This window comes from Lacticaseibacillus hulanensis, from assembly GCF_004010095.1.
In the GTDB taxonomy this organism is placed as follows: Bacteria; Bacillota; Bacilli; order Lactobacillales; family Lactobacillaceae; genus Lacticaseibacillus; species Lacticaseibacillus hulanensis.
This window is the reverse complement of the sequence record NZ_RRYD01000014.1, coordinates 1-57,194: the sequence shown is the minus strand read 5'-3', so window position 1 is coordinate 57,194 and position 57,194 is coordinate 1. Positions and strand designations below refer to the sequence as shown.

Genomic DNA, 57,194 nt, shown 5'->3' with positions numbered 1-57,194 from the left:
AACGTATGCAGAATGGTGGTTGGTGTTACTCACTGATTCCAGCAATCAAGAAGCTTTACACCAACAAGGATGACCAGATTGCTGCCCTGAAGCGGCACTTGGAATTCTACAACACGCACCCTTACGTTTCCTCACCTGTTACTGGTGTTGTGCTTGCTCTTGAAGAAGAGCGTGCCAATGGTGCACCTATCGATGACGTTGCCATCCAGGGTGTTAAAGTTGGTATGATGGGCCCTCTGGCCGGTGTTGGTGACCCAGTATTCTGGTTCACTGTTCGTCCTATCCTTGGTGCCCTTGGTGCTTCTCTGGCTTTGACCGGTAGCATCCTTGGCCCAATCATCTTCTTTGTTGCTTGGAACATCATCCGTATGGCCTTCATGTGGTACACTCAGGAATTTGGTTACCGTGCAGGTTCCAAGATTACCGAAGACCTTTCTGGTGGCCTTCTCCAGAGTGTTACTAAGGGTGCTTCCATCCTTGGTATGTTCATCCTGGGTTCCTTGGTTAACCGTTGGGTTGCCGTTAAGTTCACCCCAGTCGTATCATCCATCAAGCAGTCTGCTGGTGCCTACATCGACTGGAAGAACTTACCAAAGGGTTCCGCTGGTATCAAGGAAGCTCTTTCTCAACAGGCTGCTGGCCTGTCCCTTGATCAAGTTAAGGTTACTACCCTGCAGCAGAACTTGGACTCTCTGATTCCAGGTCTCGCCGCACTGCTTCTTACCTTGGCTTGCATGTGGCTTCTGAAGAAGAAGGTTTCCCCAATCGTTGTTATTCTGGGACTCTTCGTTATCGGTGTTGTATTCCACGTTATTCACCTTATGTAATCAGTGGTTTACCGCTAGATTAAATGTATGGTGCAAGAACCCAGACACTCGTTGTCTGGGTTCTTGTTTTTGAGACGCGTATACTGCAATCATTAAGGAACACAGGAGGTAACAGCAATGGTTGAATCACTCAACACAAAGGTCGATTTAACGGAGAAGGCCACGTCATTCATGGGCTTGGGCACGTACGGTAAAATCATGGTTGGCGATCACGCGTTTGAATTTTACGACGACCGTGACGTCAATCGGAACATTCAAATTCCTTGGGAAGCGGTGGATTACGTCATTGCTTCGAAATTGTTCGGTGGGCGGAAAATTCCGCGCTTTGCCATTCGGACCAAAAAAGGTGTTGACTTCTCCTTTGCAACGAAAGAACCGCACAAAGTGTTGCGTGCTATTCGTGAATACATTCCCGCGGATCATATTTTGTGGTCGCTTAGCTTCTTCCAGGTGCTCTCGCGTGGGTTCAAAGGGGTATACGCCAAAATTTTCCACAAGCAAAAATAGCTTGGCGACGAATTGCCGCTTAGTCTAAATGAAAATGGTACCAATGCCATAAGTTAGGTGTTGGTGCCATTTTTGTTTACGCAGACGGTTCAATATCCTTTTGCTTGACGCATTTTTTGGAAATTAAGCCACTTTTTTGGTTCCGCTTTCGCAGATGCTTTGCTACTAGTCGGATTAACAAGTATAATATAAGGCGGAACCCCATTAATGGAGGGAAAAGTATGGCTAAGAAAATACTAGTAGTTGACGATGAAAAACCGATTTCGGATATCGTCAAATTCAACCTCGAAAAAGAAGGCTACACGGTGGTCACCGCGTTCGACGGTGAAGAAGCCCTGAGCCAGTACAACGACGAGCATCCTGATTTGGTGCTCCTTGATTTGATGTTGCCAAAAATCGATGGTCTGGAAGTTGCACGGCGGATTCGCAAGGACAACGACACACCAATTATCATGTTGACGGCGAAGGATAGCGAAATCGATAAAGTGCTGGGCCTTGAGCTCGGTGCCGATGATTATGTGACCAAGCCGTTTTCAAACCGTGAACTCGTCGCGCGGGTCAAGGCTAACTTGCGCCGCAGTGATACCGAAAAGGTTGCGGAGGCCACGACCCCAACACAGGATTTGACGGTTGGCGATTTGGTCATTCACCCCGATGCGTACACGGTCACCAAGCGCGGCGTGAACATTGAGCTCACGCACCGTGAGTTCGAATTGCTGCACTACCTGGCACGACACCTGACTCAAGTGATGACCCGGGAGCACCTGCTCCAGACCGTTTGGGGTTATGACTACTTTGGTGATGTGCGGACGGTTGACGTAACGGTTCGGCGTCTGCGGGAGAAGATTGAAGATAGCCCATCGACCCCTGAATGGTTGATTACCCGGCGCGGCGTGGGTTATTACCTGCGCAACCCTGAAAATGATCAGAAATAAGTGTAACCCGGACAACACTCCCAGGTTCGGGGGGGAATGTTGCCCGGGTTATTTGTTGATATCAATATTTGCATCTTCAATAAGTGACTTGGATTTAATGGAAGTTGGCACGTGCATGATTTATCTTGCGTGCCAGCCTACTAGGGGAAATTGAGATTGAATAAGAAAATTCGGTTCTTCCAATCAATCAACTTCAAAATTGCGATTGTGTTCGTGCTGCTCGTTCTGATTACCGTGGAGTTAATCGGGGCGTATTTTGTTAAGCAGTTGGAGCAGCAAAACGTTGATAGCTTTAAGAGCCGCATTACCATCGAGAATTACATTCAGGACCAGCTGGCCGTTGATTTAACCAAAAAGGATTCGACGAGTGCCAACGCGGACATTCGTAATTTGTTAAGTGAATCCAGCATCGCCAACTCCGCGGACATTCAGGTTGTCGACGTGAAGGGGACCGTGCGTGGGGACAGCAACGTTAACGCGCAGGACGACGTTGGCCAAAAAAGCACTATTACCCAGGTTAAAAACACCCTTTACACCGGGCAAACGTATGAAGGTTTCACCTATGACGGCAATAGCGGCAGCTCTAATTACACCAAGGTAATCCCCCTCAAGAATACCAATTCCACGGGGGACGACAGCAACGTTATTGGTGCTATCTACATCAAGGCCAGCATGGATTCCGTGTACGATAACCTGAACAGCATCATCCGTATTTTCCTGATTGCATCGGTGCTTGCAGGCTTTTTGAGCATGGTCATTTCCATTGTTATTTCCCGGGCAATAACCCAGCCAATTGACGCGATGAAGCAACAAGCCATTCGCATGGCCCGCGGGGACTACTCCGGGCAGGTTAAGATTTACGGGCAGGACGAACTAGGGCAGTTGGCCGTAGCGGTTAACAATCTTTCCGTGCGCGTGGAAGAGGCACAGGAGGCCAGTGAGGCTGAACGACGGCGGCTGGACTCGGTGCTCGCCCACATGACGGATGGGGTTATCGCGACCGACCGGCGTGGGAACGTCATTATCATTAACGAAACAGCGCTGAATTTCCTCCACCTCACCGATGAATCTGCCATCGGGGTTTCAATCTTGAAGTTGCTGAAGATTAGCAACGATTACAACCTGCGTGATTTGCTCGAGAGCCAAAAGGAACTGTTGCTCACCTTTGAGACCGAAGAACACCACGAGATGATTCTGCGCGCCGACTTTTCACTAATTCAGCGGGAAACGGGCTTTATCAGCGGGATTGTTGCCGTGCTGCACGACGTTACTGAACAGCAGCGCAGTGAGCGTGAGCAACGGCAGTTTGTTTCGAACGTCTCGCACGAGTTGCGGACGCCGCTAACGTCGGTGCGGTCCTACATTGAGGCGCTGAACGATGGGGCGTGGCAGGATCCTAAGCTTGCACCGCGCTTCTTGAACGTCACGGCCGAGGAAACCGACCGGATGATTCGCATGATTAACGACCTCCTCGCCTTGTCCAGACTGGATTCAGGGACGACGAAGATTGACAAGGAAACCGTCAACATGAACGAGTTCTTCAACTATATCCTTGATCGGTTCGACATGATGCTGAAGACGGACAACGAACACACTGGCGAGACCAAGCACCTGCACGAAGAGGAAAAGAAGCATTACTCGATTCGCCGTGAAATCACCAAGCGCGACTTGTGGGTCGAAATCGACCAGGACAAGTTCATGCAGGTGGTCGACAACATCATGAACAACGCGATTAAGTACTCGCCTGATGGTGGTGTGATTACCGCACGGCTGCTGGAAACCCACAACCACGTGATTCTTTCGATTACCGACCAGGGGCTGGGGATTCCGGCCAAGGACATCAACCACGTTTTCGACCGGTTCTACCGGGTAGACAAGGCCCGCAGCCGGAAGCAGGGTGGGACCGGACTTGGGCTCGCGATTTCTAAGGAAGTCGTCGAGGCCCTTGGTGGTCGTATCTGGGTTGACTCACAGGAAGGCAAGGGGAGCACGTTCTACATTTCCTTGCCTTATGAACCAATGGATTCGGAGGATGAATGGGATGAAGGCTAAAGATATTTGCCTCCGGGTTGCGCTGATTATCTTGGTTGCAATCAGCCTGATTTTTACCTGGATTATCTGGTTCAACCCGGCCCACTTGGAACACCGGGCGACGACCGATGTGGCAGTCAAAACAACCACGCACACCACAAGTCAAAAAAATAAGGATGAAGTCTTCCTGCCAGTGGCGGTGTACCAACAGAAGAACGGCGCCAAAAAGCTGCTGGTAAATAATGACACGGATATGGCGGTGCGGGTGCACAAAGCGATGCAATCTGCGCAGATTAATCGTGTTGGTGGCAGCCGCGCGCTGACCGTGAGTGCCTATGACGCGCTGCTGACTCAGGACAACACCGTGCAGCTCGTGTACACCGACAGGATGAGCTGGCACCTGTTTAACAGCCTTTTCTTCACCAAGTCAGCTAAAAATCGGGGCGGTGAGTTCGAGTTCACCCGGATTGTCATTGACATGCGGCACGAAAAGGTCGACCTCGTCAACGATAATAACCGCACCGTCCGCAGGCTGAGCTTTGCCAAGACGCCGGACTACGGCAAAATTAACCGGGCAATCAACAAGGCCAGCACCTCCTTCACCGTGGTGGAAAGCCGGATGAACGGGCGCGAGGTCGCCCTGTATCCCGACGGCTTGGCGATGCAGCCGTTCGCTTACCTGGTGGACCAGCAAGGCGCCAACCACTTTGTCGCCGCACTACTGGGCAACAAGTCTACCAGCGCGGTGGACTCCAAGCAGGTGGGCGACCAAACCTTCTACACCGTTAACAACAATAATCAGCGGCTGATTGCGGATCGAAACGACAGCCAGATGCAGTACGAAAACTTTGCAACTGACGGCCCCAAGAAAACGCGGAAGTCAGTGCTAAGTGATGCGTACACGCAGATGATGCAGCTACAACCAACCAGTGTTGATGGCGTGCGGTTTACCCACTACGACACGAGCGCAAAAGCGGTGACGTTCCGTACGTACGTGGACGGACTACCGGTGTTCAACCAGACAATGAGCGGAACTGTCGAAGTGACACGCACCGATGGCAGTTTGACCATTGATTTTTCTGGTGATAATTTGTCCGTTCCCGTACCAACTAGGGAAAACCCGGTTAAGCTGGCTTCGACCTCAACGGTTCTAGCTAACGTGCGGGCCAAGGGCTTCACGAACGGCCAGATTGACGATGTGCAGCCTGGTTACAAGTGGGAAAAAGACGATGATAGTTCTCTGGTTATCGACCTGGTGCCAACCTATTATGTGCGTCTAAACGGGACCTATTATGACTACGCAAGCATCATGGATGGCACAATCACGGAAGCTACGATTAAGGCGAAAGTGAGCGAGGTTACGCCTGCTGGTGGCCGCAGCAAGGCCATGGACAGCTCGGCCGCGAACACGCGGTAACGGAGACGGGAAGGAGGGATTGCTATGGATTTTCGCCGAATTGAATGGATTTTCTTAGTCGTATTTGTTGCACTCGACATTTTCCTTGGCTGGAGTATGGCCCAAAATCAGCGGGTGTACTTGAGCACCGGAACCACCGGCGGGACGAATCAGGTCATGCGTGATATCAAGGATGACGACATTGCCCTGCCCGAGTTATCGACGAAGACCAGCACCGGCGCGTACCTTGCTAGCCGCGGCAACAACGATTTGGCGGACCACTACATGCAGGTGGCCAAGTCTGGTGACCAATCAATCAACGTCAACAAGGGCGCTTACGTCACGCTGGACGCAACGCTGAACAATCCACTGACGCTGCGCAAGGACGATAATGTTGCCACGCAGCTGACCGACTGGGTGCAAAGCAGCGCGAATGTACTGTACGGTCACGAATATGTGTACCAGAAATACCTAAGTACGGACACGAGTTATGTTTTTGCGCAAAAGGTTAACGGCCGGCTGCTCCTTGATGATCGCGGCCAGCTAATCCTGACCGTCCACGATGGTAAACTCACTGGCTACACCCAAACTTACGTCGACAAGTTGCTGACGATGCGCAATGACGAGACCGTCATTAGTGAGCGCGAGGCCGTCACGACGCTGTACCAGAGCAACGAAATTGTCGCGAACTCCCGTGTCATCTGGATTAACAAGGGGTACACGTGGTTGCTCGACGCCAAGGGGAGCACGGTGTACATTCCCGCGTATTTCGTTGGTATCGAGAGCAAGAACTCCAAGAGCGTGTCCATTAAGCGGATTAACGCCATTACCAAGGCGGTCATCAAGACGCATTAACAATGAGGTTGGGGGATTCCACTTTGGGGATTACCCGGCCGTCTTGTTCGTGCCGCTTTAATGCAACCCTTAGAATAATGGGGTAGAATCGAAGCTATAGATTAAGGAAGGTAGTGGCAGTTTGGAGCAGGAAGATTTTGGCATGCGCGTTAGTGTACTGGCCAGTTCCAGCACGGGCAACGCAACATACATTGAGACACCGAAACACAAGGTGCTGGTTGATGCCGGTTTTTCTGGGAAGAAAATGGCTGAGTTGCTGGCAAGCGTTGGCCGCAGTTTGGACGACGTGGACAGCCTCTTCATCACGCATGAACACAGTGATCACGTGGCTGGTGTGGGCGTTCTGGCGCGGCGGTACCACAACCTCAATATTTACGCGAACGAGGGCACGTTTGCCCACCTGCCAAAGAGCGTTGGGATTCTGCCATACGATCAACTCCACATCTTCAAGCGGGGCACCACGTTGTCGTTAGATGATTTGGACATCGAAAGTTTTGCTGTGTCCCACGATGCAGCTGAACCGCAGTTCTACCAGTTCCACCACGATGACCGGGCGTTTACGATTCTAACCGATACGGGCTATGTTTCTGACCGGCTGGCCGGGACCATTCGTGATTCGGACGCATACATTATGGAAGCGAACCACGATATCGAAATGCTGCGGGAGGGCCCGTACCCGTGGAGCCTGAAGCAACGAATCCTGTCCGATTACGGGCACTTGTCCAATGAGGATGGGGCCAACACACTTCTGGACGTGATTGGTCCGCGTACGAAGCGGGTTTATCTCGGCCACCGTTCCGCGCACAACAATACGCGGCCGCTCGCGCACATGACCGTTGCGCAGATGTTGCAGCAAGAAGGCTTAGGTGTTGGGCATGATTTCGACGTGCTCGACACGGAGCGCGAACATGCACAGCCGCTCTTTGTCGTCTAAATTAATCGTGAATCAAAAACCGTCCGTCTGCCGGACGGTTTTTTTGTACCGCACTTTAATTGCTCGTTTAACAGAACGCGTAATTGCTAGCAATTAGTTAATCTTGGCGGTAATTATATGACAAATTTAGTGATAACGTCTGCTTGCAAATTTTGCGTCATTGAAGATTTAACATTACTTTTTCTTTGGGCTTATACCGCGACTCTGTTATAATGTAATTGAATAATTTGTATACGGTTGAGACATTAAATAACACGGAGAAGGGACGAATTTTCATGGCAGGTTTGCTGAAATATTCGGATTTCGAGAACTGGCGCGAAGTTGATAACGTTGTCCAAGCAGCGCAAAAGGACGTTATCAAGGACGTGCGGCGTTTGAGCCACGTCACATACTGGGGCAACCGCGATAAGTTGAACGTCTTTAAGGAAGCACACCCGAAGTTCTTCGAAACGAATTTCCGCACGCTGACCTACGATGAGGCGTGCCGTTTCTATGAAGAACACAACGAAAGTGCCGTCAGTGAGTACCTGAACATCGACCTGATGCTTCGGGTCACCAAGCTGATGTACCGGCGTGGTCAGTTCGAGCAGCTGCTGGACCGGGTCTTTTACGCGGTTAGCTACATGCAGTCTTGGGGTTATGAAATAACGAGCGTCTACCTGTCAGCCATTTCTGAAGCGGTGTTTGTCGGTATCGATGGCACGCAGTACGCCCGCTTTGAAAAGCAGTTTGGCGACGAGGCGGACTTCAGTAAGGCCCCAGCCGAGCCCGATTTCGGCCCTGACAAGCCATTCACGGTGCGCATCAGCACCAGTGGGGACATTGGCATGCCAATCAGCGGCACCATCTACTCCAAGAGCTTTGACGTCGACCTCGACGTAACGCGCTGGATTCCCGTGCCACAGGAATTGCTCATCTACCACGATCACGAGGGTAACGAGATTCGCTCCGCCAGCCCAACAGCGGCCAAGACTGCGCGGCAGGCACGCGACGCCAAGAACACCATGATGCGGTTCAAGATCGGTCTCACTCAGTAATTAACGCCCCAGATGGGAACAGATTTAACCAATCTGTCCCGTCTGGTTTTTTTGTGTGGCCTAAAAGTGCAGGGCTAAGGTGCTGACGGTCGAGCAAGGCTTAACGCATCCGGCCGGCTCTGTAAAATGTTGGTAAATAGTTGGTGCGGGCAACATTTTGGGTGAGGCAAAATGTTATGCTAATTATGTAGAAAGCGTACTAAAACCTTACTGGGTTCATCACACTTTGGTCACATTCCATCGATATTATAGAATTATCAGGAAGTGGAGATGCTTCCAATATTAAAGTCTGCGGGCGCTTTGCGTCTGTACCGTAAAGGAGGATCGGTGGCGTTTTGGCCACGAACATTATGGATAACCAAACACATCAATTCACAGAAGAACCACTAAACAACGGGGACCAGCAGCCACCCCGCAAGCCAAAAGGGTGGGGCAAGATTATTTTGGTTGCAGTTGTTGCGGCCGTGATTGGCGGTGGCGCCGGTGGGGGCGCGGCGTACTACGCGCTCACCCGCAGCGGCAGCGGTGTCGGCATCACCACGACCAGCAACAGTGGCGGCGCGACCAAGGTGTCCAACATGGCCGTAACGCAGAGCGATGCATCACAAACCGCGTTTAAAAAGGTGAAAAACGCGGTCGTATCTGTGATTAATTACCAGAATCAGAGTTCCTCAGATGATGGGGCCTGGGGCGATTTATTCGGATCGGGGCGGGGCGACAACTCCGGGTCATCCAGTTCGACGCTGACGGAATACTCGGAAGGGTCCGGGGTGATTTATAAGAAGGACGGTGATTATGCGTACGTTGTCACCAACAACCACGTGATTTCCGGCTCAGATAAGCTCGAGGTGATCTTAAGCGACGGGACCAAGTTGACCGCGACAAAGGTCGGCGCGGATGCCGTGACCGACTTGGCGGTGCTCAAGATTAAGTCCACCAAGGTAACCGCAACGGCTAGCTTCGGTGACTCAAGCAAGATATCTGCCGGTCAAACCGTCCTGGCGATTGGCTCACCACTCGGGACGGACTACGCGACGAGTGTGACCCAGGGGATTATTTCCGCCAAGAGTCGGACGGTTAACGCGACCGACGAGACGACGGGCCAAACCACGAGTCAGCAAACCGTTATTCAAACGGATGCGGCCATCAACAACGGTAATTCCGGTGGTCCACTAATTAACCTGGCTGGCCAGATAATCGGGATTAACTCGATGAAGCTGTCTGGCTCCTCCTCGAGCAGTAGTGATAGTGCCACAATTGAGGGCATGGGCTTTGCCATTCCTAGCAATGAAGTGGTATCCATCATCAACCAGCTCGTGACGAACGGTAAAGTTGTGCGGCCGGCACTCGGCATTTCCGCCGTGGACCTCGATCAGGTTTCAGCTGATCAGCAGTCTGGCGTTCTGAAGCTGCCAAGCTCCGTCACAAGCGGTGTGGTGGTCGCAAGCTTCACAACCAAGAGTATCGCCCGGGCAGCCGGAATCAAGAAGTACGACGTCATTGTGGCCATTAACGGCAATGACGTCTCGAACATGGCCGACCTGCACACCGAGCTGTACAAGCATGCAGTTGGCGATACGGTGAAGGTCACCTACTACCGTGGTAGCAGCAAGAAGACCGTCAACATTAAGCTCACCCAGACGACCTCCCAGCTGGATACGTCGGATAGTTCTAATTAAGTAAAAAGTCCAAAAGCGAGTTGGCCACACGGTCAGCTCGCTTTTTGTATCCACAGGGTGTATTGGTGGTGTTCTTACCGGGGATGAAGTAACTAATCGCCCCTAAAAATACCGTTTTCAGAACCTTCTATCCAAAAATAAGCGAAAAATCCGAACTTTTGTTAATTAAAACGGTAAAAAGCGGAGATTTGTTCGTGATTTGCTTTCAGGGCTGGGGATTAACGCTGAGGACAAAACTATCTACCGCCTGTGGATAAGTCTGTGGATTGTGTTTATAAGTGGGTTTAAGGGAGTTTTCCACTTCTTGGGATAAGCTGTGTACAAAAACTTTTTTTCTAGAAAATGCAGCTGGGAAAACGCGGTAGACTGGGCATTTGCTCCCGCTTGCAACCAGCTTACGAATAATTTTTGCTTGTGGATAAACGGCAATTTTGCAATTTGGGCTTGATTTTTTTGCACACCAAATCTTGGCGCGAACGTGTGCTTTACCCCAATATTTGGGGAGGTAAATACTCGCGGTGTGTATAACTAGTGTTGATAACCCGTGCAAACTGGTGAACAGTAGGGGACAACTTTGGTTGCGGCCATTTTGGCGTGTTTTGACCGCATAATGCCCCACACCTTAATTCAAATTGTTAATTTTAAGAGCAAAGTATCCGTGATTTCATTTTGTTTGAGCCAGAAATGCACTAATTGTTATTAAAACGGCAAAAAAATGGCCAAATATGCTTATTTGCAATTTGGTCAGTTGGGGATGCTATAATTAATGTGTCGGTGGGAGTGGTAATTGGTAATTAATGAAAGGATGAGTGTTATGACGAATGATTTGTTGCAACGCGACGGCTGGCTAGATGACCCATTTTTTGCCAAAATGGGGCGCCGCTTATTTGGTGACATGGTTCCACAACACACGCTCAAAACGGACATTAAGGATCGCGACAAGGAATACCAAGTGAAGGTCGACGTACCGGGTCTGAAAAAGGAAGACATCAAGATGAATTACCGTGATGATGTGCTCACCATTGGCGTTCGGCACGATGTGTTTGACGACCACACGGACAAGGATGGGAACGTGCTGATGAGCGAGCGGCAGTACGGCGAAACTAGCCGCAGTTTCCGCCTGCCAGACGTTGATCGTGACCACATCAAGGCGTCAATGGCTGATGGTGTGCTCACGGTTGTGCTGCCCAAGCTAACAGAGGCGGCAGCTAAGGACGACACGATTGCTATTGAGTAGATTGGTAGTTAAACAAGCAGGTTAATCTGCAACAAAAAAGCTCGGCAAATGCCGAGCTTTTTTTAATTTACGAGGTCACTTTTGACGTCTTCGGCAATTGGGAGTAGTGCCGGCTTGCCCATGTAGTAGCCTTGGATTACGTCGCAAGGATATGATTGCTGAATTGTACTCAGGTCGGCTTCGTTCTCAAGGCCCTCGATGGCGAGCATCTTCCCGTTTTTGGCGGCCATCTCGTACCAGAAGGTGATGGTGCCGGTGATTTCGCTGATACGGTTAAACGGCCGGAAGTTTTGCAGCGCGAACTTGTACTCATCGATGTAATCGTTCAGCTCAAGCACAAGCTCTGGCGTGTTGTCGCCGGTGCCAACATCATCGATGCAGACCAGCAAGCCGAGATTGTGGAACTTACGCGCGGCGTCCTTGAGTTGCGCAATGGATACGTTAGCGTCAGTGCGTTCTGTGAGTTCAGTGAAAATGTTGATGCTCGTTGTGTTTTGAATCTGCTTGACCATGTCAATGTACCGGTCATCGACAAACTGGCTCTGCTCCAAGTTAAACGAGATTAGTTCAATGTTTTCCGGTAACTTGGCGATGGTTTGCGAAAGAAGCTGCGCCATCTGGTCCGGTGTGCAGGCAGTAAAGTCTTCCGGCAACATCCAGCGGTCGTCACGCCATTCACGAATGAATAGTTCGTAGCCCACTGGGTCCTTGTCAGCGTCCATAACCCTAAACTTTGGTTGACCATAAAATCTCAGCATAACGGTGACCTCCACGTGATGAGGATTCCCCCAAACCCCCGTCAATCAAGTATATACGTAAAAAAGTTCGCTCCTAATATAATTGACTTTATTTTACTACCGCTGACGCAAAATTCATAGGTAAAAGCTGAAATGACTATAAGTTAAATATTTCACAGTTTAGTTAGATGTTATTTTTGCGAGCAAACATGCGCGTCGCCTCTACTGCGGCTTGCCATCCGTGATATAACTTGTCACGTTCAGCTGTTGTTATTTGCGCGGTGAATTTTCCTTTGACTTTAGTTAACTCCTGCAACTCATCAAAACCCTGCCAGAAACCAACGGCAAGGCCGGCCAGATAGGCAACGCCGCGCGCGGTTGTCTCCAAAACCGCAGCCCGTTCGACGGGGACATCGAGCAAATCAGCCTGGAACTGAAGCAAATAATCGTTGCGGGCCGCACCCCCGTCGACCCGGAGCGTAGGAATGGCGGTATTGGTGTCGGCCACCATCGTATCAACGACGTCGCGGGTCTGGTAAGCGAGCGATTGGAGCGTGGCCTTAATCAAATCGTTGTCTGTGGTTCCACGGGTAATCCCGAAAATTGCGCCGCGGGCATCTGGATCCCAATATGGTGCACCCAGTCCGGTGAAGGCGGGCACGACATAAACCTCGTTGTCGTTTTGGCTGGCTTTCGCCGCCGCTTCGGAGTCGGCCGCGTTTTGCACCAGATGCATTGAATCGCGCAGCCACTGAATGGCAGACCCAGAAACAAAGACTGAACCCTCAAGCGCGTATGTGACGGTTCCGTTAAGTCCGTACGCAATCGTCGTCAGTAGGTTGTTTTTGGAAGCGACCGGTTCACTGCCGGTATTCATCACGATAAAGCTACCCGTTCCGTAAGTGTTCTTCACTTCCCCCGGCTTGAGGGCAAGCTGACCAATGAGGGCTGCCTGCTGGTCCCCGGCAATGCCGGCAATCGGGGCCTGGCTACCGTAGAAGTGGTAACTGGCAGTGCTGCCGTACACCTTGTCGTTGGCCCGCACTGCTGGCAGCATAATCTTCGGAATGTTGAGCAACTGCAGGATGTCCTTGTCCCAATCGAGCGTGTGGATGTTGAACAAGGCGGTCCGGCTCGCGTTCGTGTAGTCGGTGACGTGAATGGCACCCCCGGACAGTTTCCAGGTTAACCACGTGTCGATCGTCCCGAAGAGGAGCTCGCCGCGTTCGGCACGTTCCTGGGCGCCAGGCACGTGGTCGAGAATCCAGCGCACCTTCGTGGCAGAGAAATACGGGTCGATAATCAGTCCGGTTCTTTCCCGGAAGAATTCACTGTAGCCTTCCTTTTGGAGCTGCTCGGCTAAAGCGGTTGTTTGCCGCGACTGCCACACAATTGCGTGGTAGATGGGTAGTCCGGTTTGCTTGTCCCAGATTACTGTGGTTTCGCGTTGATTGGTAATGCCGATTCCGGCGATGTCCTTGGGCTGGATGTCACTGTTGATGAAGACGTCAGCGATGGTTGCTTGAACGGCAGACCATATTTTGCTTGCGTCGTGCTCGACCCAACCTGAACTGGGAAAATATTGGGTGAATTCACGCTGCGAGGACGCAACGGTATTGCCATCGTGGTCGAACACAATGGCCCTGGTGCTGGTCGTGCCTTCATCGATAGCCATGATGTATTTAGTCATTGGTGTACATTCCTTTCAAGCCGAATCACAAATCTCTGTAAAACGTTTTCATAAATACATTTTACCCCTTTTCGAGGCCGCCAACCATACAGTTTTTGCAAATAGGTAATGATTTATTTTAGTTAACCAGGAACATTAATCGGCGCGGGGGTCGCAACGCCAATGAGGAAAGATTGAGTAAGTGAGGAGCGCGAGTTGAAATGATTTTCTGAGCGAACGGGCGCTACTTGCGAACGTTCGCCTTTTTAGTATAAAACACGAACTATAACTACTATTAGCGTGATAATTGTTCCTAAAACGGTTGAAATCGCCAAACAAAATGTGGTAGGCTTGGGCCAACAAAATGAAAGCGAAGTGGTCAAGGTGAAGGTTGCTGTCGTGATGGGGAGTACGTCTGATTGGCCGGTAATGCAAAAGGCCGCCCAAGTACTCACAAAGTTAGGTGTACCGCATGATAACAAGGTTATTTCTGCACACCGAATGCCCGATGATCTGGCGAAGTTCGGGCAGAGTGCCCGGGATAATGGCTATGCGGTCATCATTGCGGGTGCTGGTGGTGCCGCGCATTTACCGGGCATGCTGGCTGCAAATACGACGGTGCCGGTAATTGGTGTTCCGGTAAAAACACGAACATTAAACGGGGTTGATTCCTTGCTATCGATTGTCCAAATGCCAGCCGGAATTCCGGTCGGCACCACCGCAATCGGTGATGCTGGGGCGATAAACGCCGGTTTGTACGCGGCGGCGATGCTGGCAATCACTGACGCGGATGTTGCCGCCAAGCTAACGGCATACCGGAAGGCGCAAACCAAAGCGGCACAGGAAAGTGGGGCCACCCTTCATGAATAAGGTGTTTTTGCCACCGTCAACCATTGGCATCATCGGTGGTGGTCAGTTGGGGCGGATGATGGCACTCGCCGCACGTGCAATGGGCTACCGCATCGGCGTGCTCGAGCCAACGCCGGATTCCCCAACGGGTCAGGTTGCTGATTTTCAGATTACCGCCGAATACAGTGACACAAATGCGTTGCGGGAACTGGCGCGGCGCAGCGATGTTTTGACCTATGAGTTCGAGAACGTGGACCTCGAGGCGTTAGAAGCCGTGCAAGACATCGTTGCGGTGCCCCAGGGGACCGAGCTTCTGCGGATCACAGGGGACCGGGTGAACGAAAAGACCTTCTTGAATGATCACGGATTGCCCGTGACTTCGTTTGCACCGGTGAGCGATGGCGCGGAACTGGCCGCGGCTGTTGGGGAGATTGGGTATCCGGCAATCTTGAAGACAACTAGTGGTGGCTACGATGGTCACGGCCAGGTGGATTTGAACTCACCGGCTGATTTGGCGGCGGGCGCGCAACTACTGCAGCAGGCGCCGTGCATTTTGGAGGCGCGGCAGAATTTCGACCGTGAATTGTCCGTCATGGTTACGCGCGGCGGTGATGATGTGGTTCGGGTCTTTCCCGTGGTGGAAAATCACCACCAGAACCATATCCTGCACACAACCATTGCGCCGGCGCCTGATCTCACTATCGAGCTGAAGGCCGCGGTGAGTGCGGCGGCCACAACCATCGCCTCCGCGTTAAACCTGCGGGGGGTACTTGGCATTGAGATGTTCGCCGAGGGCAACCGCGTGTTAATTAACGAGTTGGCACCACGGCCACACAACTCTGGTCATTACTCCATTGAGGCGTGCAACGTTTCGCAGTTTGCTGCACACATTCTGAGTGTTTGCGGACTGCCAATTCCGCCAATCACCCAGTACGCCCCAGCGGTGATGCGCAATCTGCTCGGCGATGATTTGCCAAACGCCCTTGTGCAGTGGCCGGATCATCCGCAGTGGCACCTGCACGATTACGGTAAGGCGGCGGTGCGGACCGGACGGAAGATGGGCCACATCACGGTTATTGGCAGCGATGTTCAGCAGTTACTTGATGAAGTAAAAATTCAGGAGGCAAAATAATGACCGTCAAGAAGGAAGTGCTGTTTGAGGGTAAGGCTAAGCGGGTTTCCGCCACCGATGATCCCGAATTGTTGTGGGTTGAATACCTGGACCAGGCAACGGCACTCAACGGGAAGCGCAAGGAGACAATCGCCGGGAAGGGCACTTTAAACCTGCAAATTTCCGCGTTGCTCTTCCAGGAAATTACGGCAGCGGGGGTGCCTACGCATTACGTGGATACACCGGACCAGGGCAGCATGATTGTGCGCAAGGCGAAGATGCTGCCACTGGAAGTGGTTTTGCGGAATTACGCTTCGGGCCACTTTGAAACCAAGTTCCATGTGAAACACCTGTTATCTTTCAAGCCAGCGATTCACGAATACTATTACAAATCCGATGCGCTAGACGATCCGTTCATTAACAACGACCAGATTCAGGCACTTGGAATTGCGGACGCAGCAACGCTGGCTAAGGTGCGTGCCCTAACTGATCAGGTCAACGACTTCCTGACGGCGCGGTTTGCTAAGGCGGGGATCAAACTCGTCGACTTCAAGCTCGAATTTGGCACGCTGGCGGATGGCTCACTGGTCTTGGCCGATGAATTGTCGCCCGATAATTTTCGGCTGGTGGATGATGCAACCGGTGACTCGCTGGATAAGGATGTCTTTCGGAAACACGCTGGGGAATTGCAGCCGGTTTATCGCGAAGTGTTGCGGCGGCTGCAGGCCAGCAAGTAACCGGAAAGTGCCGGTTAGTTTGGAATTATTTAACGCGTGATTGTACCCACAGAAAGGAAAAAGCCCATGTTTAAAGCCTCGATTTACGTCAACTACAAGCCCTCAGTACTCGACCCAAAAGCGGAAGCCATTAAGACCGCGCTGAAGCGGATGGACTACGACAATGTTGAGTCGGTACTGTTCGGCAAATACTTCGAATTGGTTTTGGCCGCTAAGGATGAACAGGCAGCGAGTGCGCAGGTGGATCACATCTGTGACGCCTTGCTAGCCAACGTGAACATGGAAACCTACCGCTTCGAGCTGACCGAAATTAGCGAGGTGAAAGCATGAAGGCGGCCGTAATTAGTTTCCCTGGGTCTAACTGTGACCAGGATCTTGCTTGGGCGTTCCAGGAAATTGCGGGGATTGACACCGACATCGTCTCGGCTAGTGAAACCACTTTGGCCGGGTACGACATCGTGGGGGTTCCGGGCGGCTTTTCCTATGGCGACTATCTGCGCAGCGGTGCCATCGCCAGCTTCAGCCCGATTATGCCCGCGCTTAAGGCACACGCAGAAAACGGCGGGCTGGTCATCGGTATCTGCAACGGTTTCCAGATTTTGTGCGAGGCCGGCCTGCTGCCCGGGGCGCTGCAGTGGAACAAATCGCTCAGCTTCATTTGCGCTCCCGAAGAGCTTGCCGTGGTTAACACCGACACCCCCTTTAGTAACGCTTACGAACCGGAGCAGACCATTACTTTGCCAATTGCCCACGGGGAAGGAAACTACTACGCTGACCCGGACACGCTGGCCAAGCTTGAAGCCAACCAGCAGGTGGTGTTCCGGTACCGCGACAACCCGAACGGCAGCCTGAACGATATTGCCGGTCTGACTAACGCAGCGGGAAACGTGCTGGGGATGATGCCCCACCCCGAGCGCGCGGTGGAGGCCCTGCTGGGTGGCACCGATGGCCTAGGCGTTTTTGAATCACTGAAGCAGGAGGTATTGGCAAATGCAGCGCGTTGAACTTGACCCACAGGCGATTAAGGAACAAAAGCCTTACTTGGACTGGGGATTGACCGAGGAAGAATACGACCGATTCACCAGCAAGCTGGGGCGGCTGCCAAACTACACGGAAATAGGGCTTGCCAGCGGGATGTGGAGTGAGCACTGCGCGTACAAGTACAGTAAGCCGGTGCTCAAAACCTTCTGGACCAAAAACGACCGCGTTCTGATGGGCCCCGGTGAAGGTGCCGGGGTGATTGATATCGGTGAGGGCAAGGCCGTCGTGTTCAAGGCCGAAAGCCACAACCACCCAAGCGCCGTGGAACCGTACGAGGGTGCGGCAACCGGGGTTGGGGGGATTATTCGTGACATCTTTTCCATCGGGGCCGAACCAATTGCACTGCTGGATTCACTCAGTTTCGGTGAACTAGACGACCCGCACGTCCGGCACCTCGTGGACGAAGTGGTCGCGGGCATCGGGGGCTACGGAAACTCGATTGGGATTCCAACGGTTGGTGGTGAAACCAATTTTGATCCAACCTACGCCCGCAACCCGCTGGTCAACGCCATGTGTGTCGGCGTGATGAACAAAGATCAGATTCAGCGCGGGCGTGCTGCCGGCGTGGGCAACGCGATTATCTACGTTGGCGCCAAGACCGGGCGTGACGGAATTAATGGCGCTAGTTTTGCGTCCAGTGAATTTGCCGATGATAAGCAGGCGGACCGCGCGGCGGTGCAGGTCGGCGATCCATTCATGGAGAAGCTACTGACGGACGCCTGCCTGGAGGTAACTCGGCAGCACCGTGACGCCCTAGTGGGGATGCAGGACATGGGGGCCGCGGGGCTCATCAGCTCCAGCGTTGAAATGGCGGACAAGGCGGGGGCGGGAATGGCCCTTGACCTGGATTTGATTCCACAACGCGAGCCGGGGATGATTCCGTTTGAAATTATGCTGTCCGAATCCCAGGAACGCATGCTACTTTGTGTTCGCGCGGGAAGTGAACAGGAAATCATCGACGTATTCACCAAGTACGGGCTGGACGCCGTGGTTTGTGGTCACGTTATCGATGAACTGCGCTACAAGCTGTACCACAAGGGTGACCTGGTGTGCGACGTACCAGTTAGCCTACTTGCTTCCGATGCACCGATTTATCACCAACAGGGCGAAAAGCCGGCGCGGCTCGAACACCCTGTCGCGCCCGCAATGCCTGAAATCACCGATGTTCAATCCACGTGGCTGGCGATGCTTGGCCAGTCCACGATTGCAGACAAATCGTCACTGTACCGGCGCTATGACGCGCAGGTGAAGACGAACACCGTGGTGCTCCCGGGTAGTGACGCCGGCGTGGTGCGGATTCGTGGTACGCACAAGGCTCTGGCCATGACGACCGATTCGAACGGTCGGTACCTGTACCTCAATCCACAGCGCGGTGGCGCCATGGTTGTGGCAGAGGCGGCGCGGAATCTGGTGGCAAGTGGCGCCGAACCCATCGGTATTACTGATTGCCTGAACTACGGCGACCCGACCCAGCCCACGCATTTTTACGAATTGGCTGAGTCCGCGAAGGGTATCACTTCCGCCTGCAAGCAGCTCAACACCCCGGTAATTTCCGGGAACGTCTCGCTCTACAACGAAACTAATGGTGCGGCGATTCACCCAACGCCGATGATCGGGATGGTGGGGCTGATTGACGATTTGGCGACGGTGACGACCAGCGGCTTCAAGAATGCCGGGGATGTTATTTTCCTCGTCGGCGAAACCGGCGATGATTTTAACGGCACTGAGCTGCAAAAAATGCTGCAGGGACAAATTGCGGGCGAGCTCTTCCCACTTGACCTGCGTGCCGAGAAGGCCAACCAGGATGCGGTGCTCGGCGCGATTCGCAGCGGTTTGGTTTCCGCCGCACACGATCTGAGTATTGGCGGCTTTGCCGTGGCGCTGACCGAGATGGCACTCCAAGGCAATTTGGGGGCCGATGTGACCTTGAATCTGACGAACGCCCAGCTGTTCGCTGAAACACAGGGCCGCTTCTTGCTCACAGTTCCGGCTGACAAGGCTGCGGAATTTAGTGCGCAAGTTGGTGCACTGGCCCAGGAAATTGGTCGTGTCACAAGCGGCGACCAGCTGCACGTGCAAACCGCATCGGATGCGTTCGCGATTGATTTGACGGCGGCCAGGGCGACCTACGAGGAGGCCATTCCATGCCACATGAAATAAAGGGACTGAACGAAGAGTGTGGGGTCTTTGGCATCTGGGGCAACCCGAACGCAGCGGAGTTGACCCACCTTGGGCTCCACACGCTGCAACACCGCGGCCAGGAAGGTGCCGGGATTGTCGGCCTGACTGACCATGGGCTGGTGCGGCACCACGGACTGGGTCTGCTGAGCGAGGTGTTCACGAAGCCGATGCAGCTGGCGGCACTTCACGGCAGCGCCGCGCTGGGTCACGTGCGGTATTCAACCGCGGGCGGGCGCGTGCTTGAAAACATCCAGCCGCTGCTCTTTCGCTTCAGTGACGAGGCCATCGCGCTCGCCCACAACGGTAATTTGACTAACGCAATTAGCTTGCGGCGCAAATTGGAGGATAATGGGGCGATTTTCCAGTCTACCTCCGATACCGAGGTCCTCATGCACCTAGTGCGCCGGAGCAAGCAGCCAACGTTTGCGGCCCAGCTGAAGGAGGCACTCAACAAGGTCCACGGCGGATTTGCCTTCATGCTGCTCACCGAACACGCCATGTATGCGGCCAGTGATCCGAATGGCTTCCGGCCCCTCGTGATTGGCGCCCTGCCAGATGGGGGAACCGTGATTTGCAGTGAAACCGCCGCGCTTAATGCGATTGGCGCCAAGTTCGTGCGCGACGTTCAGCCGGGCGAAATGCTGACGGTGGACGATGCGGGGTTGCACGCGGAGCAGTACACAACGGATACGCAACTTTCAGTCTGCTCAATGGAGTTCATCTACTTCGCCCGACCCGACTCGAACATCTTCGGCGTGAACGTGCACGAAGCGCGGGTGCGCCTTGGTGAACAGCTAGCGCGGGAACAACCTGTGGATGCCGACATTGTTTGCGGGGTGCCGAATTCGTCACTCTCGGCCGCAATTGGCTATGCGCGTGCCAGCAACTTGCCCTACGAAATGGGCCTGGTGAAGAGCCAGTACGTCGCGCGCACGTTCATCCAGCCCACTCAGGAATTACGCGAGCGCAGTGTCCGCATGAAACTCAGCGCCATTCCTGACGTGGTGCGGGGCAAAAAGGTGGTGCTCGTTGATGATTCCATCGTTCGCGGCACCACGTCCATGCAGATTGTGAAATTGCTGCGTCAGGCCGGGGCCAAGGAGGTGCACCTGCGCATCAGCAGCCCGCCACTGCGGTTCCCGTGCTTCTACGGAATTGATATTCAGTCGATGGATGAACTGATGGCGGCAAACCACAGCGTTGCCGAGATGCGGGAACTGCTCGATGTCGACTCCCTGGGCTTTTTGTCTGTGAGCGGACTAGAAGAGAGCGTGGGCCTGAAGACAACGGCACCACACGGGGGACTGTGCACGGCGTACTTCACGGGTGATTACCCAACGCCACTGGACGATTACGCGGCCGGCTTCGCTAAGGAAATGGCCTGCCGGAAGATTGATGTTAGCGAGGTGAGCGCACCATGACGATAGACTACAAGTCCGCCGGTGTCGATGTGGCCGCGGGGAACGCTGCGGCCAAGGCGTACGGACCCTTAGCGAAGTCAACGCAGGACGCGAACGTGCTGAGCGGGCTCGGCGGCTTTGCGGCGGCGTACCGGTTGCCGCAAGTTGATAATCCAGTGCTGCTGGCGGCAACTGACGGGGTTGGGACCAAACTGCTACTGGCTAAGGAGTTTGGCGTCCACGACACCATCGGCATTGACTTGGTCGCGATGGTGGCCAATGACCTGCTGGCGGATGGGGCCAAGCCACTGTTCTTCCTTGATTACATGGCGACGGACAAACTCGACGTGGACCTCGCCGCGGCCGTTGTTGCCGGTGTGGCCCACGGGTGTCAGCTGGCGCACATGTCCCTAATTGGCGGCGAAACGGCAGAAATGCCGGGGATGTATCCGGCAGGCCATTACGACTTGGCCGGTTTTGCCGTTGGGGTGGCCAGTGAAACGGCGATATTGCCGCAGCACGTGGCTGCCGGGAATGTTTTGCTTGGTCTGCCGAGCGCGGGTGTGCACGCCAACGGATTTTCGCTCGTGCGCAAGCTGCTCCGCGAAACGGATTTGGGTGTTAAGCCGCTCGGTGATGGTCGGGATGTGGCGGAAGCGCTGCTGACGCCAACCAGAATCTATGCCGACGTAATGTTGCCGCTGCTGGAGCAGAAGCTGATTCACGGCGCCGCGCACATTACGGGTGGCGGCTTCACCGATAACGTTCCGCGCATGCTGCCAGATGATCTGGCGGCACAGATTAACGCGGGCAGCTGGCAGTGGCCGGAATTATTCCAGCGGCTGCAAAGCGCTGGTGACCTCAGCTTGGCGGACATGCGGTTGACGTTTAACCTTGGCATCGGCATGGTGCTGGCGGTGGCGCCGGCAAACGTGCAGGCAATCCAAACTCAGGTGCCAGACGCGCTGGTGCTGGGCAAGGTGGTGCCACGCCTTGACGCCGATGCGCCGGTTCAGTGGCAGGAGGAAGCATAAATGAAAAGCATTGCGATTTTTGCGTCAGGAACCGGCAGTAATTTTGCGGCGCTGCAGGCCAAATTCGGGGATGACCAATCCGGGATTCACATTGCGTGCATGGTGTGTGACCACGCCGATGCTCCAGTGGTGGGTAAGGCCAAGGCGGCCGGTGTCCCGGTAATTACCATTAATTACCGCGATTACCCCAGCAAGGCAGCCGCTGAAGCTGCGATTGTCGCCGCGCTGCCACCAGTCGACATGCTGGTGCTGGCGGGTTTCATGCGCATCTTGGGACCGACGTTGCTTGATGCCTACCCGCAGCGAATCGTTAATCTGCACCCGGCGCTACTGCCGAGTTTTCCCGGTCGCACCGGGATTGAGGACGCGTTCGCTTACGGGGTGCGCGTGACCGGCGTGACGGTGCATTACGTTGACGCCGGTATCGATTCTGGGCAAATCATCGCCCAGGAGCCCGTGCGTGTGCTGGTAAATGACACAATCGACACGCTCGCCGCCAGAATTCACGCGGTGGAGCACAAACTATTACCGGAAACGGTGCAGCAACTATTGGAGCAGGATTGATTAACTTGGCGCAATTTTAAATGGAGGGCAATTTAAAAAATGGCAAAACGAGCATTGATCAGCGTTTACGACAAGCAGGGTGTGGCCGAATTTGCACAGGGCCTCGTCGACCGTGGATTTGAAGTAGTGTCCACCGGTGGCACGCAGCGCGCATTGATTGCGGCGCACGTGCCGGTGACGGGGGTTGAGGACGTCACTGGGTTCCCCGAGATGCTTGATGGCCGGGTGAAAACACTCCACCCGCGGATTCACGCGGGAATCTTGGCCCGGCGCAGTGACCCTGAGCACATGGCGGCACTTGCGGAACACGACATTACGCCCATTGACGTGATTTGTGTTAACTTGTACCCCTTTGCCGCAACCATTCACACGCCCGGCGTGACCTACAGCGAGGCGATTGAGCAGATTGATATTGGCGGTCCATCCGCACTGCGGGCCGCGGCCAAGAACAATGCTAGTGTGTGGGCCGTGGTTGATGCGGCGGATTACGACGCCGTGCTTGCCGGCGTCGACAACGATGATGCTGCGTTGCGCAAACAACTGGCGGCTAAGGTTTTCCAGACGACGGCCGCATACGATGCCCAAATCGCAGCGTACCTGACCAGCGAGGAATTCCCCGCAACCTTCACGCCGACCTACGTTAAGAAGCAGGACCTGCGCTACGGGGAAAACAGTCACCAGGCTGCAGCGTTCTATGCTGAACCTTACCCGGCGGCCGGCTCAATTGCCGCGGCCAAGCAACTGCACGGGAAGGAGTTGTCCTTCAACAACATCAAGGATGCCGACGCTGCGTTGCTGACGCTGGCGGACTTCACCGACGCGCCAACCGTGGTGGCAATGAAGCACATGAATCCGTGCGGTATTGGTCAGGGCGCAAACATTGAGGAAGCCTGGGACAAGGCGTTTGCGGCGGACACCGTTTCCATTTTTGGCGGAATCATTGCCCTCAACCGGGAAGTTGATGCGGCCACAGCCACGAAGATGCACAAGCTATTCCTCGAAATCATTATTGCCCCGAGTTTCAGCCCCGAGGCCCTGGAAATTTTGACGACCAAGAAGAAGAACCTGCGCCTCATGACCGTCGACATGTCGCCGGACGACGGCAAACGTGAATACGAAACAATCTCGGTTCACGGCGGCCTGTTGATTCAGGAACGCGACAAGACCGTCGAGGAAGAAGACGCGGTAACGGTTGTGACCGACGTCAAGCCAACCGCGGAGCAGCTTGCCGCCCTCGTGTTTGCACAGAAGGTGGTCAAGCACGTTAAGAGTAACGCCATCGTTGTCGCCAAGAAGGGGCAAACCCTGGGCATTGGTGCCGGCCAGATGAATCGGGTCGGGTCGGTTGAAATCGCCCTGGATCAGGCACAGCAGAGTGATAATTTCGTCGGTGCGGTGCTAGCTTCAGATGCGTTCTTCCCAATGGGCGATTCCGTCGATTACGCGGCCAAGCACGGCATTCGCGCCATCATTCAGCCCGGCGGTAGTATTCGCGACCAGGAATCCATTGATAAGGCCAACGAATACGGCATTACCATGGTCACCACGGGCGTGCGCCACTTCCGGCACTAATTCCAAGGCGATTGCTGCGGTCTAATTAGTTCCGGCAGCTGGCCGTGACCGTGTTGCCATAGTTATTTCCGGGGAAATATTTGGAGGTTGAAAAGATGCACAACGTTCTGGTAATTGGTAGCGGGGCGCGCGAGGCGGCACTGGGCGTGAAGTTCTTGGCGTCCGACCAAGTTGAGCACGTTTATGTGGCTCCGGGCAATCCGGGAATGGAGCTGGTGGGCCTGGAACCAGTTGCCATTGATGTCCTGGATTTTGATGGGTTGATTGACTTTGCGAACAAACACGTCGATTTAACCTTTGTTGGCCCCGAGGTGCCGTTGGTTGCGGGTGTCGTTGACGCATTTTTGGCGGCGGGGTTAACGATCTTTGGCGTAAACAAGAACGTGGCCCAGCTTGAGGGCAGCAAGACCTACGCGAAGAACTTTATGGCCCGGCACCACCTGCCAACCGCAAAGGCGCGCGAGGTGTTCACGCTGGGCGCCGCGCGGGTGCTGCTCGAGGAGATGGGCACGCCGATCGTAATCAAGGCGGACGGATTGGCCGGCGGTAAGGGCGTCACGGTCGCGCTCACACGCAAAGACGCGGACACGGCTCTGGCAGGTATTTACCTGAATGATGCGCACGCGCCCGTTTTGCTTGAGGAATACCTCACCGGCCAGGAAGCGTCCGTGATGGCCCTGTATGCCCAGGACAAATACGTCATTTTGCCATTGTCTCAGGACCACAAACGGCGCTTTAACGGTGACGCTGGTCCCAACACTGGGGGGATGGGCGCCATCAGTCCAGCCAGTCAGTTCAATAAAACTCAAGTTGCACAGGCAAACGAACTGATGGTTCAAACCATCGCGGCACTGAACGCGGAGGGCGACCCCGGCTGCGGTGTGATTTACATGGGTCTGATGTTTACGCAGCATGGCCCCAAGATTCTCGAATACAACATGCGGTTCGGCGATCCGGAAACGCAGGTGTTGCTGCCGCAAATTCAAAATGATTTTTACGCGCTGGTGACGGCCTTACTCGGCGGGGAGCAGGTGGCGCTGAAGCTGAACGGACGTACTTACGTCGACGTTGTGCTTGCACATCCCGCCTATCCTGCAAGCTCGCACCCGCAGCTGCCCGTTGTGCGGCCGAGCGCGGCGCTGCTGGCCCAGGGTGCCTGGTTGCCCGCAGCGGTGAACGTGGCTCCAGACGGCGCCCTGACGAGTGCAGGCGGCCGGATTGTGACCGTTATCGGCGACGGGGTTGATGTCTACGCCGCCCGTTGTCAGGCGTACGCGCGCGTCTTTGAACTTGCTGGCGAGCTGGCGTACCGCGAAGATATCGGCGTGCGGGCGTTGTAGGGCCCGGCCGAATCTGATCCCGTCAGCTGGTGGTCTGTCCTTGTATAGCGCTAATTTAACTTAAATGTCCACGAAAAATGGGTATGTGCCAACCGGTGATTTCCGGATGGCACATACCCATTTTTTTGCGCGGATGCTGGTTAAGCAGCGCGATATTCTAGCGTGTTTTAGTTTAGCTGAAGAATAGCATGGCGGCGTAACAAACGCCACCGATGATGAACAGCCCGAGGAAATTAAAGGCTGTAAACGGAACGAAGAACTTGCTGCGGGCTTCCTTGCTGGCGTGAACGCCGAATTGCTTGAAGGCGAGCAGGTTGCACAGGCTGGCAATCATGGTCCCCATCCCGCCGATGTTGGTTCCGTAGAACAAGGCGGGAATGTGGTTCGTGAACTGCGCGACGAGCACGGTCGCGGGGACGTTCGACATGATCTGGGATGTTGCAATGCTGGTGAAGTAAACCGACGAAGGGCTGTGTTCAAGTGCAATCAGGATAGCGGCGACGGCGGGGACCTGCTGAATGTCGCTGACAATAATGAAAAAAGCGACAAAGGTGAAGACAATCCCGTAGTCAACGTGGAGCAAAATCTTACGGTCGAGCAGGGCGGCGTAAACCAGCGCAATCAGTGCCGCAAGCCATGGTGGTAGCAAACCGAAGATGGACAGGAATACCAGAACCGCCACGATGCAGGTGATGGTTGTTAGGCGCATGTTGATCCGCAAATCCTGCACGGGAACAACCGGTACTTCCTTGGGCTTGATGAAGAACATCAGCGCACCTAAGAAGATGACGCTAATTAACGCTAACGGCAGCACCCACATGCCAAAGTCGAGGAGCGAAATCTTGAACTTCGACATCAGGAAAATGTTGTGTGAGTTCCCGAACGGCGTCATGAAGCTCCCAAGGTTAGCCGCCATCGCGATGGCGGTTGCGGGCACGATTTCGGGTAAGTGTAGTTTCTTTGCAACGCGCAGGTATAGCGGCATGAATGTCAAAACGGCCATGTCGTTGGTGAGGAACATGGCAGCCACAAATGACAGCATGACGAAGAACCAGGTTAACTGGCGCGCGGTGTGGGCACCAGCGGTCATCCGGTACGCGATGAAGTCGAGTACGTGTAGATATTCAAATATTTGAATTACGGTCATCATCCCGAGGAGTGACCATAACGTGGTGAAGTTAATGTCTGCAATCCGTGGTCGGGCCAAGAAGAGGCTAAGTACGGCAATGATTGCCGCAATTTGAAACACACGGTCTTTGACTATGGTTTTAACTACAGTCATATATGAGTCCTTTCGAAGGCTTAACGGTAATAATTTTGCACTTAATTTCCCTTGCAAACAACTTGTTTTTGAAAAAAATCTTACATTCATTAAAAAAAGGGGTTCATCCTAAATGTCATCCAAGGTAAAACACAAACACTCATACGAATATTTTGATGGTAATTCGTCTTTTAGGTGTGTGCGTCCGAAAATTCTGACCCGATTCTTTAAAATGCACATTTGCCAATTTCCGTTAGATTAAGCCAGCATTACACCCTCTAATTTTTGTGACAAAAACCGTTGTGGCCGCAAATGTAGACAATCTGTAACCAAATGTTGCTAAACTATTGACACAAATTTAAGGAACTTTTATGATAAAGGTACTCATGATACATTAATTGTTTTCAAGGGAAGGGGCGAGCAATCATTATTATCGGATATAGTTGGAGCAAATCTAATCAAAAATACAAAGATGGCGATTTGGCAACGCTCGAAAAAGCTGGAGTTCGGAAGATTTTCACGGACACAACCGATTTGCCGACTGTACAGCGGCCTGGTTTTAGTGAAATGCTGGCCTACATACATACCGGCGACGAAATTGTCATCACCAGTCTGGCCCAACTTGGGACAGATAATAGTGAACTCAGTGCGGCACTGGACGCGGTTTGTGCGCGGAACACGAGCCTAAACATATTGAACTTCCCTAGTTTTGCGGCGGTTCACGATGCTAGTGAGCGCTGGCAGCTTACGTGCGCGATTCGTGACCTGGCTGACTTTGCGAAGCACCGCAGTCATGGCGGGACCGGGCTGGTAGCGGCCGCTGAGCACGCCCACGGTGATCGCGGACGTAAGCGTGAGTACGCGCCGGACTCGCCAAACCCGGCCAAGCGCGCGATTTATCGCGACGTGCTGGAAATGCTCACGGCCAGTTTGCCGGTGACGCAAATCGCGAAGACGGTAGGCATTAACCGCAAGCAGATTTACAGAATTAAGGAGTACGCTCAAGAAAACGGCGACTTGGTTTCGAACATTCGCTAATTATTGTGCCCGTCGACGCAGATTTTTGCGTTGACGGGCCTTTTTTTGCCCTTAAATGCCGATGAAGATTAAGGTGAGTGGTTTGCACCAATAAACCCGAACATTTGTGGTAAATGGTCATCGGTGGGAATTAATCTAATTTTACCGGTAATTGGGTACCGGTACCCGGGACTAGCTTGGTTGGTTTCACCTAAATAACGGGTGGATGCGGGGAAATATGATTCGTGAAATTCAGATTCGAGCAAGGCCCAGGAGTATTTTCGCAATCGGTGGGGCGGAAAACGCTTCATTTTTCGGGTGTGAACTAGATGTTGGGGTCTGTGGTGTTCGGCCAATAAGATTGGGGCGCGGCGTAATTGTGGTCGACTCATTCATTGCTCGGCGTGGCAGGACGACCAGCAGCACGGTAGATGCCGGTCTAACGGTGTTCTGAGCGATAATTTTTGGACAGCAAATGATGAATCCGGTTACTTTTGCGTTCGTAGTTTCCACAAGCAACTACATCGATAGGCTGGGATTCTAATGTATGTAGGCCAAGATGCTGGTCAATTGGTATAATCAAAGCGAGGTGAAGCACGTGAATATCAAGATAATTGGCGTCGGTAAGCTGAAGGAGAAATACTTCAAGGCCGGCATTGACGAATATAAGAAGCGTCTTGGCGCGTTTGCCAAGGTAGAAATCGTCGAGGTGGCCGACGAGAAGGCACCAGAGAGTTTGTCCGAGTCCGAAATGGCGGACGTGAAGGCCAAGGAAGGCGAGCGCATCCTGGGTAAGATTAAGGATAAGGAATACGTCATCGCGCTGGCCATCGAGGGTAAGCAGCGGGCCAGTGAGGTTTTTGCCAAGGAGATTGCCGACCTGGGTACGTACGGCCACCCCGACATCACCTTTGTCATCGGTGGCTCGCTGGGGCTGTCCCCAGAAGTGATGCAGCGGGCGAACGACACGCTGAGCTTCGGGAAGCTGACGCTGCCTCACCAGCTGATGCGGTTGGTGCTGATTGAGCAGATTTACCGGGCGTTTATGATCAATGCGGGGAGACCGTATCATAAGTGATGCGTTAGGCTAACGCAAAAAATCTAATTCACTTGATGAGAGTGAAGTGGATGGAGGAATATTATGATGAACACGGACGTGACGATTGAGCTGTCGCAAAATTCGCTGGCTAATTCGCAGATAGTTCAGAATATTTTGTCTGATTTGCCTGAGTGGTTTGGCCTCCCAGAATCGACGCAGTCTTACGTCGATGAAGCAAAGAGCCTTCCGTTATGGGTAGCTAAAATTCAGGGGAAGCCCATTGGGTTTATTGATCTCAATGAAACCAGCTCTGGTACCGCTGAAATAAGCTGCATGGGTGTACTGAAACAGCATCAGCATTTGGGTATTGGCACACAGCTAGTTGCTGAGTTAACTAAATTTGCTAAGACCCGATATCAGTACCTGCAAGTAAAAACGGTCGATGAGGGACATTATCGTCAGTACGACGATACGATTCGATTTTACGAGTCTGTGGGATTCACCCGGTTGGAGGTGTTTCCGCACCTTTGGGATGAATGGAACCCATGTCTGATTATGGTTAAGTATCTTGGCAGCTAAAGTTTGTTTAATTAATGCGGGTAACATATTGATGAAGTGTGAATATATCAAAATGTTTTGGGTGCGAGTTAGTAACATTTATGATTCTGATTGTCGTGAACCTAATAATGATTACAACTTACCCAATTGCGTAATCTCGAGTAAGCAGTAACTATGGCTGAGTGCGGATTTGGGATTTAATTATAATCGTAGTTTGATGGTGCGTCTTGATTATCCAGAGTTGATTAATACCTTCAAACAGATGATTGAACGAACAATGTTAGGATTCGCCGGACTATGACACTGAGTCGACCTAGTTTAATTGATTGTTATGGTTGCTTTGCTTAGAGCAATGTATTTTTAGCAGATTTTGCTTTGTAGGCTTTAGCTACGAAAGAAGCAGGATAACAAGGATCCCTCTTAGGCGAGGTTTTAAGTTAGGTGTTCAAAAAAATACGTCGTCGATTCATGTGTATGTAATAATTGGTGTTGGAGTAGATGCCGCTATAAGGAGGTGGATCATGGAAAACAACGAAGATTTGAATACTGAGTATAAACGTGAGTTAACAAATAAATTGAAAAGGGAAATTGTTAGCTTTTTTAATAGTCGCGATGGTGGTGTCATTTATCTCGGAGTTGATGATTCAACACACAAGGAGCTAGACGTAAGCCCCCAAAGACGCCATGACTGGGAAGAGATTATTACTAATTGGTCAACCACTGCATTTTACCCAGTTCCGTATAGTCTTATAGAAGTACGACCTAACGATACTGTTTTTAATATACGTGTTAGGGCGGGTCGGCATAAGCCATACGCAATTGCATCAAATGGGTTCGACTCTAGCGGTGTATACGTTCGTCAAGGGAGTTCGGCAGTAAAAGCCACCAATGAACGTGTAAAACGCATGCAGCAACAGTATGACGTTAGCGGTGAATTCGATTCAGAGACTTCTGAAGTTCAACAATTAACGTTTAGGAAGGCAAAGGCGGTTTTTGAAGGACTCGATTTGAGTTTTGATCAGAAATCGTTACGGATGGTCGATACCGAGGGCTACAATAATTCAGCTTTACTTATTAGCGATCAAAACCCGTTTGAGGTTAGGGTCGCATCTTATGATGGTATCAACGTGATGCGGTTTAAAGATAAACGCAGATTTTTTGGTGCTATAACGCAACAGATTAACGATGTATTAGCATATTTGGATTTATCTAATCATCGTCAAGCTGTAATCAGTGGTAAAGCGCAGCGAATTGAACGTCGTGATTATCCTACAATTGCGATACGTGAAGCAGTCGTTAATGCCTTTGTTCATCGTGATTATCTTCTACATTCCAGTGTTAAAGTGGAGGTGTTTGACAACCGCTTGGAGATTGTTTCTCCAGGAGGTATTCCTGATGGGTTAACGCTTGAGGAAATTGAGGATGGGTTAACGGCTGCGCGGAATCCAACGTTAATTCATATATTAGATAAGATGAATTTCATTGAAAACTATGGGACTGGCATTAGGCGAATGTATGAGGCTTATCAAGACGGAGTCCTTCGCCCAAAGTTTGAAGTTAGAGAGAACTCATTTAAGGTTGTTTTGCCCAATCGAAATTATCAAAAAATAGATGATGTAATTGTGGCACCCTCGGCTAAAAAGTCGAATCCAGTTTATAGTAATCAAATGGCAATTTTAAACCTTCTACGGTCATCGGTAACGCCTCTTAAAAGAACAGAGATTGAGAGTGAATCTGGTTTGACTCGAAGTCAGGTTCTTTATTCTTTAAAGCAATTAATAAACGAAAATAAGGTCATCGCTGTTGGAGCATCCGTAAGAAGGAGTTATAAGCTGAATAAGGAGTTAATCTAAAAGCGTACGAAAAAGCGTACTAAGAAGCGTAGCATATGCCACGCTTTTTAGTACGCTATGATAGTTTCGTAACATCTGTCAGTGGTAGATTAAAAAATGAATGTGGCACTCATACACCGCAAACACACCATCTTGCCTCACGCAAGCTGAAGCGTTGTACCATAAATTACTCCGGCTATCGGATGTGCGCTATGGTTGATTTTGCGCCCCCGTGCAGGTTAACTAGGAAAAATTGGTGTGGCAGTGTGCGGGTAACTACGGCACGCGGTGGCAATTAGCATTAGGAGATGACAATCATGAAGACAATTGGTTTACTCGGCGGCATGAGCTGGGAGAGCACCGTCACTTATTATCAGCTGATTAACCAGGCGGTCAGTGACCGGCTTGGCGGGGTGCATTCGGCCAAGATTTTAATCGCGAGTGTGGACTTCGACGAGATTGCCCGGTCGCAGGAGCGCAATGATTGGGCCACGGGTGCCGCAATTTTGGGTAAGGCCGCCCGCGGGCTGGAACTGGCAGGGGCCGATTTCATCCTGATTGGTGCCAATACGATGCACAAGGTTGCGGACCAAATTCAGGACTACATTTCAATTCCGCTACTGCACATTGCGGACGCGACGATTGCCGCGCTGCGGGCGCAAGGAATCACCCGCGTCGGCATGCTGGGCACTAAGTATACGCTGCAAGAGGATTTCTACAAGCAGCGGCTCATCGCCGCCGGAATTGACGTGCTGATTCCCAATGCACCGGGAGTGGATGAGGTTAACCGGATTATCTACGAGGAACTAGTCGTTGGGCGTAAATTGCCGGGGTCAAAGGCAGCGTTGCTGAAGATGATTACTGAACTGCAGGCGCGCGGGGCAGAAGGCATCATTTTGGGGTGCACGGAACTGGACCTGCTGGTTGAACCAGCAGATGTAACTCTACCGCTCTTTGATACAACCCAAATTCACGCGCAGGCAGCGGTGGATTTGGCGCTGAGTTAAAAAGCCTAAGTATCTTTGGGCTTGAGCACTGGTCAATTGTGGAACTGTTTAGGCGCAGTTGCTTTTTTTGATTACCAATTAATGGATGTACACGGTGACGACCGTGACAATCCCAAAAACAATCCCCGGAAGGTTGGAGATAATCACGGGCCAGTCTTTGTACGTCTTACTCCAGCCATAGCCGACCCACAGGCTAGCGTTAATGGCAGCGACGAGTGGTTGCAACGGTGAAACGGGGTGCCCCGAGAAGTTCGCGATGATCTGCGGAATGTACGAGATGTACATTGAGATACACATGATGGTTGCGAGCTTACTCAGCAGCTTAAGCCGTTTCACCTTCTTGGGGTCCACGGCGTCCTTACCTTCTGGATACTTCGATGTGTCAATACGCATATACCTATTTCCTCCTAATTGGTTAAGTTGGGTAATAACATAACACGATAATTTGGCACCGTCAAATTTGTTGCTTGCGAGATGCCTTTGATTACTGCATATTTATTGATGGTTTATTTTAAACACTGCATCCGTTTTCTGCTTTTAAATAACTATAGCCAACGCTGCCTTTTGCCCGTACCAAAAAAAGCGCAGTCACCCTGTACTTACCGCTGCCACAGCCCCTTTGGCCAATGCCGTGATGCGCTGCGGAGGGCTTACCGCGAAATTATTAGGCAAACACTGCCAGCACCTGCATATTTAGTGGCGTAAATTGCGAGATGACGGAAATAAATTCGCGCTCCAATGCGTGGAGTTTTTGGCGGGCAGGCTGGGCGTTAACCGAACTGCCCCGTTTCTAGGAATGCAAGTTGATGGCCACGACAGTCCTGTCTTCTTGACGTCAAACTTGGTCCCGACTGGCGGCGCGGATCAACAAGCATCTCCATGTACTCAAAAACGCATGCCACCGTGGTGAGGAATCATCATGGTGGCATGCGTTTTGACTTAGTATTGTTAATTAGAAAAAGTAGATGACTGCCGCGAGCCCGGCACCGCCAATAATGGCCAGTGCGATGAAGTTAATCAGGGTGAAGTGCAGCAGGAAGCGACTGTGGGACTTTTTACTGTAAAGGGTGTATTGCTTGAACGCCACCAGGTTACACATGCTGGCGACCAGGGTACCCAGACCACCAATGTTAGAGCCGAAGAACAGCGGTGCGAGGTGGTTGGTAAAGTTCGCAATGAGGACCGTCGACGGCACGTTCGAGATGAATTGCGAGGCCACGATACTGGTGAAGTAAACCGAAACTGGGCCGCTGATTACGTAGTCCAGTAGTTGCTTGATTGCGGGCAGCTGGTTGATGTTCCCGATAATAATGAAGAAACCGAGGAATGTGAGCACAATCGCATAGTCGACCTTGCCCATGATGTGGTAATCAATCAGTGAGGCCACGACGATTGCGATTAGCGCTGCTACCCAAGCAGGCAGAAGGTCAAAGATGGAACTGAAAACGATCAGCGCCACAATACAGGTCAGGGTAATCAGACGAGGATTGGTGCGGATATCCTTGACCGGAACTTGGGGCACCTCTTTTTTGGGTACAAACATGATAATGCCGATGAGGAAAAGCAGCGCGACGAAGAACATGGGCACAACCCAGGTGATGAACTGCGCGAGGGGCATGTGAAACTTAGCCATGAGGAAGATGTTGTGCGTGTTCCCGAACGGCGTCATCGCGCTCCCTTGGTTGGCGGCGATGGTGATGGCTGTCACTGGCACAATCTCCGGCAGGTCGAGCTTCCGTGCAATGCGCAGATAGAGCGGAATGAAGGTGAGCACGGCCATGTCGTTGGTCAAAAACATGGCCGAGACAAATGAAAGCGTGACGAACAGCGCGGTGAGTTGCCTAGCGTTGTGGGCATGCGCGGTCATTTTATAAGCTATGTAATCAAGAACGTGTAGGTGTTCGAAGATTTGAATTGTGGTCATCATGGCCAGCAGGGACCACAATGTTGTAAAGTTGATTTCATCAGCGTTTGGTCGCGCCAAAAACGATGTTACGATGGCGATTAAAGCCGTGATTTGAAATACGCGATCCTTAATGATTGATTTAAAGACTACCATACGCCCACCCTTTCGTGCTTGTAAGTATAAGTTTGCACTAGATTTTAGGGCTAAACAACATGATTTGGAAAAAAACATTTTGCTGTTTAATAAAGGTATATTGGAGACGGGCTTTTCACGAAAAAATGACGAATTATATAAGAATTTCAGAGATAATATTTAAGCTTTCAGTCTAACTTAGCCTGGATCATTTAATGATGAATGCCTTAAAACCGGCGATTCGTTGGAACACGCCAATTTAGTTGCTGATAATTACCGAACAATACAACACATTCCTATGGCCGTGGAAAAAATTTAATTTTCTCAAGTTTTGCCCTGAAAATTGCTTTTTCGCCGAAGCGCGTTCAGGGCAAATAACGGGCAAATCGATACTTAGCATTTTAGCGGCGATTAACGGCCGCCAGATCCGCGACTCGCACCCAAAATGACGATTTTTGGGCCGCAAATTGTCCGGGACTTGCAGTTGCGGCCGCAAATTCTCACCTAATATTGCGCTCGGTTCGCCGAATTTGGCTAAAAGTATCCATTTTAGGCGGACGAACGCGGAATGTGCGCGGATTTTCCGTGAAAATTTTCAGTGCTTCGAAATTGAAAAGCGCTTACTTTAGGCCTTGTAGTTGCAAAAGGAAACCATAATGCAGACGCGCACCTTGCGCTGAGGCTGATTGACCCCTCGGTTGCCAGTTGCTTGTGTCTCCGGCCGGGTACAAAAACAGCTCCAGCTCGCAAACCAAATTGCGAACTGGAGCTATTTGTCAGGCCTGATGCTTGCTGACGTAATCTTCGGTAGTTAAGTAAACGTTGGTGTCACCCAGCAACGCGCACAGCTGCATGATTCGGGGCGGGAGCAGGCCGGCCTGCGCCAGGATGGCAGGTGAGCCGAATAGAGCGGTGGGCGTTCCGTCAAAGACCATTGCGCCGTGGTCAAAGGTGATGACACGCGGGAAGCTATGGGCGACTAGGTCCATATCGTGCGTTGAGACAATGATCTGACGGCCCTCGTCGGCGAGCTGCTTCAGGATGTGCAGCACGATGGTTTGGCTGTGCCAGTCGAGGGCAATCATCGGCTCGTCCATCAGGTAGGTTTGCGGATTTGTGGCCAGCAACGTCGCGAAGGCGAGCAGCTTGCGGTCCGACAGGGACAGGTCGAATGGATTCTCATCGGCCTTGTCCAGCAATTCCACCTTTGTGAGTGCTGATTCCACAATCTGGTCAACTTGGGCACGGTCGCGGGTGATTTGGCGGGCACTCCAGGTCACCTCTTTTTTAACGGTCGCGTTGAACAGCTGGTCATCCGGGTTCTGGAACAAGATGCCAATCTCGGTCAAGCGCGCACGCCCGGTTAACTCGTGGCTGCCTTTGCCGTTAATCGAAATGTTGCCATCCTGCAGCGGCAGCAGCCCCATTAGTAGCTTGAAGAAGGTCGACTTGCCGGCGCCGTTTTGCCCGACAATCGCGGTCAGGCCCTTGTCTAGGCTGAGTGCCGGTATTTGCAGGCCAAAATTGCTGTTTTGGTAAGTGAAGTGTAGCTGGTTAATTTCAACGCTCATGGCCTGTCGCCTCCATTAATTCGGCCTGTGTGACCGGGTAGTCGCCGTCTGGCAGTGCCCACCCCATCTGGCTTGCCAGATTGAAGACGACGGGGGCGGGGATGAGCTCGGATTTAGCGGGTTGATTAAAAATCTTCCGGGGTGTACCACTTGCGACCAACTGACCGGCGTTCAATACCCAGAGCGAATCAACCGTGTTGCACAGGGCATCGACGTTGGTTGACGTCACGAAGATGGTCTTGTCGTGCTGGTTTTTTAGCCAGGCAAAAAACTGGCTCGTTCCAACCGGGTCCATCTGGCTCGTGGGGTCATCGAAAATCAAAACTTCGGGATCCGTCACGAGGGCGCAGGCAATCGCAAGGCGCTGCATCTGGCCGCCAGACAACGTTGCCGGATTCTGATTCAACTGGTCGATTAACTGGAACTGCCGCGCCAGTGCACGCACCTTTGCGTCAATTGCACTGGCTGACTGGCCCAGGTTAACTAGGCTAAAGGCCATCTCGGTGGCCACGGTCTCAGCCATACCGCTCAGCTGGTCGGCGGGATTCTGGAAGACGTAACCAATGAATCGGTTAATTTCCGCCCAGTTAGCCGTTGGATTGAGTGTGCCCAGACGGTATTCGCCCTGGACGTCGGCGCGCATGACCTGCGGAATAATGCCACTGAGCAGACGGCACAAAGTCGTCTTGCCGGAATTGCTGGGCCCCAGGATACCGATAATCTGGTGCGCCGGTGTCTTGATTGTCAGGTCGCTGAGCTGGTTGCGCTCAGCACCAGGGTAGGCGACCGAGACCTTGTTTAAACTAATTTGCTGAGAATCATCCATATTTTCCATCCACCTAAAAGCGCTGCTAGTAGTATTAGTCCCCGGTGTGCAAGTTCCGCCCGGTAATAGGTCAGCTTTTCTGTTTGCTGCCGGTTGGGATTGCTGAACCCGCGCAGCTGCAGGGCCGTTGAGCGTTCGACCGACTGCATCAGCGTCTTCGTAATGAGTGGCACAAGAATTGGAATAATTGCCCGCACCTGTTCTGCAATGTTGCTCTGTGGATTGACGCCACGCGCACGCTGGGCAACCTGAATGTGCCGCATGTTCTTGTTAATCTGGGGCAGGATGTAGCAGACCGAGATTAACACGTAGACGGTGTGGTACGGCACCCCGATTTGTTCCAGATAGGTGGCGTTCTCAGTGATGGTCGTCGTGAAGATAAAAAAGCTGGTCACGAAAATAATCGAGAGCAGGCGGCTGCTTAACATGAGTGCGTACAGTAGTCCCTCCTTGTAAAACCGCAAGTGGAACACCGTCAGCAAAACGGTGCGGTTAAACGGGTAGAGCAGGCCCTGGATCAAAACGATGGTCGCAATCAGAAAGAGGCTGAACTCAATCAACCTTAGTGCCTTGGCCTGAATGCGGGCCGCCAGAACCAAGAAGACGCTCAAACCGAGCACGACGAGCGAATAAGTGAGCGATTTGTACAGCAAACTACCCAGCAGCACGCAGGCAACTAGCAATAATTTGGTTACTGGATCGATGTTTTGGGCCCAATTTTGGCGCAGCACCACTGAACTTTCTGAATCGCTCATAATTTTAGTCCTTGAAGAAGTAGATTAATTTTTTAGGTAACTGCTTGTAGATGAAGTAAGCAAGGTAGCCGACAACAATCTTATCCAGCAGGTCGAGCACGAATTCGTCGATGAATGATGCAATCCAAACGGGGAAGCTGTGGGAAACGAGTACGGCAAAGAGGGCATCACCCCAAACAACACCGGTCTGGCCACCATAGAAGGCGACGTTCAGTGGCGTGGAAATAATGGCGGAGACGAGGGCAATGATAATCCCGGCCAGCCAAACCTTCTTGGCTGAGTCAAACCAGCCCTTGTAAAACAGAATGCCGACCGCAATCCCAATGCCGATGCTGGTGATGGAGTAGATGGTTGAAATTGGGGAAAGGGTCAGGCCGTAGATAACGTTGTTGATGAACCCGCTGATTGCACCGGGAATTGGGCCGGCGAGCATACTTGCGAGGTAGGTTCCAAGTGAGCCGAGCCACAGTGGTAGCTTTAGACCTTCCGCGAAGGCCTTAGCGACATAGTTAATCCCGACGGCGGCTGGAATCAGCACCATGGCCTTGGTTGACAGTTTGAATCGCCACATGGAAGTTGCGTTAGTGTTCTTGATTTGCATTTTAAAAGACATCCCTTACTAATAGAATTTGTTTTTGCAGCAATGGGCGTGCAATTACACACCCAAATAATTCCCAACTGTGCAGAATTGGGTTAGGTATTAATTTTTCTCATCGCAAGGGTTCTCCTTTTTGTTTTTTGACAGCCGTAATCGGAAGCAACGCTGTTGTTGATGGGGCTTGCCATGAACGATAGTCCCTTTAATCGATAGTGTCAAGACACATTAACTTATTTGCATGTCAGAAATTTTACGGGTGGATTTACGCGCAAAGAGGGCGCCGAATCGCCGTCTGTTATTAATTGATCTGCCGCAAACGGTGTTTTTGGTTCCACTGGTCGCGGGTTTATAATCAAGCTATCGACAACGTTAAAGGAGCACCGCGCATGAATATCCTATTTACGCTGAACTCGGGGTACCTGGAGCCGTTAAAGGTGGCGCTGACCTCAATTCATTACAATAACGATGAAGACGACGTGAACGTCTGGTTGATTCACGAAAGCATTCCCGATAGCGAGCTTGATGAGGTTGCCCGGCTAACGGCTGTTTTCGGCTGGACGTTTCACCCAGTCATGGTGGACGGCAGTTTGTGGCAGGGCGCCCCAACGGAGAAGCGGTACCCCAAGGAAATGTACTTCCGCTTGCTGGCGGGCGAAATTCTGCCAGGTTCTGTTCACCGCGTGTTGTATTTGGATCCCGACGTTCTGGTAATTAATTCGCTCATGCCGCTGTGGAATCTTGACCTGGAGGGCCACCTGCTTGCGGCGGCCACGCACACGAAGCTGGTGGACGTGACGACGAGGTTTAATAACATCCGGCTGAAAACTGACCACGCCTACTACAATTCCGGCATTATGCTAATTGATTTGGATCGGGCACGCACCGTTATTCATTGGGAGGACATTAAGCGGGTGCTGGATGAAATCGGTGAGTACCTCATGCTGCCAGATCAGGATATTCTCAACCACCTGTACGGCAGCGACATTCTCAAAATTCCGGATGAACGCTGGAATTACGATGCGCGCAGTTACGGGACATACTTTGTGCGGAGCCGCGGCGAGCAGGACATTCACTGGGTGATGGCCAACACATCCATTCTGCATTTTAACGGTAAGCCCAAACCGTGGATGGCTAGGCACGACAACCGGTTCACGGCGCTTTATTTGAGTTACAGTCATCTGATGCGCAATCTGGTGCGGGCAGACTAGTTGCGCGCCGCGTTTGACAATGACGGGCTGGACGATTATTATTTACTTGTAGTTACAAGTTAACTGATGAATTCGGAGGCCATCATGTCATTAACAGCAGAGCAAACAGTAGCAACACGGAACGAATTCAAGGAAAACATCGCGCGCAGTGGTTTGAGCTTGACGCAAATCGCAACGCAGCTGGGCACCACGGCGGACGTGATTGCAGAGTCCATCGACATGCACCCGCGCCGGATTGACGACAACTGGATTATTCGCAACTTTTTGCTGCAATACCTAAATGAACACAACATTGAGCCAGTTCCGTTCACCGCACTCACGGGGGATTATCACCGTTATTGGTTCCTTAATTCTGATGTGATTGAACGGGGCATCATTGACTAAACGGGCAAAAGGATTACAGGGAGAAAAAATGTCAGATATCGAAGCAATCAGTCAGTTAGTGCTGTGGGAACGCCAAGCGCGGGGCCGCGGCCTGAACGATGAATTAGCGAATTGTTATTGGGAAGACGGCACGGTCACGACGAGTTGGTCGACCGGCAACGCCAGGGCAACGTTTGTTGGGCAACGGCCGGTTGATTACGCGACCAGTTTGCCCCTCGTTGGGCGGTACGCCGCGCCGATTGTACATTTGAACGGAAACCGGGCCTACGCCGAACTGCCATCCACAACCAAACACTGGGTTAATCTGGATGGTGAAATTGCCATCGTCGAGTCCTTCATGCGTCTGATCTACTGTGTGGAAAAACGAAATGGCGAATGGAAAATCAGCGACATGACCGCCATCGATGAGGCCGACACCATCGCCCCAGAAATTCCGGGCACCGACCTGCACATCGATGCGAAATTAGCACGGAGTCTGCGGTCGTCGTACCGCTACCTGGCGTACACGCGCATCAAGGCCGGGGGTAAAATTGGCCAAGACGGTATCGGGATTGACCGGCCGGAAACCGTTAAGCCGGTGTACGATCGGGCCGAAAACTGGATCAAATAGATTAATCATCGCGTAAAGCAGCCATAATTTGACGGGGAACGTTTGGTTATGGCTGTTTTTGTGTGCTGAGAGAGGCGCGCGTTCCGCAGCGGTGCGAGTGAATGGTAAATAACCTGAATTTGTGCTCAGTAAATTGCGTATTGGCAGGTTAAAATTGGTAGAATAAGGGTAGAAGTACATGCGACGCTTAGGCGTTACTAAGTGAGGACTTGAATTATGCGGGTTAAATTAAGTGAAATTATTGACGCAATTGAAATGACCAATGATGAAACGCACTTTTACCTGAACACCCAGACGGGCGAAATCGAGGCGGTGCTTGATTTTGACGTGAATAATTTCGGCGAGCAGGTTGATGAGAACTTCGACCGTTACCTTGCACTACCAACGGAAAACGACATTGATGACCACCAGATTATGGCAGATTTTGTCGCCACGCTGCCTGCCGGTGTTCAGCAGACGCAGTTAGCGAGTGTGATTCAGCGACGCAGCGCCTTTCGTCATTTCCGGGAGGACGCGGACAAATTCGGTCTGACCAGTCAGTGGTACGCGTTCCGGGATAACGCCTATCAGAAGATTGCCATGAACTGGTGCAACGAAAACGGGATTGAGTACAGCAAGGCTTAACGGCAAATGACCGGCTTACTGGCCAGCAGTGTTTGGCGCCACGTGTTAGTTGGCTGCTGTTAGCTGATTTTGCTTGTGGTGCGAATTTTTGGTACGCTAACTTAGACGGCTTGAGTAAGCGGTGTCAAAAATGTGTTCCGGAGGGTTATCATGCACAAGCAAGCGGTAATTTTTGATATGGATGGCGTGCTGATTGATAGTGAGACGTGGTACTTTGCGGTCAAGCAGCGGGTGTTCGCGCGCACCGGTGCACGGCCGCAGCACTTCACCCTCGCTGAGACCGCGGGGCTACCCGAGGCGGACAGCTGGGAACTGCTTTTTCCCGATGAAAAAGAGCGCGCCAAACAAGAAGCGGCGTTTCGGGCCGAGATATTTGCGCATCCCGTTGATTTTCGGGGGATGCTGAAGCCCGGCGTGCGCGAAACGTTGCGGTGGCTGCACGCGCACGACTTATTAGTGGGACTGGCCTCGGCCGGACCGATGCCGTACCTGCAGTCTTTTCTTGATGCGTGCGGATTTAACGGGGCGTTCGACAAGGTGGTCAGCGGTGAAGACATCACGCGCAACAAGCCCGACCCGATGATTTATAAAACGATGCTCACGCGGTTGGCCTTACCCGCGGCCAGCTGCGTTGCGATTGAAGACAGCGCAGTCGGCATCGCTGCGGCGACGGGTGCGGGCATTGAAACGTGGGCGGTACGGCCAGTCGGATATGAGCTGGATCAGCGCCGGGCGGACGTGGTCATTGCGGGCGCAGGTGATATTCCGCTGCGGCTGGGCGCAAACAAGTGATGGCGATATGTTAAATGTTTCACGTGCAACATTTTACGTGCGCACACGGAGCCGGCAAAGAAAAACATTAATTGGTAAAGCAGTGCAATTGTTGGCAGGAACTGACATTGCGCTATTTTTTTGTCCGGCACTGGACAAGCTGGCGGTTGTTGTCCGAGACACACCCGGCGTGCAGTGTTATGCTTATCCAGAAAAAGAAGACGAAATGGGGGTAAGTTCGATGCAGATTGACCAAACTGCCTTGAACCACCGTTCAATTAGGCGGTTCAAGGACGAAGCACTGACGGCGGACCAGCTGCAGGCACTTGAGAACGTGGCACAGGCGAGTGCGACCAGTAAGTTCATGCAGCAATTCTCACTGATTCACGTTACGGACCCACAACTCAAACAGGCCATTGCGGAAGTGACGACGTACAAATACGTTGCGGGTTCCGGAGAGTTATTTATTTTTGTTCTCGACCAGGCGCGCAACGTGGCGCTGGTGCGCGAATCAGGTGAGTCGCTTCACCAGTTGACGAATTGGGATGCACTGTTGGGCGGTGTTTTCGACGTAACCATTGCGGCGCAGAACATGTTGGCCGCCGCGGAGCACAGCAATCTCGGTGGCGTTTATCTCGGCAGCATTCTCAATGATCCGCAGAAGATGATTGATTTGTTGCACCTGCCGCGTTACACGTTCCCGCTGCTCGGACTCATGATTGGCATTCCAGCCGAAAAACCGGAGCTCAAACCGCGGTTGCCGCACGCACTGGTGGTCGGTGAGAATACCTATCCGCAAAGTGAACCGGATGAACTTGCCGCCTACGATGCCACGGTGCGTGATTACTACCAGCACCGCAGCTGGGGGCAGCGTGACGTGGACTACACTGAATCGATGGTGGCCCACCTGAAGGGTATTCTGCACCACCGTGATGAAATTGGCGCAATCTTGCGCCGGCAGGGGTTTGATTTGCCCCAAGATAATTAATGGAGGTAACCATGAAAGTATTAGTAATTGGCGCTAGTGGTCGCGTTGGCCAGCTGTTGGTAGCTGACCTGCAAAAACAAGGCGAGCACGTTGTCGCTGCATCCCGTCACCCGCAAAATTTGGGTGATGAGTCCGTACTTTTCGACCTGCACGCAGAAGCCGACGCGATGGTAAAGCAGATGCAGGGGTTCGACGCGGTTTATTTCACCGCTGGCTCACGCGGTCACGACACAATCGGCACAGATTTGGATGGCGCCATCAAGACGATGCAGGCCGCGGAGATGGCTGGGGTCAAACGCTACATCATGTTGATCGCGGCGTTTGCCCTTGACCGCAGCAAGTGGAATAACCCGGGTATCCAGTCCATCAAGGATTACTACATTGCTAAGCACTACGCGGATTTGTATTTGACCAAGAACACCAAGCTGGACTACACAATTCTTCAGCCTGGCACGCTCACGGAGACACCGGCCACCGGTAAGGCGACCTTTGCCGCCGAAGCTGGGAAGAACTCCATTGCGGATGTGGCCGAGGTACTGGCCAAAGTTTTGTACATGCGTAACACAATCGGCAAAGTCATCATCATGCACGATGGCGGCGCACCGATTTCCGAGGCCGTACTGAAGGTCTAAGGACCAATTCACGGTACACTTTCGCTGTCCCGCAACGTCAGTGGTTTCGATGGTAGTAGTTACTGAGTGGTATGGGGGCCGCGCCTGGGCGGGGCCGTTGCGCGTTCCGTGCGGCTGGGATTTTCCGTGCGGCCGGTTGAAGCCCCAAGTTCGGGGTCTTCAACCTAAAAATTTAGCCCCGCATCTGTTTCTTGGGGTTACGAGACTAATACGTGTTGTTAAGATCCGCTGGGGAAGCTTTGCTCTTCCTAGCGGGTCTTAATTTTTGCCGGCTATGGTGTGGAGAAGCCCAATGCAAAAACCGCATTGGTCTTCTCTCACCATAGCTTTCACAGGAAAATCCCAGCCGCACTACACGCGCACCAACCCCACCCAGTCGCTACAACGTGGTTAAAAGAAAATCTTACCGAGGCTTTTACAGAGCAGAAAGCATAATACCCTCAAGTGGCTAGTCCACCACTGTTCAGCATCCGGAAATGACTGAGCTGTTTACCACTATCCAGCCGAGCGTTGTGGGGTTTGGCCGGAGGCCCAGCCCGGACCCGGAGGCCAAACCCCGCAACGCGGAGCCCCCACTGGTATACCTCCGCAAAACGACTCACGCTGCCGGACAACGAAAAGTTACAAATAAAATTGCAAGCGTTTTTTTAAGGGCGTCACTGTGGGGTATAATAGCCAAAACTAGACCAAAAGTCTTGAGGTTGGGTGAGCTAAATGAAAGTTGTACGGGCATTAGTTGGTGGGTTAGAGATTGCGGCAGGCATCGTGATGGTGTGGACTGGCATCATCGCAATATTTCTGATGGTGGCGCTCAAATCGATTGATTGGATGTTAATCGTTAGCTTCGCGGCGGGCGCAGTTTTCATCCTTGTCGGCAAGTATTACATTACCAGTCGCGAAACAGGCACGGTTAAATCCGATCAGCATGCACTTGCGGTGATGGCAATCCTGTTTGCGGTTAGTTTGCTGGTGATGAGGTTCGAAACTGACCTGTGGAAGGAATGCATCATCGCCCTAGTATTGGGCGGAGGATTGTTGCTGCAGCGAATGCAGGCTCAGCGCCGTGGCAGTAACTAACCAAATAATTCATAATTAAAAACCCAGATGCACAAGCGACTTGCTTGCCCATCTGGGTTTTGCTTTTAGCGATTTAAGATGTTGCCAACGGTAGATTTGGAAATATTCAGGAGCGCCGCAATCTTGCGGTAACTCAGACCCTGATCACGGAGCGTGACAATCTGCTTTTGGACCGAAACGGGGATGCCGCTGTGCTTGGTCGCCGCCGGATTCAGTTCTAGCGGGGCCAGCTTGATGGCGCATGCCTGGCCGCCGGATTGGTGGGCCACTTTTTGGGCCTCGAATTCGCTGGCCGTTGCCCACATGACGTGGATGTCCCGCGTCCACGTTGGCAGCAGCAACAGGTTGTCGTCCGCCAAGAACTCGCCCTCTGTGTTCACAACGGTGTAGCGATTAAGTTCGATTGTTGACATGCGCTCGCCTCCCTAGTCTTTACCATTATTATAGCGCTTTAATCAACAAATTTATTGTCTTTATGCCGCTCATCCCCGCGCATTCACAGGTTCAGGTAATCCGCCAGGTAGTCGGCCATGCCGTCGTGCTCGTTATCAAATGCGGTCACGGCGTCGGCGAGGGCCAGAATCTCGGGGCGCGCATTGCTCATCGCGACGCCGCGGCCGGCGAATTCCAGCATGTCGGCGTCATTCATGTCATCACCAAACGCAATGATGTCGGCTGGATTGATGCCCAAGTGGCCCGCAACGTAGGCTAATGCGCGCGACTTGCTGGTTTGCCCAGCGGTGACTTCGAGTGCGGAAAATTCACCGCTCCACGCACCCCAAGTTTTCGGGGTGAGCTCCGGGTGCTTGGCCGCGATGGCTTGCTGCAGCGGCAACATCGTTTCTTCGTCCACGAACATTGTCACGGAAATGGGGTTTGTCGTCAGGCCTTCTTCATCCAGCAGGTGCACCGGATTGGGCACGTCGGGGAAGAAGGGCACGCCCGCAAAGCCGCGGTCGGCCACGAGCATGCTTTTGCCCTCAGCCACCATTAGCCGAATGCCGAAATCGGCGCGGAACTCGCGCAGGGAAAGCGCGGTGGGGATGTCGATAGCCGCTTGCCATTCAGATTGCCAGTGCTGGTGGGGGATGTGGATTAGGGCGCCATTGAAGTTAATCATGGGGCCAGCCAATCCGATTTGGTCATACAGCGGCGTGGAAATCGCGTCGGGGCGACCGGTGGTGATAATGACCACGAGCCCCTTTTGCTGGGCGGTCCGCAGAGTTTTAATGGTTGTTGCGCTCAGTTCACCGGCCTGGTTCAGGGTGGTCCCGTCGAGGTCGAGGGCGATTAGTTTGCGCTGCATGATGACACCTCACTAGATAGATTGATGCTATTTTAACACAGATGAAAAGTCGTATAATTAGCAAACAAGGAGTGGTGATTATGCAAAAAGTGGTCGTGCTGAACGGCGATGTCGTGAATTATGATGGGCAACTTGATTGGCACACGTTGGCCGGTGACGTGACGGTTTACGGGTCAACGGCTGAGGATGAAATTCTGGCGCGCGTGGCGGGTAAAACGGTGGTCGTCACCAAGGAAATGCCGCTGCCGGGCGCACTGGTGCGGCAGTTCCCGGCCAGCGTGAAGATGGTGGTCGAGGCCGGAACGGGGTACAACAACCACGACACTGCCGCACTCAGCGCCAAGGGAATTACGCTGACCAACATTCCTGCCTACAGCACGCAGCGGGTGGCGCACACGGCAATCATGCTGATGCTGAATTTGGCCAGCTCCATGCAGCAGCAATTGCGGATGCTGGAACGCGGTGACCACCGGAACTTCAGCGAGCACTTAATGGTGCCACACATGGAACTAAACGGGAAAACACTGGGCGTCGTTGGTTTTGGCCATATTGGCCGGGAAATAATCAAGGTTGCCCAGGCGCTGTCCATGAATATTCTGGTGGCCACACGCACCAAGCGCGCCGATCGCGACGGTATTCACTTCACGACGCTATCCGACCTGCTGGCAAACAGCGATTTTGTTTCGCTCAACTTGCCCCTGACATCAGCAACGCGGCACATGATTAACGCGGACACGCTGGCGGCAATGAAGCCCAGCGCGTTCCTGATTAACACGGCGCGCGGCGGTTTGGTCGATGAATCCGCGCTGGTTGCCGCTTTGCAAAGCGGTGTGATTGCCGGGGCGGGGCTTGATGTTCAGGAAGTTGAGCCATTGCCGGATGACAGCCCGCTTTTTGACCTGCCGAACGTGATTGTGACGCCACACATGGGCTGGCGCGGGCTTGAGACCCGCCAGCGCCTGGTGGACATGGTGGCCGCAAACATTAAGGCGTTTGCGGATGGTGCGCCGATTAACGTGGTGGCAAAGTGACGATGACAACTCCAGAAGAAATTTTTCAGGCAATTCGACGTGACCCAGACAACGCGGCGTTCACGGCGGCGGGGATTGACCCGCTCTACCATTTCGAACGGGACGCGACGATTCTCATTGTCAGTCAGGCGCCAAGTCGCTCGGCGCAGGCGGCTAAGACGTACTGGCGCGACGCCTCGGGAGACCGGCTGCGCGAGTGGATGGGCGTGACCGACGACGAGTTCTATAATTCTGGCAAAATTGCGGTGGTGCCGCTTGATTTTTACTACCCCGGCAAGGGCAAGAGTGGTGACCTGCCGCCGCGCAAGGGGTTTGCGGACAAGTGGCACCAGCCGCTGCTGGCGCTGATGCCAAACATCAGGCTGACCCTGCTCATCGGGATGTACGCGGTCAAGTACTACCTGCCGAGTCGCGAAAAAACGTTGACGGAAACGGTGCGGCACTACGCGAATTACGCACCGTACATGCCGCTGGTGCACCCGTCACCGCTGAACTACGGCTGGCTGAAGCGCAATCCGTGGTTTGGTGACGACGTGCTGCCGGAGCTGCAAAAAAATGTACGGAGACTGCTCAAATAGGAAAGGGGAGGGCCCGGGATGCTTTACCTTGAGGATTTCACACTTGCAACTGGCGATCAGGAATGGGAATTTTTCATCAAGCAAAAGAGTAAGGCGTACACGGACTATTACCCGTTCCAGGTGTTCCCGGACAAGCAGGTGCCCACGCTCGAGTTTGCCCCAGTCACAATTCTGTACGGCGACAACGGCTCAGGTAAGTCGACGGTGCTGAACGTTATTGCGGAAAAACTCCGGCTGCAGCGGGGTGCTCTCTTTAATCGTTCCAGCTTCTTTGCGGATTACCTGGAGCTTTGCACCTACACGACGCACACGGTGCTGCCGGAGCAGTCGGCCATCATTACGAGCGACGAAATTTTCGACTACATGCTCAATCTGCGCGCGCTCAATCAGGGCATCGACAACAAGCGCGATGAGATGTTCGCGGACTACCTGAACCACAAGTTCGGCGATTTCCACTACCACGACCTGAGTGATTACGATGAGCTCAAAAAAACGCTGGAAACCAGGCGCAAAACACAGTCGCGTTACGTGCGTGATAATCTGCAAAAGAACGTGACTGAACGGTCCAACGGCGAAAGTGCCCTGCATTTATTCAGTGAGCGCATTTTGGATAATCAGCTCTATCTGCTCGACGAACCCGAAAATTCGCTCTCGCCCGCGCGGCAGCAGGAGTTGGTCCAGCTACTGACGGATAGCGCACGGTTCTTCGGCTGTCAGTTCATCATCGCCACGCATTCGCCGTTTGTCCTCGCGATGAAGGACGCCAAAATCTACGACCTGGACGAGGTGCCGGTGCGCACCAAGGCGTGGTTCGACCTGCCGGAAGTGCGGGTGTACGCCGAATTCTTTCGGCAAAACGCGGGTAAATTCGAGTAGGCGGGGCCCTTTTGCCCGGCTGCCGAGACTTGATGTATGATACGTCGTGGAGGCGAGATAAATGAAGAGGTTAGACCGCAACGAATTTCGCAATCAGCTTGTCGAGCTCATTGTTGATCCGGAAACTACGGACACGGAGAAAAAGGTGCTGCGTGAAGTGAAGCAGGAACTGGACAAAGACGTGAACGACGATCGGGTGCTGCTGACACTGCACAGTGGACTCAACCCGCTGGCACTGCGGCGGGAATTGTCGCCTAAGGTTGGGCAGATGTACAACGAGATGGCGCAGATTCAAACGGGAATTTCTGGATCCAAAATTAATCCAATATTTTAGCGCCCAATTGCGAGTAGGGTTACGGTTGACAGGATAGTCAATCGTAACCTTTTTAGTTGGCCAAAAACTGGTGCGGCAGCCGGCCGATTTTGCCGGTGTCCAGATTCGTTCAGTGGCGTATGATTAAGCTAGACAATAGAAACGGGAGATACGCCATGAAGCACATTACCGCCGGCATCATTGCCCACGTAGACGCGGGGAAAACGACATTATCAGAAGCCATGCTCTACAAGACGGGGGCGGTGCGCAAACTCGGGCGCGTGGATAACGGGGATGCGTTCTTGGACTCGGATGCACTGGAAAAGCGCCGCGGGATTACCATCTTTTCCCATGCGGCCCAGCTGCAGTTCAATGATCTGGCCCTCACGCTGCTCGATACACCCGGGCACGTCGACTTTGCGAGCCAGACGGAGCAGGTGCTGAGCGTGCTCGATTACGCAATCCTCGTGGTGGCGGCCACGGACGGCGTGTCGGGGTACACGCGTACACTCTGGCACTTGCTTGACCGGTATCAGGTGCCCGCGGTGATTTTCGTCAACAAGATGGATGCACCCGGCACTAGCAAGGCGGATGTGCTGGCAAACCTGCAAGACGAATTGAGCACTGGGTGCATTGATTTTTCCCCGGCCACTGACGGCAGCTTGCCCGATGCGGCGCAGGAGGAAATTGCCCTGCAGGACGATGACAGCCTGAACACATATATGGAAGAAGGCGCGCTGCCGGTCGCAACGGTGCAGCGCATGGTTGCCGGTCGGCGGGTGTTTCCCGTGTTCTTTGGCTCGGCCCTGAAGCTCGACGGGATTGATGGGTTGCTTGCGGGTCTTGCCCAGTGGACGTTGCCGTATCACTCCCAGACGAGCGAGTTTGGCGCGCGGGTGTTCAAAATCTCCCGCGATGACAAGGACGAACGCCTCACGTGGGTGCGGGTGACTAGCGGCGTGCTAAGAACCAAGGCCGTGCTCGCGGGCAGCGAAAAGGCAAATCAGCTGCGAGTTTATAACGGCGCCAAATTTTCCGTTGCAGCCGAAGTCCCCACCGGCGGGGTCTGTGCCATCACCGGCCTGACCGCCACCAAGCCGGGGCAGGGTCTTGGCAATCTGGCAAAGGGGATTGCTCCGAGTCTTTCACCCGTGCTGACGTATGCCGTTGACCTTCAGGGCGAGGACGTTCACGCCTGCTTGGCTGCACTGCGCGTTCTGGAGGATGAGGATCCGCAGCTGCACGTAACCTGGTCGGAGCACCTGCAGGAATTGCGCGTGCAGGTGATGGGTACGATGCAGCTGGAGGTTCTGCAGCAACTGCTGGCGGAACGGTTTGGACTCACGGTTGAATTTGATGCTGGTAGTATTTTGTATCGTGAAACAATTACAGGCACAGTTGAAGGAGTCGGCCATTTTGAGCCATTGCGGCACTACGCGGAAGTGCATTTGCTGCTGCAGCCGGGCCCGGCAGGTAGCGGATTGGTTTTCGATGCTGATCTGCCGCTTGATATACTTGGCCGCAATTGGCAGCACCAAGTGCTCGCAAATTTAGGGGCCAAGGAGCACCTTGGTGTGCTTATCGGTGCACCGCTGACGGATGTGCACATCACGCTGATTGGCGGTCGAGCCAGCATTAAGCATTCAGTGGGCGGTGACTTTCGGGAAGCGACTTGGCGCGCAGTTCGCCAAGGGCTCATGGAACTGCGCCAACAAGGTGAATGTCAGCTGCAAGAACCCTGGTATGATTTTCGGCTCGATGTTCCCACCGGCCAAGTGGGACGCGCCATGACCGACATCCAGAAGATGAGCGGGACCTTTGATGTGACCGAGGCGGTTTCCGGGGTGGTGCAAACGACGATTACGGGCAGCGCCCCCGTGTCCGAGATGCAAAGCTACGCGCAAGATGTACGGGCATACACCCACGGTCAGGGACAGTTGGAATGTGTCGTGAGCGGCTACCGGCCGTGCCACAATGCGGATAAAGTAATTGCCGCGGCGGATTACAACCCAGTGGCCGACCTAGAGAACACGCCGGATTCAGTATTCTGCGCGCATGGCGCTGGTTACCCAGTGAACTGGGCTGACGTGCCGCAGATGGCGCACGTAGAATATCGGAAACAGTAGCGGAGGGAATACCGATGAACAACCAAGCAAAGATGCTGAAGTTATTCAGTGATTTTAAGCAAACCGATGAGTACGCCGCACTGCTTGACCATTATCCTGAGGCCTTGGTCAATAAGGTGGTGCTATCAGTCGATGAGATGATGGCCGCAATGTTTGGTCGACAAATGGCTGGCTGGCAGGGACAAGATATTTATGATTATTTAGGCTCACTGGTGGAGCAGGCTGATGCAGATGGCGACCCTGAAGCACAGAGCTTGCTGATTGCGATGTACGATGTTTTGCGTGCATTCTTCCGTTTTCTGGCGCGCAAGCACAAAATTTCGCTAAGTAGTGCAGATATGGAGGATTTACTCGATCAGTTCGAGAATGAGAGTGGCTTAGGCGGTGTGGAGCAGCCGAAAATAAAGCTGCGCACTGATGCGGTGAATATGGACCCAAACCTGCCTGAATGGCGTGATAATATCACGGCTGACAATCAGCGGTACGTCGGCGCCTGGCTTGATTCGTATTTCAAGAGCAGTAGGTGGACTAAGCGGGATAAACGGCTTAGTAAGGACGTACTGTCGACAGCGGTGCTGACAATCACGGAAAAGGTCTACGATTTGTACCGCAAGACGCCAAAGACTTGGACAAAAACGGCCTTGCGTGGCGTTATGTGTAACTATTTAGTTAAAAATGTTGATTTTGATAATGACGAATATCCACTAATAGTTCCCGGGTTAGTTGATTTCATTGGCTACGTTGCGCAACGTGGCTGTTTAAACAGTCAGCGTGCGGCTAATTACCAGCGTTATCTACGGGCAATTGAGCCCGAAATGATTGATGCGGCTAGTGATGCGTTAAATCAGGAGACGGGTGTGCCTGCAAGTGGTGACGAGGATGAACTGACCGACGATGATTTGCGGGAAATACTGAATAACCCGGAGAAATTTGCCACGCATTTTCGTGATTATGATCAAGACCCCGGCCAGCATTATTTACTCCAGGGCCATTTGCCGTACAGGGGTGCCCAAAAGTGGAGCCGAAAAACGGCAATTACGGTTCACCAGCAAGCTGTTAGTTTTGGTCTGTGCGTGTGGATGCTTGCTCAAGACGTTGTGGTAGCAAGTGGTTATGATGAAAAGACGGCAATTGCGATAATTTGTGAAACCATGGACGTGATGTACGCGCAACATCTGGAGACACCAGATTCGTGGCAACCGGAGTCTTGGCGTGAATTTGGTGATTGGTTGCGCAATTACTCGAAGCAAAACAACCGTGGACAAAGGCAAGCAGCCATCTTAGCAGCGATGGTGGAGATGCTCGGCGATAAGGGCATTATTGACCGGCAAAGAGCAGCCAAGTTAAAGGCAGCAGTGCTGGGTGAAAAAATCCCAAGTCAGAAAGCACCAACCAAGGTTTCTGGCAAGGTGATTTCGTTAAAGCAGGCGCGCAAAATGTTGAAAAACAAGCGGGTTTAAGTTGTGTGTAGCGCAGGTGTGGCTGAGTTTTCATAGCAGCCAATTCTTTTTTACCGGGGGTGTCGTCAGTCGGCGTCCCCGCCTTTTTGCGAAAAGGTGTACAATCGGCGTATATCATACATAAAGGATGGCCAAGCTATGAAGATTGAAGAAGGCTACATGCCGTTTCGCGGTTACAAGACCTATTACCGGATTGTCGGAGAAAAGACGCCGGGCAAGGCACCACTGTTGCTAATTCACGGGGGCCCCGGTTCCTCACATAACTACTTTGAACTGATGGACGATTACGCCGAGACCGGCCGGCAGCTCATCATGTACGACCAGGTGGGTTGTGGCAAGTCCTCGCTGCCCGAGGACGAATCTGTTTACGTCAAGGAAACTTGGGCCGAAGAGTTAATTGCCCTGCGCAAGTATCTGCACCTCGACGAGATTCACATGCTCGGGCAGTCGTGGGGTGGCATGCTTGAAATGCTGTACCTGACCCAGTACGACCAGACCGGCGTGAAGTCGGTGATGATTGATGGCTCGCCCGCCTCAATCAAGTTGTGGACGCAGGAACAGCACCGGCTGATTTCCTACCTCAGCTATGAGGACCGCACCGCCATCGCCGAGGCCGAACGCACCGGCGACTTCACCGGCCCCAAGTACCTGGCCGCCAACGACCGGTACATGGAGCGTTACTGCTGGGATGACCCAACGCCGGACTCCCCGGAGCCACTGCGCCGGCCGACCAACGGCAAGCGCGCGAGCCTGATTGCCGAGGGCCCCAACGAGTTCACCGAAAACGGGACCATCAGCGACTATGACGTCACAGACGACCTGCACAAGATTCACGTGCCCGTGCTCGTAACTAACGGAACCGACGACCTGTGCACGCCACTGATTGCCAAATCCGTTTACGACCACATCCCGGGCGCCAAGTGGCACTTGTTTGCCAACAGCCGCCACCTGGCACTGCTGGACCAGCACGACGAATTCATCAGCGTGCTCGACAAGTGGCTGAACGCCAACGACTAACATTAGATAGAATCAAATTTATCGTGAAACACCGCACTCCTAATCGCAGGGGGTGCGGTGTTTGTGTACGCGGTTAGATGTTAAAATGAAGGTGTTAGTGAAGAAAACGGAGGCGGTTATTGTGGCGTTAAATGATTATCAGATTGCGCAGCTGGAAGACATCACCGCGCGGATGAGCCGGCCGCAGCTCGTGCAGACCATCGGGGCAATCGCAAGCGCGGCACCCGAAGCCGTGGCCGATGTCCTGGGACTGGAGCCGGCCGCGCGCTACGGGGATGAGGCGCACAAGCACCAGGACGAAATCATCGCTAAGACGCGCGCCGATTTGGCCAAGCGGCACGCGGGTGCGGCGGAGGCCTATGACCTGCTGGATGAATTCACGGAGCTCGTGTCCCAAGACTTGCAGGTGGCCAAGGCCGGCGAATACGCGGCCGGGTTCAAACTGATTTTGGGTGCGGTGCAGCTGTTTCCGTGGCTGGAAGAGCGCACGCACAAGGTGATTCAGCGCGGCCTGGTTAGCTCGTGGTTTGACAGCATCGCCGCTGAGCTGGCGCCGTTGCCGAGCACGGACGACGCGCGGGCGGCGCTGGCGCTGGTCGATGCGGCCATCGCGGATGCGGACTTTGCCGGAATCAAGGATTACCTGGTGGCTTGGCGGCAGCAACTGACGCGGGAATAATTGAGAGGACGCGCCATGCATCTGACAAAAAGACAAACCATTACCCTGATTAGTGGTGTGCTCGGGGCACTGCTACTATTAATTTTAATTTGGCAGTACGTGCCGGCACTACGGCTATTGCGGTGGCCGGAGTTTGACCGGGCAGCTTTTGTGCGCGGGATGCGGGCGCAGGGACTCGTCGCGGCGGTGCCGCTTGTGCTCCTGCTGATGGCACTCAGCCTGATTCCGGGTGCCCCGGTGTCGGTCATCGCCGTCATCAGTGGTATCTGCCTGGGTGCGCCGCTCGGTTTCGCCGTCAACGTCGTGGGTTTCACCGTGGGCAACATGGCGGGCTCCCAGCTCGTGGACCGCGTGGCCGACCGGCGGCGTTCAACCAGGTCACCCAAGCAATCGCGAATGCTGGACGACTTGCTCAAGATGCAGCACCCGCGGCTGGGCCTGGTCCTCGCGTACGCGGTGCCGTTCATCCCCAACCCGCTGGTGCACGTGGCGGCGGCCGAACTGCGCATTCCGCGGCAGCAAATGGTCGGGCTCATCCTCGCGGGTAGTCTGCCGACCGCGTTTGCCTACGCGTTCGGCGGCGACGCGGTGCTCCGGTTCCGGCCTGGGCGTTTGACGGTGGCCGCGCTGATCATCATCGCCTTGGCGGGTCTCATCTGGTTGATCCGCCGCGACCGCAAACAGAATCGCGCTTGACTTTTGCTGCTGGTGAACACCTGAAACAGTTTCAAGAGAAAAATTAATGTAGATATCATTACCATGAATAATAAAATCCTGCTAATAGGTCAGCAATGGTGCAGAAAAATTATTAACTAAATGACAATTACACACATTTTTTTATATTTGAGCGGAAGGGATGCGTTAAACTAAGGTTATCAAAGGAGGCCCCGACACATGACAATTAAGTATGAAAAAGAGGAGCTGCTGACGATTCCGACATTTCGTGATTTGATTAAGCTAACAACGTTGAATCGCGATGTGACGGACGATGATAAGCTTTTGAACGAACGTGACAATTCGGACTTCTTTTACACTGCTTGGGATGGGGACGAGGTTGTTGGCTACGTGCGGGGCTTGACCGATTACGCCGATGTCCTGTACGTGGCCGATTTGGGTGTTGATAAAGCATACTGGCACCAAGGCATTGGCCGGGAGCTGATGGCAATGGTTGATGCCGGTATCGGTCAGCACCTGCACCAGGTACTTCTTGCCTCTGAGTACGCCGCGGACTATTACGCTAAATTGGGATTCACCAAGGTTCCCCGTGGCTACATCAAACAACCACAGCCTTAAAAACAGCCTCACCTAATGCCGCATTCACTGCTGAATGTTGGCGTTGGGTGAGGCTATTTTGTTATTGGTTTCTATAATTTTTGCACACACTGGTCGATGCTACTTTCGTCTGCGTTAATGCTCAGCGGTGGCCCTAAAGCCGGCCATTGTTGTTTGGCAACGATGGGCTTGCCTAGTAAAACAAGTTTCATTTGATGTGAGACTTACGCCTTCAATTGTTTGGCCAGAATATCCTTGAGCACCAGAAACGCATCTTGACGGCTGTATCCGTAGTTGCGCTGCAATTCAGCAATTTGCCGCCGCAGTTCACCGGCATATTTATCAATGGCAACCGTCTGCGGATAACTCGCCAGTACGGGGTATTTTTGCGCCCACATTGCGGTCCAGTCAACCTTTTGTTCCACCGACTTGGGTGTGTGCATGATGGCGTGTTCGATTCTGTCGATGTCTTCGTCGAAGCTGACTAGTTTATCCAAGGTGAGCTGATACAGACTGGCTAACTTCTTCGACTGGTAAATATCCGGTAAGGTTTCGTCGGTCTCCCACTTAGAAATTGTCTGCCGACTCACCCCCAAATCCGCCGCGACCGACTCTTGCGACAGTCCCACCTTGCGCCGTGCTGCTGCTAAATTTTGCCCAATTTTCATCGTTTCAGCCTCCCTTTACATTAGAAACAAGTCCATTCTACTAAGTGGGTACGATTCACACCACCAATTATGCGTGGCAGTTGTGCCCGCATCCATAACTTGGTGGGGCGCGGTTACCGCCACCGCTTAATATCGCTTAAAAATAAAATCCCGCAAGCGCTAGTATTTTGCTTGCGGGATTTTGTTTACTTAATGGTCAAGCTGTAACCGAACTTAGCACTCTTACCGGGTTCGACCGTTGTGTTGCCAAGCTTCTTGAACCAATCGGTCGGCTGTCCAGCCTGATCAGGCAGACCGTGGAATGGCTCAACACAGACAAATGGAGCGTTCTTGTGTTCAGGGCTCCACAAGGTGAGGTAGGGGAAGTCAGCCAGGCTGATGGTCACACTGTAGCTGCCATCGTTGGCCGCCAAGGTGGCACTTTCAGCTTCGGGCGCGTTGATGATAATTAGACCGTCGTCGAGCAGCTCGTGACTGAGGGCGATGGTGTTGCCGCTCGCTTCAGTGAAGGGTTCAACCGCACCGTTGCGGAAAGGTACGGGACCAATTCCGAATTTGGTGAGCGGCGTCTTGGCGCCATTCAAGGTAACTGTGTAGTTTGCAAGTTCCTGGTCTAGTGCAAAGCCAGGGTGGGAGCCAAGGGCAAATGGCATTGGCTGATCATCATCGTTTGCTACCTCATAGCTGACGGTCAATCCGGTGGCTGTGAGTGTGTAAGTGACGCTCAGTGCGTAGCCGAAGGGGTACAGTGCCTTGGTTACATCGGTTGCGTGCTGCGTCAGCGTGACGGTGTTAGCGGCTGGTTGGTCAACGGTATCGAATTCGTAATCGCGGGCGAATCCGTGCTGACGCATGCTGTAGGTTTGACCGTTCAGCGTGTACTGGTCATTGTTCGAGCGACCAATCGACGGGAAGAGGATGGGTGCGTGACGCCCCCAGAATTTGCCTTCAGTGTCGTCCCAAATGTATTGGTGGCCATCCGCCTTTCGGGTGAGGTGAGTTAGTTCTGCGCCCAGTGGGTTGATGTCCGCGGTGAATTCGTCATTAGCGATGGTGATCATGTGCAAAAGTTCCTCCTAAGTAAAGCCAATTTACGTTTAGTGGGCAGGTGCCACTGCAAACGTTTAACTAGATTCTACCGCAATTGTTTGAAAATGTTTACATTTTTAGGAAACTTGTTTGCGTGAATGTTTTGATGCCTACGCTTAGTTAACAAAATTCATCAGACTGTTTACATATTGGCAACAAGTAAACGTAAACGCACAGCACGTTTTGCACTGCAACTAAGATAATCCGTAACCACATACCCAGTCGCTACATCATGGTAAAAAGAAAATTTCACCGGGGCTTTTACATAGGGAAAAACACAGCACATTCGAGCGGCTAGTCTAACACTGTT

57 protein-coding genes (1 of these 57 running past the window's edge) are annotated in these 57,194 nt (G+C 52.9%); 44 read left to right on the top strand and 13 right to left on the bottom strand.

What is annotated here, in order from left to right; all coding sequences use genetic code 11:
- The 10 genes from EKN00_RS04870 to EKN00_RS04825 all read left to right on the top strand — a co-directional run.
- Positions 1 to 827 carry the 3' portion of a PTS system mannose/fructose/sorbose family transporter subunit IID gene (locus tag EKN00_RS04870; RefSeq protein WP_127849022.1) on the top strand. 85 nt of this gene lie to the left of the window's left edge, so the window shows 827 of its 912 coding nt (coding positions 86-912); its start codon lies beyond the left edge, outside the window; its stop codon occupies positions 825 to 827.
- Positions 828 to 944: 117 nt separating this feature from the next.
- Complete coding sequence (locus tag EKN00_RS04865; protein WP_127849021.1) at positions 945 to 1,334, top strand: DUF956 family protein; 390 nt, start codon at positions 945 to 947, stop codon at positions 1,332 to 1,334.
- A 221-nt stretch (positions 1,335 to 1,555) separates the two neighbouring features.
- Positions 1,556 to 2,269, top strand: coding sequence for a response regulator YycF (gene yycF, locus EKN00_RS04860; RefSeq protein WP_127849020.1), 714 nt, complete (start codon positions 1,556 to 1,558; stop codon positions 2,267 to 2,269).
- 156 nt (positions 2,270 to 2,425) lie between these two features.
- Positions 2,426 to 4,321 (top strand): cell wall metabolism sensor histidine kinase WalK, encoded by a 1,896-nt coding sequence (gene walK, locus EKN00_RS04855; protein WP_127849019.1) that lies wholly within the window; start codon positions 2,426 to 2,428, stop codon positions 4,319 to 4,321.
- Positions 4,311 to 5,717, top strand: a complete 1,407-nt coding sequence (locus EKN00_RS04850; protein ID WP_164848027.1) for a YycH family regulatory protein — start codon at positions 4,311 to 4,313, stop codon at positions 5,715 to 5,717. The genes walK and EKN00_RS04850 overlap by 11 nt, the downstream gene beginning before the upstream one ends.
- 24 nt (positions 5,718 to 5,741) lie before the next feature.
- Positions 5,742 to 6,551, top strand: a complete 810-nt coding sequence (locus tag EKN00_RS04845; RefSeq protein WP_127849017.1) for a two-component system regulatory protein YycI — start codon at positions 5,742 to 5,744, stop codon at positions 6,549 to 6,551.
- 142 nt (positions 6,552 to 6,693) lie between these two features.
- Positions 6,694 to 7,485, top strand: a complete 792-nt coding sequence (locus tag EKN00_RS04840; protein WP_127849016.1) for an MBL fold metallo-hydrolase — start codon at positions 6,694 to 6,696, stop codon at positions 7,483 to 7,485.
- Between the two features lie 275 nt (positions 7,486 to 7,760).
- Positions 7,761 to 8,522 carry a hypothetical protein gene (locus EKN00_RS04835; RefSeq protein WP_127849015.1) on the top strand — a complete coding sequence of 254 codons (762 nt, stop codon included), beginning with the start codon at positions 7,761 to 7,763 and terminating at the stop codon, positions 8,520 to 8,522.
- A 350-nt stretch (positions 8,523 to 8,872) separates the two neighbouring features.
- Positions 8,873 to 10,201: a S1C family serine protease gene (locus EKN00_RS04830; RefSeq protein ID WP_127849052.1), complete on the top strand. Its 1,329-nt coding sequence runs from the start codon at positions 8,873 to 8,875 to the stop codon at positions 10,199 to 10,201.
- An 814-nt stretch (positions 10,202 to 11,015) separates the two neighbouring features.
- Positions 11,016 to 11,438 carry an Hsp20/alpha crystallin family protein gene (locus EKN00_RS04825; protein ID WP_127849014.1) on the top strand — a complete coding sequence of 141 codons (423 nt, stop codon included), beginning with the start codon at positions 11,016 to 11,018 and terminating at the stop codon, positions 11,436 to 11,438.
- A gap of 62 nt (positions 11,439 to 11,500) precedes the next feature.
- On the opposite strand, the gene EKN00_RS04820 is transcribed toward EKN00_RS04825, so the two are convergent.
- Complete coding sequence (locus tag EKN00_RS04820; protein ID WP_127849013.1) at positions 11,501 to 12,196, bottom strand: EAL domain-containing protein; 696 nt, start codon at positions 12,194 to 12,196, stop codon at positions 11,501 to 11,503.
- A 163-nt stretch (positions 12,197 to 12,359) separates the two neighbouring features.
- Positions 12,360 to 13,865 carry a glycerol kinase GlpK gene (glpK, locus tag EKN00_RS04815; protein WP_127849012.1) on the bottom strand — a complete coding sequence of 502 codons (1,506 nt, stop codon included), beginning with the start codon at positions 13,863 to 13,865 and terminating at the stop codon, positions 12,360 to 12,362.
- 381 nt (positions 13,866 to 14,246) lie between these two features.
- On the opposite strand from glpK, the gene purE reads away from it, so the two are divergent.
- From purE to purD, 11 genes are all read left to right on the top strand, one after another.
- A complete protein-coding gene (purE, locus tag EKN00_RS04810; RefSeq protein WP_127849051.1) occupies positions 14,247 to 14,714 on the top strand; it encodes a 5-(carboxyamino)imidazole ribonucleotide mutase in 468 nt (155 codons plus the stop codon).
- Entirely contained in the window at positions 14,707 to 15,825 is a 1,119-nt protein-coding gene (gene purK, locus EKN00_RS04805) for a 5-(carboxyamino)imidazole ribonucleotide synthase (RefSeq protein ID WP_127849011.1), read from the top strand. Before purE ends, purK begins: the two co-directional genes overlap by 8 nt.
- On the top strand, positions 15,825 to 16,541 hold the full coding sequence (locus EKN00_RS04800) for a phosphoribosylaminoimidazolesuccinocarboxamide synthase (protein WP_127849010.1): 717 nt from the start codon (positions 15,825 to 15,827) through the stop codon (positions 16,539 to 16,541). Before purK ends, EKN00_RS04800 begins: the two co-directional genes overlap by 1 nt.
- A gap of 66 nt (positions 16,542 to 16,607) precedes the next feature.
- Positions 16,608 to 16,871: a phosphoribosylformylglycinamidine synthase subunit PurS gene (gene purS, locus EKN00_RS04795; protein ID WP_127849009.1), complete on the top strand. Its 264-nt coding sequence runs from the start codon at positions 16,608 to 16,610 to the stop codon at positions 16,869 to 16,871.
- Entirely contained in the window at positions 16,868 to 17,545 is a 678-nt protein-coding gene (purQ, locus tag EKN00_RS04790; protein ID WP_127849008.1) for a phosphoribosylformylglycinamidine synthase subunit PurQ, read from the top strand. The genes purS and purQ overlap by 4 nt, the downstream gene beginning before the upstream one ends.
- The gene (gene purL, locus EKN00_RS04785) at positions 17,532 to 19,742 is read left to right on the top strand and encodes a phosphoribosylformylglycinamidine synthase subunit PurL (protein WP_127849007.1); all 2,211 of its coding nucleotides are present in this window, start codon (positions 17,532 to 17,534) and stop codon (positions 19,740 to 19,742) included. The genes purQ and purL overlap by 14 nt, the downstream gene beginning before the upstream one ends.
- Positions 19,727 to 21,184 carry an amidophosphoribosyltransferase gene (purF, locus tag EKN00_RS04780; RefSeq protein ID WP_127849006.1) on the top strand — a complete coding sequence of 486 codons (1,458 nt, stop codon included), beginning with the start codon at positions 19,727 to 19,729 and terminating at the stop codon, positions 21,182 to 21,184. Before purL ends, purF begins: the two co-directional genes overlap by 16 nt.
- Positions 21,181 to 22,197 carry a phosphoribosylformylglycinamidine cyclo-ligase gene (purM, locus tag EKN00_RS04775; protein WP_127849005.1) on the top strand — a complete coding sequence of 339 codons (1,017 nt, stop codon included), beginning with the start codon at positions 21,181 to 21,183 and terminating at the stop codon, positions 22,195 to 22,197. Before purF ends, purM begins: the two co-directional genes overlap by 4 nt.
- Positions 22,198 to 22,761 (top strand): phosphoribosylglycinamide formyltransferase, encoded by a 564-nt coding sequence (gene purN, locus EKN00_RS04770; protein WP_127849004.1) that lies wholly within the window; start codon positions 22,198 to 22,200, stop codon positions 22,759 to 22,761.
- Positions 22,762 to 22,800: 39 nt separating this feature from the next.
- A complete protein-coding gene (gene purH, locus EKN00_RS04765; protein WP_127849003.1) occupies positions 22,801 to 24,333 on the top strand; it encodes a bifunctional phosphoribosylaminoimidazolecarboxamide formyltransferase/IMP cyclohydrolase in 1,533 nt (510 codons plus the stop codon).
- Positions 24,334 to 24,428: 95 nt separating this feature from the next.
- A complete protein-coding gene (gene purD, locus EKN00_RS04760) occupies positions 24,429 to 25,673 on the top strand; it encodes a phosphoribosylamine--glycine ligase (RefSeq protein WP_127849002.1) in 1,245 nt (414 codons plus the stop codon).
- A 172-nt stretch (positions 25,674 to 25,845) separates the two neighbouring features.
- Here purD and EKN00_RS04755 read toward each other — a convergent pair whose 3' ends face one another.
- A complete protein-coding gene (locus EKN00_RS04755; RefSeq protein WP_127849001.1) occupies positions 25,846 to 26,955 on the bottom strand; it encodes an SLC13 family permease in 1,110 nt (369 codons plus the stop codon).
- 459 nt (positions 26,956 to 27,414) lie between these two features.
- On the opposite strand from EKN00_RS04755, the gene EKN00_RS04750 reads away from it, so the two are divergent.
- The 5 genes from EKN00_RS04750 to EKN00_RS04730 all read left to right on the top strand — a co-directional run bounded on the left by EKN00_RS04750 (position 27,415) and on the right by EKN00_RS04730 (position 32,387).
- Entirely contained in the window at positions 27,415 to 27,972 is a 558-nt protein-coding gene (locus tag EKN00_RS04750) for a recombinase family protein (RefSeq protein ID WP_127849000.1), read from the top strand.
- A gap of 577 nt (positions 27,973 to 28,549) precedes the next feature.
- Positions 28,550 to 29,029 carry a 23S rRNA (pseudouridine(1915)-N(3))-methyltransferase RlmH gene (rlmH, locus tag EKN00_RS04745; protein WP_127848999.1) on the top strand — a complete coding sequence of 160 codons (480 nt, stop codon included), beginning with the start codon at positions 28,550 to 28,552 and terminating at the stop codon, positions 29,027 to 29,029.
- Between the two features lie 60 nt (positions 29,030 to 29,089).
- On the top strand, positions 29,090 to 29,569 hold the full coding sequence (locus EKN00_RS04740; RefSeq protein WP_421825405.1) for a GNAT family N-acetyltransferase: 480 nt from the start codon (positions 29,090 to 29,092) through the stop codon (positions 29,567 to 29,569).
- Between the two features lie 500 nt (positions 29,570 to 30,069).
- The gene (locus tag EKN00_RS04735) at positions 30,070 to 31,401 is read left to right on the top strand and encodes an ATP-binding protein (protein WP_127848997.1); all 1,332 of its coding nucleotides are present in this window, start codon (positions 30,070 to 30,072) and stop codon (positions 31,399 to 31,401) included.
- 296 nt (positions 31,402 to 31,697) lie between these two features.
- Complete coding sequence (locus tag EKN00_RS04730) at positions 31,698 to 32,387, top strand: aspartate/glutamate racemase family protein (protein ID WP_127848996.1); 690 nt, start codon at positions 31,698 to 31,700, stop codon at positions 32,385 to 32,387.
- Positions 32,388 to 32,465: 78 nt separating this feature from the next.
- Here EKN00_RS04730 and EKN00_RS04725 read toward each other — a convergent pair whose 3' ends face one another.
- The 6 genes from EKN00_RS04725 to EKN00_RS04700 all read right to left on the bottom strand — a co-directional run bounded on the left by EKN00_RS04725 (position 32,466) and on the right by EKN00_RS04700 (position 38,178).
- Entirely contained in the window at positions 32,466 to 32,780 is a 315-nt protein-coding gene (locus EKN00_RS04725) for a SemiSWEET family transporter (RefSeq protein ID WP_127848995.1), read from the bottom strand.
- Positions 32,781 to 33,339: 559 nt separating this feature from the next.
- Entirely contained in the window at positions 33,340 to 34,446 is a 1,107-nt protein-coding gene (locus tag EKN00_RS04720) for an SLC13 family permease (RefSeq protein WP_127848994.1), read from the bottom strand.
- Positions 34,447 to 35,201: 755 nt separating this feature from the next.
- Positions 35,202 to 35,996 carry an energy-coupling factor ABC transporter ATP-binding protein gene (locus EKN00_RS04715; RefSeq protein ID WP_127848993.1) on the bottom strand — a complete coding sequence of 265 codons (795 nt, stop codon included), beginning with the start codon at positions 35,994 to 35,996 and terminating at the stop codon, positions 35,202 to 35,204.
- Positions 35,986 to 36,822 (bottom strand): energy-coupling factor ABC transporter ATP-binding protein, encoded by an 837-nt coding sequence (locus EKN00_RS04710; protein ID WP_164848026.1) that lies wholly within the window; start codon positions 36,820 to 36,822, stop codon positions 35,986 to 35,988. The genes EKN00_RS04715 and EKN00_RS04710 overlap by 11 nt, the downstream gene beginning before the upstream one ends.
- Positions 36,795 to 37,577: an energy-coupling factor transporter transmembrane component T gene (locus EKN00_RS04705; protein WP_127848991.1), complete on the bottom strand. Its 783-nt coding sequence runs from the start codon at positions 37,575 to 37,577 to the stop codon at positions 36,795 to 36,797. Before EKN00_RS04705 ends, EKN00_RS04710 begins: the two co-directional genes overlap by 28 nt.
- Before the next feature lie 4 nt (positions 37,578 to 37,581).
- A complete protein-coding gene (locus EKN00_RS04700) occupies positions 37,582 to 38,178 on the bottom strand; it encodes an ECF transporter S component (protein ID WP_127848990.1) in 597 nt (198 codons plus the stop codon).
- Between the two features lie 383 nt (positions 38,179 to 38,561).
- Here EKN00_RS04700 and EKN00_RS04695 point away from each other — a divergent pair, with 383 nt between their 5' ends.
- The 8 genes from EKN00_RS04695 to EKN00_RS04660 all read left to right on the top strand — a co-directional run bounded on the left by EKN00_RS04695 (position 38,562) and on the right by EKN00_RS04660 (position 44,469).
- Positions 38,562 to 39,383, top strand: a complete 822-nt coding sequence (locus EKN00_RS04695; RefSeq protein WP_127848989.1) for a glycosyltransferase family 8 protein — start codon at positions 38,562 to 38,564, stop codon at positions 39,381 to 39,383.
- A gap of 84 nt (positions 39,384 to 39,467) precedes the next feature.
- On the top strand, positions 39,468 to 39,767 hold the full coding sequence (locus EKN00_RS04690; protein ID WP_164848025.1) for a DUF2316 family protein: 300 nt from the start codon (positions 39,468 to 39,470) through the stop codon (positions 39,765 to 39,767).
- A gap of 28 nt (positions 39,768 to 39,795) precedes the next feature.
- Positions 39,796 to 40,377, top strand: a complete 582-nt coding sequence (locus tag EKN00_RS04685) for a nuclear transport factor 2 family protein (RefSeq protein WP_127848987.1) — start codon at positions 39,796 to 39,798, stop codon at positions 40,375 to 40,377.
- A 216-nt stretch (positions 40,378 to 40,593) separates the two neighbouring features.
- Complete coding sequence (locus tag EKN00_RS04680) at positions 40,594 to 41,001, top strand: UPF0158 family protein (protein ID WP_127848986.1); 408 nt, start codon at positions 40,594 to 40,596, stop codon at positions 40,999 to 41,001.
- A gap of 150 nt (positions 41,002 to 41,151) precedes the next feature.
- A complete protein-coding gene (locus tag EKN00_RS04675; RefSeq protein ID WP_127848985.1) occupies positions 41,152 to 41,793 on the top strand; it encodes an HAD family hydrolase in 642 nt (213 codons plus the stop codon).
- 91 nt (positions 41,794 to 41,884) lie between these two features.
- The gene (locus tag EKN00_RS04670; protein ID WP_164848024.1) at positions 41,885 to 42,760 is read left to right on the top strand and encodes an NADPH-dependent oxidoreductase; all 876 of its coding nucleotides are present in this window, start codon (positions 41,885 to 41,887) and stop codon (positions 42,758 to 42,760) included.
- Between the two features lie 11 nt (positions 42,761 to 42,771).
- Positions 42,772 to 43,392: an NAD(P)H-binding protein gene (locus tag EKN00_RS04665; RefSeq protein WP_127848983.1), complete on the top strand. Its 621-nt coding sequence runs from the start codon at positions 42,772 to 42,774 to the stop codon at positions 43,390 to 43,392.
- Positions 43,393 to 44,106: 714 nt separating this feature from the next.
- Positions 44,107 to 44,469, top strand: a complete 363-nt coding sequence (locus tag EKN00_RS04660; protein WP_127848982.1) for a hypothetical protein — start codon at positions 44,107 to 44,109, stop codon at positions 44,467 to 44,469.
- 65 nt (positions 44,470 to 44,534) lie between these two features.
- Here the strand turns inward: EKN00_RS04660 and EKN00_RS04655 are convergent, their stop codons facing one another.
- Both EKN00_RS04655 and EKN00_RS04650 read right to left on the bottom strand, forming a co-directional pair.
- Positions 44,535 to 44,882 (bottom strand): helix-turn-helix domain-containing protein, encoded by a 348-nt coding sequence (locus tag EKN00_RS04655; RefSeq protein ID WP_127848981.1) that lies wholly within the window; start codon positions 44,880 to 44,882, stop codon positions 44,535 to 44,537.
- Positions 44,883 to 44,965: 83 nt separating this feature from the next.
- Positions 44,966 to 45,775, bottom strand: coding sequence for a Cof-type HAD-IIB family hydrolase (locus EKN00_RS04650; protein ID WP_127848980.1), 810 nt, complete (start codon positions 45,773 to 45,775; stop codon positions 44,966 to 44,968).
- An 80-nt stretch (positions 45,776 to 45,855) separates the two neighbouring features.
- Between EKN00_RS04650 and EKN00_RS04645 the strand changes: the two genes are divergently transcribed.
- The 10 genes from EKN00_RS04645 (at position 45,856) to EKN00_RS04600 (ending at position 55,148) form a co-directional block, all read left to right on the top strand.
- A complete protein-coding gene (locus EKN00_RS04645; protein WP_206611262.1) occupies positions 45,856 to 46,806 on the top strand; it encodes an NAD(P)-dependent oxidoreductase in 951 nt (316 codons plus the stop codon).
- Between the two features lie 2 nt (positions 46,807 to 46,808).
- Positions 46,809 to 47,384 (top strand): uracil-DNA glycosylase family protein, encoded by a 576-nt coding sequence (locus tag EKN00_RS04640; RefSeq protein ID WP_127849050.1) that lies wholly within the window; start codon positions 46,809 to 46,811, stop codon positions 47,382 to 47,384.
- 18 nt (positions 47,385 to 47,402) lie between these two features.
- Positions 47,403 to 48,260, top strand: coding sequence for an AAA family ATPase (locus EKN00_RS04635; protein WP_127848979.1), 858 nt, complete (start codon positions 47,403 to 47,405; stop codon positions 48,258 to 48,260).
- Between the two features lie 61 nt (positions 48,261 to 48,321).
- The gene (locus tag EKN00_RS04630; protein WP_127848978.1) at positions 48,322 to 48,594 is read left to right on the top strand and encodes a bacteriocin immunity family protein; all 273 of its coding nucleotides are present in this window, start codon (positions 48,322 to 48,324) and stop codon (positions 48,592 to 48,594) included.
- Between the two features lie 155 nt (positions 48,595 to 48,749).
- The gene (locus tag EKN00_RS04625; RefSeq protein ID WP_127848977.1) at positions 48,750 to 50,699 is read left to right on the top strand and encodes an elongation factor G; all 1,950 of its coding nucleotides are present in this window, start codon (positions 48,750 to 48,752) and stop codon (positions 50,697 to 50,699) included.
- Between the two features lie 14 nt (positions 50,700 to 50,713).
- Positions 50,714 to 52,159: a hypothetical protein gene (locus EKN00_RS04620; RefSeq protein WP_127848976.1), complete on the top strand. Its 1,446-nt coding sequence runs from the start codon at positions 50,714 to 50,716 to the stop codon at positions 52,157 to 52,159.
- Between the two features lie 138 nt (positions 52,160 to 52,297).
- Entirely contained in the window at positions 52,298 to 53,176 is an 879-nt protein-coding gene (gene pepI, locus EKN00_RS04615) for a proline iminopeptidase (protein ID WP_127848975.1), read from the top strand.
- A gap of 97 nt (positions 53,177 to 53,273) precedes the next feature.
- Positions 53,274 to 53,855, top strand: a complete 582-nt coding sequence (locus tag EKN00_RS04610) for a hypothetical protein (protein WP_127848974.1) — start codon at positions 53,274 to 53,276, stop codon at positions 53,853 to 53,855.
- Positions 53,856 to 53,870: 15 nt separating this feature from the next.
- A complete protein-coding gene (locus EKN00_RS04605) occupies positions 53,871 to 54,551 on the top strand; it encodes a TVP38/TMEM64 family protein (RefSeq protein WP_127848973.1) in 681 nt (226 codons plus the stop codon).
- A gap of 198 nt (positions 54,552 to 54,749) precedes the next feature.
- Positions 54,750 to 55,148: a GNAT family N-acetyltransferase gene (locus tag EKN00_RS04600; RefSeq protein WP_127848972.1), complete on the top strand. Its 399-nt coding sequence runs from the start codon at positions 54,750 to 54,752 to the stop codon at positions 55,146 to 55,148.
- 203 nt (positions 55,149 to 55,351) lie between these two features.
- Here EKN00_RS04600 and EKN00_RS04595 read toward each other — a convergent pair whose 3' ends face one another.
- Together EKN00_RS04595 and EKN00_RS04590 are read right to left on the bottom strand one after the other, a co-directional pair.
- Positions 55,352 to 55,795, bottom strand: coding sequence for a helix-turn-helix transcriptional regulator (locus EKN00_RS04595; RefSeq protein ID WP_127848971.1), 444 nt, complete (start codon positions 55,793 to 55,795; stop codon positions 55,352 to 55,354).
- A gap of 185 nt (positions 55,796 to 55,980) precedes the next feature.
- Complete coding sequence (locus tag EKN00_RS04590) at positions 55,981 to 56,856, bottom strand: aldose 1-epimerase family protein (protein ID WP_127849048.1); 876 nt, start codon at positions 56,854 to 56,856, stop codon at positions 55,981 to 55,983.
- Positions 56,857 to 57,194 lie beyond the last annotated feature (338 nt).

What these genes read in the sequence shown, in the direction of transcription:
- EKN00_RS04865 (WP_127849021.1), top strand. Translation starts at nt 945, where the DNA reads ATGGTTGAATCACTCAACACAAAGGTCGATTTAACGGAGAAGGCCACG.
- purN (WP_127849004.1), top strand. Translation starts at nt 22,198, where the DNA reads ATGAAAAGCATTGCGATTTTTGCGTCAGGAACCGGCAGTAATTTTGCG.
- EKN00_RS04595 (WP_127848971.1), bottom strand. Translation starts at nt 55,795, where the DNA reads ATGAAAATTGGGCAAAATTTAGCAGCAGCACGGCGCAAGGTGGGACTG.
- EKN00_RS04835 (WP_127849015.1), top strand. Translation starts at nt 7,761, where the DNA reads ATGGCAGGTTTGCTGAAATATTCGGATTTCGAGAACTGGCGCGAAGTT.
- EKN00_RS04840 (WP_127849016.1), top strand. Translation starts at nt 6,694, where the DNA reads ATGCGCGTTAGTGTACTGGCCAGTTCCAGCACGGGCAACGCAACATAC.
- pepI (WP_127848975.1), top strand. Translation starts at nt 52,298, where the DNA reads ATGAAGATTGAAGAAGGCTACATGCCGTTTCGCGGTTACAAGACCTAT.
- EKN00_RS04660 (WP_127848982.1), top strand. Translation starts at nt 44,107, where the DNA reads ATGAAAGTTGTACGGGCATTAGTTGGTGGGTTAGAGATTGCGGCAGGC.
- purD (WP_127849002.1), top strand. Translation starts at nt 24,429, where the DNA reads ATGCACAACGTTCTGGTAATTGGTAGCGGGGCGCGCGAGGCGGCACTG.
- purL (WP_127849007.1), top strand. Translation starts at nt 17,532, where the DNA reads ATGCAGCGCGTTGAACTTGACCCACAGGCGATTAAGGAACAAAAGCCT.
- EKN00_RS04695 (WP_127848989.1), top strand. Translation starts at nt 38,562, where the DNA reads ATGAATATCCTATTTACGCTGAACTCGGGGTACCTGGAGCCGTTAAAG.
- EKN00_RS04820 (WP_127849013.1), bottom strand. Translation starts at nt 12,196, where the DNA reads ATGCTGAGATTTTATGGTCAACCAAAGTTTAGGGTTATGGACGCTGAC.
- EKN00_RS04725 (WP_127848995.1), bottom strand. Translation starts at nt 32,780, where the DNA reads ATGCGTATTGACACATCGAAGTATCCAGAAGGTAAGGACGCCGTGGAC.
- EKN00_RS04825 (WP_127849014.1), top strand. Translation starts at nt 11,016, where the DNA reads ATGACGAATGATTTGTTGCAACGCGACGGCTGGCTAGATGACCCATTT.
- EKN00_RS04590 (WP_127849048.1), bottom strand. Translation starts at nt 56,856, where the DNA reads ATGATCACCATCGCTAATGACGAATTCACCGCGGACATCAACCCACTG.
- EKN00_RS04845 (WP_127849017.1), top strand. Translation starts at nt 5,742, where the DNA reads ATGGATTTTCGCCGAATTGAATGGATTTTCTTAGTCGTATTTGTTGCA.
- EKN00_RS04830 (WP_127849052.1), top strand. Translation starts at nt 8,873, where the DNA reads ATGGATAACCAAACACATCAATTCACAGAAGAACCACTAAACAACGGG.
- yycF (WP_127849020.1), top strand. Translation starts at nt 1,556, where the DNA reads ATGGCTAAGAAAATACTAGTAGTTGACGATGAAAAACCGATTTCGGAT.
- purM (WP_127849005.1), top strand. Translation starts at nt 21,181, where the DNA reads ATGACGATAGACTACAAGTCCGCCGGTGTCGATGTGGCCGCGGGGAAC.
- purS (WP_127849009.1), top strand. Translation starts at nt 16,608, where the DNA reads ATGTTTAAAGCCTCGATTTACGTCAACTACAAGCCCTCAGTACTCGAC.
- EKN00_RS04635 (WP_127848979.1), top strand. Translation starts at nt 47,403, where the DNA reads ATGCTTTACCTTGAGGATTTCACACTTGCAACTGGCGATCAGGAATGG.
- EKN00_RS04685 (WP_127848987.1), top strand. Translation starts at nt 39,796, where the DNA reads ATGTCAGATATCGAAGCAATCAGTCAGTTAGTGCTGTGGGAACGCCAA.
- purH (WP_127849003.1), top strand. Translation starts at nt 22,801, where the DNA reads ATGGCAAAACGAGCATTGATCAGCGTTTACGACAAGCAGGGTGTGGCC.
- EKN00_RS04675 (WP_127848985.1), top strand. Translation starts at nt 41,152, where the DNA reads ATGCACAAGCAAGCGGTAATTTTTGATATGGATGGCGTGCTGATTGAT.
- EKN00_RS04735 (WP_127848997.1), top strand. Translation starts at nt 30,070, where the DNA reads ATGGAAAACAACGAAGATTTGAATACTGAGTATAAACGTGAGTTAACA.
- EKN00_RS04755 (WP_127849001.1), bottom strand. Translation starts at nt 26,955, where the DNA reads ATGACTGTAGTTAAAACCATAGTCAAAGACCGTGTGTTTCAAATTGCG.
- EKN00_RS04620 (WP_127848976.1), top strand. Translation starts at nt 50,714, where the DNA reads ATGAACAACCAAGCAAAGATGCTGAAGTTATTCAGTGATTTTAAGCAA.
- EKN00_RS04600 (WP_127848972.1), top strand. Translation starts at nt 54,750, where the DNA reads ATGACAATTAAGTATGAAAAAGAGGAGCTGCTGACGATTCCGACATTT.
- EKN00_RS04655 (WP_127848981.1), bottom strand. Translation starts at nt 44,882, where the DNA reads ATGTCAACAATCGAACTTAATCGCTACACCGTTGTGAACACAGAGGGC.
- EKN00_RS04630 (WP_127848978.1), top strand. Translation starts at nt 48,322, where the DNA reads ATGAAGAGGTTAGACCGCAACGAATTTCGCAATCAGCTTGTCGAGCTC.
- purK (WP_127849011.1), top strand. Translation starts at nt 14,707, where the DNA reads ATGAATAAGGTGTTTTTGCCACCGTCAACCATTGGCATCATCGGTGGT.
- EKN00_RS04720 (WP_127848994.1), bottom strand. Translation starts at nt 34,446, where the DNA reads ATGGTAGTCTTTAAATCAATCATTAAGGATCGCGTATTTCAAATCACG.
- purF (WP_127849006.1), top strand. Translation starts at nt 19,727, where the DNA reads ATGCCACATGAAATAAAGGGACTGAACGAAGAGTGTGGGGTCTTTGGC.
- EKN00_RS04640 (WP_127849050.1), top strand. Translation starts at nt 46,809, where the DNA reads ATGACAACTCCAGAAGAAATTTTTCAGGCAATTCGACGTGACCCAGAC.
- glpK (WP_127849012.1), bottom strand. Translation starts at nt 13,865, where the DNA reads ATGACTAAATACATCATGGCTATCGATGAAGGCACGACCAGCACCAGG.
- EKN00_RS04730 (WP_127848996.1), top strand. Translation starts at nt 31,698, where the DNA reads ATGAAGACAATTGGTTTACTCGGCGGCATGAGCTGGGAGAGCACCGTC.
- EKN00_RS04625 (WP_127848977.1), top strand. Translation starts at nt 48,750, where the DNA reads ATGAAGCACATTACCGCCGGCATCATTGCCCACGTAGACGCGGGGAAA.
- purQ (WP_127849008.1), top strand. Translation starts at nt 16,868, where the DNA reads ATGAAGGCGGCCGTAATTAGTTTCCCTGGGTCTAACTGTGACCAGGAT.
- purE (WP_127849051.1), top strand. Translation starts at nt 14,247, where the DNA reads ATGGGGAGTACGTCTGATTGGCCGGTAATGCAAAAGGCCGCCCAAGTA.
- EKN00_RS04710 (WP_164848026.1), bottom strand. Translation starts at nt 36,822, where the DNA reads ATGGATGATTCTCAGCAAATTAGTTTAAACAAGGTCTCGGTCGCCTAC.
- EKN00_RS04800 (WP_127849010.1), top strand. Translation starts at nt 15,825, where the DNA reads ATGACCGTCAAGAAGGAAGTGCTGTTTGAGGGTAAGGCTAAGCGGGTT.
- EKN00_RS04705 (WP_127848991.1), bottom strand. Translation starts at nt 37,577, where the DNA reads ATGAGCGATTCAGAAAGTTCAGTGGTGCTGCGCCAAAATTGGGCCCAA.
- EKN00_RS04645 (WP_206611262.1), top strand. Translation starts at nt 45,856, where the DNA reads ATGCAAAAAGTGGTCGTGCTGAACGGCGATGTCGTGAATTATGATGGG.
- EKN00_RS04715 (WP_127848993.1), bottom strand. Translation starts at nt 35,996, where the DNA reads ATGAGCGTTGAAATTAACCAGCTACACTTCACTTACCAAAACAGCAAT.
- EKN00_RS04665 (WP_127848983.1), top strand. Translation starts at nt 42,772, where the DNA reads ATGAAAGTATTAGTAATTGGCGCTAGTGGTCGCGTTGGCCAGCTGTTG.
- EKN00_RS04690 (WP_164848025.1), top strand. Translation starts at nt 39,468, where the DNA reads ATGTCATTAACAGCAGAGCAAACAGTAGCAACACGGAACGAATTCAAG.
- EKN00_RS04650 (WP_127848980.1), bottom strand. Translation starts at nt 45,775, where the DNA reads ATGCAGCGCAAACTAATCGCCCTCGACCTCGACGGGACCACCCTGAAC.
- EKN00_RS04850 (WP_164848027.1), top strand. Translation starts at nt 4,311, where the DNA reads ATGAAGGCTAAAGATATTTGCCTCCGGGTTGCGCTGATTATCTTGGTT.
- EKN00_RS04680 (WP_127848986.1), top strand. Translation starts at nt 40,594, where the DNA reads ATGCGGGTTAAATTAAGTGAAATTATTGACGCAATTGAAATGACCAAT.
- EKN00_RS04700 (WP_127848990.1), bottom strand. Translation starts at nt 38,178, where the DNA reads ATGCAAATCAAGAACACTAACGCAACTTCCATGTGGCGATTCAAACTG.
- EKN00_RS04605 (WP_127848973.1), top strand. Translation starts at nt 53,871, where the DNA reads ATGCATCTGACAAAAAGACAAACCATTACCCTGATTAGTGGTGTGCTC.